This is a genomic window from Paenibacillus sp. OT2-17, from assembly GCF_009827695.1.
Taxonomy (GTDB): domain Bacteria; phylum Bacillota; class Bacilli; order Paenibacillales; family Paenibacillaceae; genus Paenibacillus; species Paenibacillus polymyxa_B.
This window is the reverse complement of record NZ_WUDQ01000007.1, coordinates 1-57,671: the sequence shown is the minus strand read 5'-3', so window position 1 is coordinate 57,671 and position 57,671 is coordinate 1. Positions and strand designations below refer to the sequence as shown.

The window sequence follows — 57,671 nt, the reverse complement described above, 5'->3', positions numbered from 1 at the left end:
CGCCTAATGGATTGCCCTGTAACAAATCACCGTTATCGAACAGCATGCTGTTTCTTGTTTCACTACGCGCCTGTTGGATCAAACCAGCTGTGCTAATCAAGCCATATTCGTTGGTTTCTTTGTCTGAATAGTAATCATAGTTCATCAGCGACGCATGAATATCCGTTGTTTCCATGATCCGCAAATTCACCGTAGCGCTATCGCGAGAATCGCTAGCTGCCCAGGATGGAGCGGCCGAAAACACCAGCATGCTACAAGCCACAACTGCTGCTGTAAACCCTTTAAACCAATTTTTACGAAATAACAAAATATACCCCTCCTCATTAAGGTGTATGCCTCATATACATACTTTTGCACATATATGTAAGCCTTGAACCCACCATTTCTATTTTAATCCAACGCCAGATAAAAGAGTAGTCATTTACTTAAATTATTTATGAAAAAATAATTAATTTTCTCAAAAAATAAAAAGCCAGCAAACCTCCTAAAAAACTCGGAGATTCACCGGCTTATCCATTTATATTCGTATTACTTCTTCCAAACCTGGCGCTCAGATTGCTGACCCACATACTCAATGCGTGTCGGATTCACGTCCAGAATGACATAATCGGGATCATCCGGTCCGGAAAACCATTCCTTCAAGGAATCGTTCCACACTTGTTTGCGCAGCCCCTCATCAGCTGTGATCTGGACGGTAGCCTCCACTTCTACGACTTCCTTCGTACCGCCAACTTCATAACCCAGCAGCAGATAAGCATTCGGATTGTCCTTTAGCTCCTCCACTTTATGAGTTTTGCGATCTGTCGCCAGATGAATGTTCATTCCATCGTTAAAAAGGGCCATATAGCGTACTTTCGGTTTGCCACCCTCTACCGTACCTAACGAGCAAAATTTGTTGTTATCCAAAGCCTTCACAATGGCTTGTTCCAGTTGGTTGCGATCCAATGTTTCCGTTTTACCCACAGTACAACAACTCCTTTTCACGAATTTGAATTCTCTACGGCCACGCCATTGGGCACCAGCCCATCTGAACCTACCTGCGTAGCTGTTCTGAAAATAACATGACCGGATCGAATCGAATTGATTCATGCTCATTTTCAGATCAAAGCTCACAGTAAAAGTGTACCCTGTGGTTTGGCAAATGAACCGTCATCTCTCCCTTCATGCTGGACAGACCCGCATTCAAGGCATATAATCGTCGTATTAAACCCGAATAAATGAACCCATTAAACCATACAATGCCAGGGGTGCTGGAATCGGCCGGCTGAGAGTGTGTCCCAAGACACTGACCCTTACAACCTGATCTGGGTAATGCCAGCGTAGGAATGCTTAAGCAAGATGTGCCTTTTTTACATAGGACCATCCCTTACTTTGGTATATACAAGCGCAAGCGTCCCGGAAACTCGGGGCGCTTTTTTTGTTGAAGATTATGTTGTTGGAAAGATCGCGTCCGGCAGATGTTATTTTTAGAAAATGGGGAACTTAAGCTGTCTGATTGGACGGATAACGGGTAATTAAAGGAGAGAACACAACGATGAAGCGCATGAAAATATTAAGCCTGGGACTGATCAGTCTGTGGCTCATGGCCCTGACCGCTTGCGGTGGAAGTCCCCCCACATCCCAAGAAGCGGCTCCCGCTACCGACACTCAAACGTCTACTCCGGCAAAGGGGCTCAAAGATGTTAAAGTCGTGCTCGACTGGACACCCAATACGAATCATACGGGACTCTATGTCGCTAAGGACAAAGGATTTTACGAAAAAGCGGGTTTGAATGTCCAAATTGTTCAACCTGGTTCAGGCGGAGCTGATCAAATGGTTGCTTCTAATGCTGCACCTTTTGGTATCAGCTACCAAGAAGGCGTCACACAGGCTCGTACGCAAGGCGTGCCGCTTGTATCCATCGCTGCGGTGATTCAGCATAATACCTCAGGCTTCGCAGCCCCGGTAGATCGTGGAATTAAGAGCCCGAAAGATTTTGAAGGTAAAAAATACGGCGGTTGGGGCTCTCCCGTAGAAGAAGCGGTCATGAAATCCATCATGGATTCAGACAAAGGCGATGTGAGCAAAGTGAAGATCATCAACATGGGCAATGCAGACTATTTTACAGCCGTGAAGCGGGATATCGACTTTGCCTGGATTTTCTACGCATGGACCGGAATCGAGGCCCAGCTTCGAGGTGAGCCATTGGATATGCTGTATGTAAAAGATTATTCCAAAAGCCTCGATTACTATACACCTGTAATTGTGAGCAACGAACAGACAATAAAAAATGATCCCGAGCTGGTCAAAGCGTTCATGGACGCTACCGCACAAGGCTATGAATACACTATCGCCCATCCAGAAGAAGCCGCGGACATCTTAGGCAAAGCTGTACCGGAGCTGGATAAAAAACTGGTACTTGCCAGCCAAAAATGGCTAAGCCCGCGTTATCAGGACGATGCCGCGCAATGGGGTGTGCAAAAACCGGAGGTATGGCAAAACTATTCGGACTGGATGTACGAACGCAAGCTGCTCAGCAAGCCTTTGGAAGTCGATAAAGCCTTCACAAACGGTTTCCTGCCCAAGCGTTGATCATTTGTTAAAACGCTAAATAAGACTGATCTAGAGAAGTGAACAAAGCGCCACTACGCAGTCGGATGGTGCTTCCCATCGCTGCTGTACCCAGATTTCTTTTATAAATATCCAGAGGTTGAAATCTGGGTACAAAGGCGAACGCTAACGCTTGTACAGCACCATTCCGCCCACTTCGTTCTCGTTCTACTTGGTTTATTCTTTAGCTTTTCATATTATCTAAGCGCTAAGTAGGTGCGCTTGTGTGTTAAAAATGCCACACAAACCAGCTTTAAAAATAGGGTGCTTTTAAGGCGGTTGGCAGCGTAGTGGTTCATTTGAATCTGGAGAAGCGCAGCGATCGTAAGATCAAATGAACCGCGAAGCGGTCTCCCCGCCTTAAACCACCATATTTTTTTAATAACACTCCAAATAAAGGACAGGTGAATTTTCATGGCTAACACACTGCTCAGTATTCAAGTCATCCCTAAGACTCCTAATAACGAGGACTCTTACCCGTATGTAGATAAGGCGATTGAGGTCATTCAGCGCTCCGGCGTCAAACATCAGGTGAATCCATTGGATACGACCATGGAGGGCGAGCTCGACGAGTTGCTGAAAGTGGTTAAAGAAATGCACGAGGCTTTGACGGAAGCGGGCAGTCCCAGCGTCATTTCACAGATCAAAATCGCACATAACCCACAAGGCATCAGCATGAACAAGCTGACCGAGAAATATCGCCCATGAATCCGAAAGGCAAGAACGCATCCTGGTGGAAAAGCGTATGGCCGCCCTTTGTGGCGGTCCTCTTCTTTTTAGCGGCCTGGCAGGGGGCGGTTTCCTATTTGCATGTTGAATCCTGGCTGCTGCCTGCTCCATCCCTCATCGTACAAGAGGGCATAGCCCAGACGGCGCTGCTTGGTGCCCATACATGGGCTACGATTCGTCTGACACTTGCGGGATTCGCGATAGGGACAGCAACGGGACTGTTGATCGCCATCGTTCTTCATACGATTCCTTTTCTCAAATCCGCCCTGTATCCGCTGCTTATCCTGAGCCAAAACATTCCAATCATCGCCCTGGGACCGCTGCTCATGGTGTGGTTTGGTTTTGGCGTGCTGCCCAAGCTGATGGTCATTACCCTAGTATGCTTTTTTCCCGTGGCTGTAGCGGCCATGGACGGGCTGACTCGAACAGACCGTACGATGATGAACTATATGCAGATGTCGGGTGCAAGCCGCATGGCTATTTTTATGAAGCTGGAGCTGCCACATTCCCTGCCGCAAGTCTTTTCTGGCGTTAAAATTGCTGCTACCTATAGTGTGATGGGTGCGATCATTGCGGAATGGATCGGAGCTAGTGAAGGAATTGGATATTATATGCTGCTGCAAAAATCTGCCTATCGCACGGACCTCATTTTTGCCGCCATCGGCATTATTGTTGCACTCAGCTTACTCATGTTTGTGGTTATTTTACTACTGGAGAAATGGCTGGTTCGCTGGAAACCCGATCGAGAGTAGCTTCCTCCTTGAATTACATACAGCAAAGAAAGGACGTGGCGCGTATGAGTCTGCATCCGACTGACTTATCATCATACAACGTGGCTAATGAACAACGAACCGGGGAACAGCAGAGTCCTTCAACCGCTCCTCCTGCTTTGGAATTGGACGGGATCAGCCTCGCCTTCCGCGAAAAGCGAAGCCTACTGCCCGTACTGCAGGATGTATCCCTCACAGTCAAGCCAGGAGAATTCGTTTCCCTCATCGGTCCGTCAGGCAGCGGCAAAAGCACGCTGTTTCACATCATCGGCGGGCTACTCAAACCACAGCAGGGACGTATCCGTATGCACGGACGGGACATGACTGGTGAACGTGGGCATATCAGCTATATGCCGCAGCAGCCCGCCCTTTTCCCGTGGCGTACCACGCTGGACAACGTACTGCTTGGGCAGGAAAATGCTCCACGTAAAAATACAACAGTACCCCCTCAGTACGCCAGTGAACGCGAGCGTCGCAAAGAAGCCTTGCAATGGCTCGAACAGGTTGGACTTGGTAAATTCGCCAAGGCGTATCCACATACGCTGTCTGGTGGAATGCAACAGCGCGCAGCCTTTCTTCGCGCACTGCTCAGCCCACAGGAATTAATGCTGCTGGATGAGCCGTTCAGCGCACTCGATGCGCTGACACGTGCAGACATGCAGCAATGGTTATTACGGATGTGGGAAAAGAACCGCCGTTCTGTGCTGTTTATTACCCACAGCATTGAAGAAGCGTTGCTGCTCTCCGACCGCATCTATGTGCTGTCGGCGCGACCTGCTTCAGTGGTGCATGTCGTAGATGTCCCTTTTCCCCGCCCGCGTAGGGAAGAAATCACCCTCGATCCGCTCTTTATTGAATGGAAGCGGACCATGACCAGCTGGATGCGCGAGGAAAAACATAAACTGGACGGCGACATGGACAATGCTCAGAGCGTCCACAAGAATATCCCGGAAGATGGATTGAATCGACATGAGTGACGTAAAAGTTCGATGTGCATTGAAATGGAACAGCCAAACAAAGCCAGGCTTGGATTTGACCGCAATTGGACCCGCTCCATTGATCGACGCGCATATTCATGTAGACAGCTACCCGCCCGAACAACAGGAATTATTGCTCGCTTCACTTGCCAATAGCAGCGTCCAAGCCGTGATAGCCGTGTCGATGCATCTGGGCTCCAGCCGAGCCAATCTGCAGTTAGCCAAGCGTTACCCCGGGCTGGTACGACCAGCCTTTGGCTTTCATCCCGAACAGGCTCTTCCACCGCAAGCTGAGCTTGAACTCTTGTTCAACTGGATGGACGAACATGTACAGCAGATGGTCGCCGTGGGTGAAGTCGGCTTGCCCTATTACAATCGGCTGGAAGCCTCACAGAGCGGTTCACCTTTTGACCTCGCTCCCTACATAGTGCTACTAGAGCGCTTTATCCAGTTTGCAAGCAAGCATAACAAGCCCATTGTCCTGCACGCCGTTTATGAGGACGCAGACATCGCCTGTGACCTTTTGGAACGTCATGGCATCACACAGGCGCATTTTCACTGGTTTAAAGGCTCTGCCGCCACAACCGAACGTATGGCCCGGAACGGCTATTATGTCTCCTTCACACCGGATCTCCTGTACGAAGAAGAGATCCGCAGTTTGGCAAGACAGTATCCGTCTGATCAGATCATGGCAGAGACAGATGGTCCCTGGCCGTTCGAGGGGCCTTTTACCGGACAACAGACACATCCACGGATGACTGCCGACGTCATTCGCGCGTATAGCAAGCTGACCCATCAAGATGAATCTGCCGTCCGTCAATTATTTTATGAAAATACGAGACGCTTTTACTCACTATCTGATTGATAAAGGCATACCAGCTATTTACTGACTGGAAGGTTTACAACCACAACATGCAACCAAAGCAAAGAACTTCCTTATTTACGCGGGACTTCATCATACGTAAATAAGGAGGTTCTTGTATTTTCAAACGTATATAGCTCAAATACTACTTGTATTTTGCAGAGTTTTTTGTCGCTACTCAGCTTTTATTGCTTCAAGAAACCCTTCTGTTCCAAAAATGGCTTCAACTGCAAGCGCGCTGGCTCGGTCAGTCTCGCAGCCATTTGCTCAGACCATGGCGTAGAGCGTTGACCGCCTGTACGTTCCTTCAAATATTCCGCTGATGTGTGATCGTATACCTCTACAGCTTTCATCGTCTGATTTTTGTCGTAACCGTTCATATGCAAAACACCGGACAGTGGAAGACGTGGACGCAAGCCCGTTTCCTGATCCGGTACACCAATACACATACCGAACACTGGATACACCAGCTCTGGCAACCCTAACAACTCAGATACCTCTGCTATTTTAGTACGAATGCCGCCGATGTAGACGATGCCCAGGCCCAGTGATTCAGCGGCTACCGCTGCATTTTGTGCAGCTAACGCGGCATCAATGGTCGCAACCGTATAATTTTCGACGGAACCTTCATAGGAAGGCTGACCTGGCTGATGGTGTAGTGTGACCTGCTTCAGACGGTACAGATCTGCGCACCATACCAGAAACGCGGGGCATTGCTCAACGTAAGCCTGTCCTCCTGCCAACTCGGCCAGTTTTGTTTTTAAAGAAGGCTCGGTAACGGCAATAACGGTATATGCCTGCACATTGCTGGACGAGGATGCCATTTGGCCAGCTGCCACAATAGCTGCGAGCTGCTCGTCGGTAACGGCGTCTGACTTGAACTTTCGCACAGACCGGTGATTCATCAACAAGGAAATCGTATCATTCATGACTGCTTCACTCCTAATCCATAATATAAGCTCTTTATCTACTTCAAGCTGTGAGTATACGAAGAAGTTCTTGCATGCTTGCATGGCACTCCTACAAATATTATGGAACTTTCGCGAATGATAAGCAACCTGACGTGATGAAAGTTGAATGGTTTAAAAAAACAAACGCAACAAAAAGCAAGCACGCAGAAAACCAATTGTGCGTACTTGCTCTATACTCTGATAATAACTTTATCTCGCAACAGATGTCCGACAGTACGCTATCCTGCTAATACATCCATACATTTACAGCTTCACCCGTTGGAGACGCAGTGCATTCAGCACGACCGAAACAGAGCTAAATGCCATGGCTGCTCCCGCCAACCATGGGGCAAGGAAGCCCAAAGCGGCAATAGGAATACCGATCACGTTATAACCGAGCGCCCAAAACAGATTTTGTCGTATGTTTGTCATGGTCCGGCGGCTCATTTCAATCGCATCAGGAATGCTGTTCAGGTTGCCACGCATGAGGGTAATATCCGCCGCCTCCATGGCCACATCCGTTCCCGTGCCCATCGCCATCCCAATATTAGCAGTAGCCAGCGCAGGCGCATCGTTAATACCATCCCCAACCATAGCTACGATCATGCCTTGTTCCTGAAGCCGTTTCACTTCTTCAGCCTTTCCTTCAGGCAGCACCTCCGCCAGCACTCGTTCAATTCCAGCCTCGGCGGCAACAGCCCTCGCAGTCCGTTCATTGTCACCCGTAATCATGATGACTTCAATGTTCATCGCGCGCAGACGGGTAACTGCCTCCCGTGACGTTGCTTTAATCGTATCCGCCACGGCCACCAGTCCAGCATAGGCACCATCCACAGCAACAAGCATCGCGGTTTTCCCTGCGCTTTCCAGCTCATTCATATGCTGCTCAGCTGAGTCATCTATCGCGATGCCTTCCCTGCTCATCAATCGGCGTGTACCCGCCAATACCTGCTTACCTTCCACATGAGCCTTCACGCCATAACCCGGAATATTTTCAAAATCTGTCGGTCCTACCAGTTCAATGCCTCGATCTGCAATCCCCTTTACAATGGCTTCCGCCAGCGGATGCTCCGAGCTTTTTTCTGCCGCACCGAGCAACCGCAGCAAATCCTTTTCAGCCATGCCGCTTGCTCCAACCATAACATCCGTCAGCTCTGGCTTGCCATTCGTAACTGTTCCTGTCTTATCCAACACCACTGCGTTGACTGAACGGGTCATCTCCAAATGCTCGCCGCCCTTGAACAGAATACCGTATTCAGCGGCACGTCCCGATCCTGCCATAATGGACGTTGGAGTAGCCAAGCCGAGCGCACAAGGACAAGCTATGACGAGAACTGCAATCATTTTCTCCAGTGAGCCTGCAAAATCAGTCGGCGTCACAAGGAAAAACCAGACGATAAAGGCTAACACAGCAATAGCAACAACAATGGGGACAAAAATACCGGAAATCTGATCCGCAATCCGCTGAATCGGGGCCTTAGAGTTTTGTGCATCTTCCACGACCTTAATAATACGGGACAACGCCGTATCACCACCCACACGCTCCGCCTGAATACGTAGTACCCCGTTTTTATTGAGCGTCGCCCCTGTAACTGCGGAACCTGCTTCTTTTTCAACCGGAAGACTCTCACCACTTAACATGGATTCGTCCACTGCCGAACGTCCGTCCACGACCACACCATCGACAGGAATTTTCTCGCCGGGTCGTACAATAAAGATATCCTTCACACGTACCTGTTCGATCGGTATATCAAGCTCTTGTCCATCACGTACTACACGTGCCGTCGTTGCCTGTAGACTCATCAGGCTCTTGATCGCCTCGGACGAACGCCCTTTGGCTACCGCTTCAAACCATTTACCAACCAAAATAAGCGTAATTAGCACCGCGCTTGTCTCGTAATACAGCTCTGGCATGGTCATGACAGGCATTCCCGCCATTCCCTCCATGACATCAGACGGACGCAGAGTAAGGTACAAGCTGTAAAAATAAGCCGCAGACGTACCCAGTGCAACTAACACATCCATATTCGAACTGCCGTTACGAAGCGCTTTGTACGCGCCCACATAAAACTGCCAACCAATGACGAACTGAATCGGCGTTGTCAGCACTAGTTGGAACCATGGATTCAAAAACAGTTCTGGCACATAAATCCATGATGTAAAGGAAAAATGAGCCACCATTGCCCACAACAACGGAAATGACAGCACTGCGGACACAATCCACTTCCATTTTTTACGATGGATATCCTTACTGCGCACATCCGCAATATTGTCCTCAGCGCTCTGCGGAATCGCTCCGTAGCCTAGCTGTTCAATCTTGCTCACCAGATCACCAACCGCAATACTCCCCGCGGCATATTCCACATGAGCTGTTTCCATCGCCAAGTTTACCGTGGCACCTGTTACACCAGGCATCCGATTCAATCCCTTTTCAATCCGGGTTGCACAGGCCGCACAAGTCATGCCCGTCACATTCAGATTGGCTTCTTCACTTACAGTTCCAAACCCAAGAGAAGCAATTTTATCGCGAAACTCAGGGATCTCCACCTGCTTGGGATCATAGGATATCGACGCCTGCTCCAAAGCCAAATTTACATTAGCCTGTGCCACACCGTCTATTCGATTTAAACCTTTCTCAATACGGCTTGCGCAAGCGGCACAGGACATCCCCGTAATATGAAGCGTTGTCTGCTTGTCACCGTCAGTCGCACGGTTTTCCATGGTAACCCTCCTCTTATACCCCAGTGGGGTATATCATATCCAAAAAGAAAAAGCTTCTAATATGGAAGCTTCTCCTTCGAAACAAGTCTGTTCACACATAAAGCATCTTCAGCTTAAACAACATCATAGCCCTGGTCTTCAATGGCTGTTTTCAGAGCCTCAACGTTCAGCTTGGACTCGTCATATTCTACATTCACTTGCTTCGTTTCGAGGCTGACCTTGCCGGTAGCGCCAACTTTCTCCAAAGCCCCTTCTACTGCCTTCACGCAATGATTGCAGCTCATGCCTTCTACGTTCAATGTAACTTGTGCCATTTTCTTTTCCTCCTCAGGGGTACTTCCGTACCCATAATGTGTATGAATACTACTCTTAACGGATTAGCTTCTTGACCGTAACCAGCAGCTCGTCAATCACTTCCTGCTCTCCTGCCTGCATGCGCTCAATGACACAGCTTTTCATATGCCCTTCCAGCAGCAGCTTACCAACACCATTCAGCGCGGACTGGACAGCCGCAATCTGGTTCAGTACATCGTCACAGTAGGTATCCTTCTCAATCAAGCCCTTAATTCCGCGAACCTGACCTTCAATACGGTTCAACCGGGATACGAGGCTGTTCTTGAACTCTGCCGAATGATGACTTTTTCTAACTGTCTTTTCCCCGTCTGTTCCACAGTGATTCTCATGGACTTCAGTGTGGGAAACAGGTTGCTCCTCAGCCATACATCAGCCTCCTGTGTGGTGTATATATGCATTTATGCATTTGTTATATCCTTATCATAATATACCCCCATGGGGTATGTCAACCTTCCAGAAAAATGTCACTTTTTCGCCCTATTTTAAGCCTTCGCGCGTGCTTCCTTAGCAAGTACGACAAAGCTTAATAGCGCTCCAACCTCGGCTATAGCTATAACGACCGCCATCGGTACGGGGGTTGTTCCACTCCCCAAGCCTACTAGCGGTGAAGCGATGGAGCCAAGTAATAGAGGCAACAAACCAAGCATGGCGGACGCACTGCCTGCGGAGCGCTGCTGACTCTGCATTGCCAATGAAGTCGTCGTTGTACTCACAATCCCTACGCAGGAAACGACAAAAAACAGAGGAACTAAAACAGCAAACAATTGGCCTCCGGTAAAGGCTACAGTAAGCAAGCTAATTCCGGCTACAGCCGCAATTACCAGACCCGACAAGAGTAACTGTCGTTCGCTGAAGCGACCCACGAGTCTACCCGTCAACTGCGAAAACAGTACAATCCCCAAACCATTCACTGCAAAAATGATGCTATACGTCTGAGGAGAAACCCCGAAAATATCCTGAAGCACGAATGGTGAGCCAGCGATATACGCGAACATCGCTCCTGTAATCAGCGCCTGTGAGAAGGCATAGCCCATAAAGCGTCGATCGGCAAACAAGTGACCGAGTGTTCCTAGCGTCTGCTTCAAGCCACCGGATGAGCGGCGGTTAGTTGGCAACGTTTCTGGCAAACCCAATACGACGGCAATCAGCATAGCCACGCCGACTACACAAAGCACCATGAATACACCACGCCAGGAAACAAAGTTCAAAATGACACCGCCCAGTACTGGTGCAGCGATGGGTGCCACGCCGTTCACCAGCATAAGTAGTGAGAAAAAACGTGTCAACTCTTTGCCCGAGTATAGATCACGGGCTACAGCTCTGGAAATCACGATCCCCGCCGACCCCGTAAGCCCTTGAATAAAGCGAAGCACAATGAGCATACCGATATTCGGCGCAAACACACATAACAGCGAAGCAGCAGCGTACAGAATGAGCGAGATCACCAGCGGTCCTCTGCGACCCCTTACGTCGCTAAGCGGACCAGCAACGATCTGGCCAACGGCCAGTCCCAACAGACAGGCGGTTAAACTAAGCTGCGCCAGCGAAGTGGTCGTATGCAAATTGTTCGCTAATGTAGGCAGCGACGGCAAATACATATCTATGGACAACGGCCCGAAAGCACTCAATGCACCCAGGACAAAGGCGATCCATAATATTCGCGATTTGGTCATATCTGCGGCAACCATAACAGTATTGGATAACCGGTTCATAATAATAATCATCCTTTTCAAAAAAATATAAATAATTACTTCAATGTATCATGATATCACTCATTTCGTCTGGCTTCGAATAATTACACGCTAATCCGCAATTTTTTTTCAAAACTGCTATATATCAGGCAGGAATTTACCAATTTCAGGTCGAATTATACGGTAACCAAAACAAAAAATTTGTGGAATCTGGAGAATGATAATGGTCTATGATGGAGTGCTACTAGGTCTCATTGTAGGTCTGTTCAGAGGAGGCTGGCGGCAAGGTCTGATCCGTTTCAGTCAAATTCGCCTTATAGCCGGCTGGATGTTCCCTGTACTGCTGCTGGTACAATTCATTATTTTTTATGCCCAGGAAAAGTGGGCTTGGCTGGCAGCCATTAACGGGTATCTATTTATGGGAGTCTACGTGGTTGGATTGATATTTCTCTGGTTGAACAGACATCATAAGGGATTCAAGCTTATTATAATCGGCGTATTGATGAATTTTATCGTTATGGCGGTGAATGGCGGCAGGATGCCGGTCTCGTTGAGCGCTTCGGAGGTGCTGGGTCCCTATTATACAGATATGCTTAAATCCGGAAGTGTCATCTCGAAACATTACATGATGGATGCGAGCACGCGTCTATCATTGCTTGGTGACATTATTCCTCTCTCCAAGCCCTATCCCCGCACGCAGGTAATTAGTATTGGAGATGTTGTCATGAATTTCGGGATGTTCCTGTTTATCCAAAGCATTATGGTCGTGAAGAGAACTAAGGATAAGCAGCAAGAAACCAATCCCCGCCACGCCTAGTGCACACCTTATTCCAAGGAAGGGAGGGAACCCTATGAAAAACTTGAAATACTCCCGTGTGATTATCAATGCTATTATCGTAGCTTCTGTCATAATTGCTTTGACTTCCGGTTACAAAATCGGGGGCTAGTCACCGATAAGAAAAAAAGGAAGCACAGGCTCAACAAAACAGGCTGGATTCCGGCCTGTTTTTTCATGTGAAATTTTCGATTACAAAATTGTAAATTATCCCATTCACCCCTGGTAGCTTTGACATCAAGATACGACAAGGCAGGAGAAGAAATGATGAGTATAATAAAAAAGCTGCAAGAACGGGTTACCGCGACGGGAATATATGTGTTTTTCATATGTTTGGCAGGCGTGATCGTCCTCCTGTATACGAACCAATGGTCCTTTTTGCACTATACGACAACAGAGTGGGTCACGATCTATTCCCTACTGGGAGCCGTTCTGATTCTGGAGCATTTTACATTCCAGCTACCACCGGCCAGTAACAAACAGTCCATGGATTCCTCCGTGTATCTGGCTTGTATTTTTGTGCATGGCACCGAAATTGCTATTCTGATTTTGTTGTTAAATGTAATCATTGCCATGTTCCGGCACGCAGAGCTGTCCTGGTGGAAGCATACCGCCAATTTTTCCATTTACGCCCTTTCCATTTTCCTGTCTTCAACAGTATTTGAACTAAGCGGCGGAACGCAGGGGGCTTTAAACCAAGATCATTTCGCTTCCTACCTGCTGGCGTTGATTTGCTACTTTGCGGTGAACACCATCACACTGGGCATCTACTTTTATATCGCATACAAAGGGTCCTTCAATGAGCTTAAACAGGCCTTTTTGGCTGAATCCCTGCTCGTATACTTATGTACACTCATTCTGTCTTTGGTATTGACTACACTGATTTATAACAACGGCATTCTAGGACTTTTGCTGTTCCTTGGGCTAAGCATGCTCCTATCTCACGCATTCAAGCAAATGTTCACGCTGTATCGGGAAATCGAAGAAAAAGCGAACATGGATCGCAGAACAGGGCTATACAATCACAGCTACTTCGAAAATACACTTGAAGCTGAATTAAATATATCCCGATCCGAGAATACTCCTCTCAGTCTGGCGCTGATTGATATAGATGATTTCAAAAAATACAATGATCATTTCGGTCATCTTAAAGGCGATCAGCTACTGGGATTTCTCGGTGAGTTTCTTAAGAAGGAAACCTCCGGCACCCACATCACCGTATCCCGCTATGGTGGAGAAGAATTCACCCTGCTTATGCCCGAGCATACCGCTGAACAAGCATATGAAACAGTCAATGCTATTCGAAAAAGATTAAATGATTCTCGTTATGAGGGTGTTGAAATTTTTCCGCATGGCTGTCTGTCCTTCTCCGCAGGTATTGCACAAAGTCGCATTGACATCTACGACAAGTCACAGCTGGTCGATCTGGCGGATAAAGCCCTGTACTACGCCAAGAAACAGGGCAAAAACATCGTTCATACGCACGGAAGTTTAAATGAAGTGGAGCGCGAGGTCGATCTGGGGCAGGATATTCGCGATCTTGAACAGCAGCTTAATTTGTTCTTGTACAAGGATATTAACACTTTCAAGCATTCCAAGCGGGTATTCAGATATGCAGCAGACATGAGCGATGTACTTCAGCTCGGACCGGAGGATAAGCGGCGTTTCATACTAGGTGCCCTCATTCATGACATTGGTAAACTGGAGATTCCCTGGAATATCCTCAATAAAAAAGAGAAACTGTCCGGTGAGGAATGGCAGATGGTGCAAGCGCATGTCATGTGGGGCAAACGTATTGTCGAAGCCAACGAACGATTCATAGATTTAGTTCCTTTTGTGGAGCTGCATCATGAACGTTATGACGGAGGAGGCTATCCGTTTGGCTTTAAGGGCGAGCAAATTCCACGTTTATGTCGGATGCTGACGATCATCGACTCTTTTGACGCAATGACAACCGAGCGCCCCTATCAACCCACCAAAACGTTCGAGGAGGCCATTGAGGAACTACGTGCTTGCTCGGGTAGCCAATTCGATCCCAAACTAACGGCTATTTTTATCCATTATATTCAACATAAGCAACCTGCTTTCACGGATCTCATGGAAACAGGGCTCTAATTCCTTCATAGGCTCTTCCTCTTTGCCCCTAGCGTGGTTGAAATCGTCCTGAATTCAACCACGCTAGGGGTTTTCATATGATTGGCATTTTGTATAATGCTTATTATTTCAAATTTCATATAAATGTCATAATTTGCTCCATCTATTCATGCTATATGCACTATGATTAAGATAGGAAGGGGTTTGTCCGTATAAAATGTTACAAATGGGGATATCCTCGCTTCAAGTAATCGAGAGAAGGTGACTTCACAGGCATGTTGTACCTGTCCAGACCAGCCCGTGTGGCTTGTCTTTTATTGCTGTGTCTCCCCCTTCTGATCCTGTTTCCTCACTCTTCGTGGGCTCATGCATTTGTCATTGAATCCAGTCCGACCGAAAATCAGGTTTTGGACAAGTCGCCTTCTCAGGTGACCATCACCTTCAATGAAGATTTGCAATCTGCCTTCATGTCGATCAAAGTGACCGATGAAACAGGCAAGCGGGTCGACACAGGAAAAGCACAGCTTGACCCGAATCACAAATCCACCATGGAAATCCAATTGATTCCAGGGATGAAAAATGGAATTTACTCCGTCAATTGGAGAGCTTTATCCGCAGACGGACATCCGGTTAATGGAGTTATTCCATTTCAAGTAGGCAGCAGTTTCAATGCGCCTACCCATCAAGCTGCCGCATCTGAAGGCTCAGGGACATCACGAATCGACTTAATCGCTGTCCGTTGGTTTCTTTACATAGGACTATCGCTGCTTTTTGGAGCGATTTGTTTCCGGCTGTTCATCTTACCGAGCATAAGCCAAGACAAGAATCGAAGTGAACAGCATAAGCAAAATCAGCGGCCCTTTGAAACATTGCCCCGCTGGACTAAGCTGCTATGGAGCGGCTACGGCATAACGTCTGCCGCCATTCTGATCAGCCTGCCACTTCAGGCTTCATGGGATGCCGGGGTTTCCATCAGGGAGGGCTTCTCATTCCCGATTCTGGGAGAAGCTCTCCAGTTTACTGGAGCCGGACAAATTTGGTTTATCCAGATGATTCTCGTGCTACTCCTAAGCGTAACGCTGATTTACGCGCTGGATCACAGCATTTCGAATCGCCAGCGCCGTCTTTGGGGATACAGCTCGGCTCTCCTAACGCTATGCCTCATGCTGTCCAAGGCCTTTGTCGGCCATCCGGCAGCGGCTACGCATCCAGCTCCAGCCATTGCGGCGGACTTCGTCCATCTCGCGGCAGCAGCCTTTTGGATCGGCTCACTTGCCGTCATGGTCGTGTGCCTGCCGGTTGCCGGAGCAGAGTTGCCCGTATCCGAACGGGCAACTCTGCGACAAGCCGCCTTGCGCCGCTTCGCCGGCTGGGGCATTGCGATGGTGGCAGCGTTACTCGCCACCGGTATATATGGAGCCGTGCTGTACATTCCGGCTCCCTCCATGCTGCTGAACACGTCCTATGGACTCGTTCTGCTCGGCAAAGCAGCGCTGCTGCTAGTCATGCTGGTCTTCGCGGCCAGCCAGTTCCGCAGCGCACGGCAAGCGGCGGCGAGCAAGCGAGCCGCTGGGGGATTGCGTGCCGAGTTGTCCGTCGGCCTGCTCGTGATGCTGTTGACCGCGGTGCTCACTCACCTGTCACCCGGCCAGGCACCTGCTGTACCGTTTGAGGAGACTCGCCCAACGGGTGAATATAACGTTACACTGGCAGTCAGCCCCAATGCTGTGGGCAGCAATGAATTTAAGGTATCTGTTCAGGATAGCAAGGGTGCTGCCGTTTCAGGAATCCAACAGGTCACATTAACGCTCACTCCAGCGGACCCTGACCAAGATCAACAGGAATTTGTTCTGCCCGTAAAGCAGCAACAACCATTCCGCAGTCAGGAATTGATGACCTCCGAAGGAACATGGGCGGTAAAAGTACATGCTCTGACGGCATCACTCGATGCGGTTGATGCTGAATTTACCCTGCATGTAGGCGGTAAAAAATAATTATTTTATACTTAAAAGGAGCGAAATGAATATGAATACAACGATTCAAACAGCAAAATCCAGATTTTCCAGGTTTGCAACCTCTGTGGGTCTAATTGCGGCCGGTGCCTTACTTTTTGCAGGCATGGCCAGTGCACATGTGACAGTTAAGCCTTCTATTTCACAACCTAATGCATGGGAAACGTACACATTGAAAGTACCCGTGGAAAAAAACATTCCAACCACCAAAGTCGCCTTGAAAATTCCGAAAGAGGTCGTTTTCAAACAATACGAGCCTGTACCGAATTGGAAGGTAGCCACCGAAAAAGACAGCTCTGGCAAAGTAACCACCGTGACCTGGACGACTGAAAAAGACGGCATTCAAGCGGGTCAGTATCAGCGTTTCAGCTTTGTAGCGCAAAATGCAGACCAGAATACCGCAGCAGCCTGGGACGCCTTCCAATATTATAGTGACGGAAGTATTGTGGAATGGACAGGCGACGAAGGAAGTAACAACCCTCATTCCATTACCGAAATCACGGCAGATGCCACGTCCCAAACTCCTGCCGCAGACAGCGGACACGATTCGGCGGGCACGGCAGCAGGCCATACGAGCACAGATACGGCTAAAGATAGTAGTAGCCCCGCACCTGCTTCTAACAATGCTGTAGAGGCTACACCTGCCGCTTCTGCTCCTGCCAGCTCTACTGCACAAACGACAGCACTCGTCCTCTCGATCATTGCAGTCGTTCTTGGTGTCGCAGCTGTCGGCATTGCACTCAAGCGCCGCAAGTAATCTGGGTTACGAATGAAGTTAAGATCGTTTTAAAAAGAAAAAGCTGACACCTAGTTAAAGGGGTCAGCTTTTTTGTATGAAAGAACACGATTAATATTCAGCTTTAATACATATTCAAATTCATCTCATCCTATTATTTCACATTCACCTTTCTATCATTTTTTTGGTAAAATGGTAGATACCTCACGATTCTAACATGATAGCATTGCAATCTATTGAGCATAGGAGATCATAGGATGAAAATCGTAAATAAGGCTCTGTTATCTAGCGCTATTTTCCTGAGTACCGCAGCGGGCATCTATAGCCCCTTGGCACAAGCCGAGACCGGCAAGATCAGCATTATGCTGGACGGATATCCATTACCGTTCCCCGTACAACCTGCCATGATGAACGGCACGACCATGGTTCCCTTTCGCGCTATTTCTGAGGCTCTCGGCATTACAGTGAAATGGGATCAAGCCAGCCAAAGCATCACTGCTACCAAAGCGCAAGGCTCTGCTACCAAACAGGTGGTTCTAAAGATGGGTAGCCGCAATGCCACAGTGGACGGACAAACGGTTCAACTAACAGCCGCTCCGCAAACCGTGCACGGCAGCACCATGATTCCGCTGGGCTTTTTCGGGCAGCAGTTTGGAGCCACGGTGAACTGGAACCAGGGAACACGGACGGTCTCCATTACATCGCCACGTGAAGCTATGTATACAGTAGGCTTCTATGCGCTGTCTTCCTTTGACCAAAAATCCAAAATACCGGATTTTAACGCAGTTGCCTTCGGCTGGAGTCGAATTGATACGAACGGACAATTTACGACAAACGGCAAAGAATACAAATGGCCTCAAGCCGCTGGAACCGTAACGCCGGAGTCCATTGTGCAGGAGGCAGACAGCCAGGGGACTTCCCCTTACCTGATGGTCTATTCCGGAGATGGCAATCACGAACTGACCAAGGTTTTGGAAAATGCGCAGCTTCAAGAACAAACCATTTCCCAAATCGTCAGTACCGCCACCGACAAACAATTTAAAGGCATTACGCTAGATCTGGAAGGATTGGGCTGGAGCGGCGATAAAGCCAAAGCGCGTTCAGACTACAACGCCTTTATTCAAAAGTTATCGGCCAAAGCGCATCAGGCTGGACTCAAGCTCACCGTCGTTCTACATCCGCTGAACAGCTCTTACTCTGGCTATGACTACAAAACGCTGGGCAATCTGGCGGACGATCTGATCATCATGGCCTATGATTACGGACAAAAGGCTACGCCTGAGCCTTTGGCTAAAGTGGATGAAGCCATACAACTGGCCTTGAAGGAAACCTCGCGGGACAAGCTCATTTTGGGGATTTCGATGGGTAGTGAAAAAGACAGCACCGTTAACGCCAAGATCGGTTTAGCCAAACGTTATGACCTCAAAGGAATCGCTATCTGGCGCTTGGGCATCATTGGAGAAACGGCCTGGGCGCAGATGAACGAAGCCATCGAGTTTAAATAAGTGTACATTTTATCTAAATAACCCAGACCTTATTCCGCCCGCTAATGATTTCTTATGCGTCTTCTATGAAATCATTTGGCGGGCTTTCTTCATGCCCTTTAACAAAAGTGCTTGCCTGATTTGGAAGTTGTCGTCACAGGCTCGCAACCCTGTTCTCCATAGAAGATCCCCCAGTCTCTCATAAAATCCAGCAACGGCCTTAACGTATCTCCCAACGGGGTAAGCGAGTATTCCACACGCGGTGGGTTCTCATTATAAATTTCACGGTGCACAATGCCATCTCTCTCCAGTTCACGCAACTGCAAGGTTAGCATCCGCTGTGTAATATTAGGTAAGGTCCGTCGAATTTCGTTATAGCGCCGCGGTCCTGTCGTCAAATGATACAAGATGACTCCCTTCCACTTGCCGCCTATAACCCCGACGGTTTTCGCTACCGGACATCCAAAATTAACGCTAACTGCATGTTCCATCTCCTGTGCCATGTATACCCCTTCTTTCTGTAGAATGTGTAAACCAATAGCCCCAGACGTATGACAAGGAACAAATATGTGCGTACTTGTTCCATGCAAAAACTTTCTATATGATAACTATATATTCGATATCAGCTCTCATTATAGTAGCAGAAAACCCATAGAGTACCAACTAAACCCATATCAAAAGGAGTACATTTTATGTCTAATACATCAGCTAAAAAACAGGAAATTCTGGACGCCTTTCTGTTCAGGCACGCCACGAAAGAATTCGATCCCAATCGCATCATACCAGAAGAGGATTTTCAGTTCATTCTCGAAACCGGGCGACTTTCTCCAAGCTCCGTTGGTTTTGAACCATGGCAGTTTGTAGTTGTACAAAATCAGGGATTGAGAGAAAAGCTGGCTGCAGTTTCCAGCGGCGGTCAAAAGCAGATTCCTGCGGCTAGCCACGTCGTCCTGATTTTGGCGCGCAAGGATGTTCGTTATGATTCTCCTTACGTGGAGTATATGTATAAAGAGGTTAAAGGTATGTCTGAGGAGGACTTTGCCTCACTGCCAGGCCGCTATAAGATTTTCCAGGGTGAAAATCAACGCTTACTGGAAAACGAACGTACGTTATTTGACTGGGCTTCCAAGCAAACCTACATTGCCTTAGGCAATATGATGACAGCGGCGGCTCAGATCGGTATTGATTCCTGTCCAATTGAGGGCTTTAACTACGATCAGGTGCATGCCATTTTGGAGGAAGAAGGACTGCTAGAAAACGGGCTGCTCGATATTTCAGTCATTGCTGCCTTCGGTTATCGCGCTCATGAACCCAAGCGGGAAAAATCCAGACAACCGCTGGAAAAGGTCACCCGCTGGATTCTGTAATCTAATATCCCGAGTCTCTCCCCCAAGCACTGAACACTGAAGCATCAAAAAAGCGGGCTTGCGGCACTTCATCTGAATGATGAACATACCGCAGCCCGTCTTTTTTAGGTCACTTCAATCTCTATTAAAATACCCTTGGAAGCCAGGTTATCCAGGCACTCCTTCATATACTCATCGTCATGCTCCACATATGCACCCGCGCCTGCCAGTTCCTCACCCAGCTCCGCCTCCCAAGGCTCACACTGCTTACCGCGATACAACGGCTGTTCCCATAGTGGATCAACATTGTACCCTCTGCTTTTCATTTCGTCCATAATGAGCCTATGATAGCGCACCAGCAGCATTGGGTGATAATCGAACACATAATTCACGGTGGCGTGTGGCTTGCCCCACCCATTCCCGCGCAGGGCACAGCACTCACGATGTTGCCCCAGCAGTTGCGGACGGGGTAACCTGTCGATTAAATGTTCATGCCAAAGCCTCATGCTTCCACAACCCTATCTGTAGCTTTTTCTGGTCTATTGGATTAGCATACGGATACCTGTCAGCACAATGCCGATCAGGAAGCCTGTAACTGCGCCGTTAATACGTATCCACTGCAAATCCTGTCCCAGTTTGTCCTCCATCAGTGCAATCAGGGATTTGTTATCCATTTTGTCTACATTTTCGCGTACCAAGTTACCAATTCGACTATGGTTGGCTTCCACCAGTCCAGTAATACCTTCCACAATTCGCACATTGATCTTGTCCAGCAGCTCGGTATTCCCTCTTAAATCAGTCAGCATCCGATCCAATAGCGGTAAAATATAGGTCTGCACATAGCTTCCGTCTTCCATGTAGTCCAATAAGCGTATACGCAGTTCTTCCATTTTGCCCAGCACTGACGCATCGCCTTCCCAGGCTTCAACAAGGCTATCCTTCCAGCCGTTCAACCCTTCCTGAACCGTATCTTTCGTCGCCAATCGGGTCACCTGTGTTCTCAGACCATCCAGCACGGCCTGGCGGCGCGGGTGCTCTTCCCTTTGCAGTTCTGCTACCTGATCCAGCAGGAAATGACGAATCATTTCACCCATACGCTCTTCGTTCAGATAGCCGAGGAATGCGTTCAAGGCAAACTGCATCAGCCCGCTCACCTGCAAACCGCTAACAGCCTGCATCCCTAAGGTGCCCAGCGTATAACCCGTTTCGGGTCGCAAAAGCCAGGACTCGGCTTGCTCCAGCGTGTAATCCAGTGCGCGGCGATCATAGCCCTTCTCGCTGGTTTGACGAGCAAGCGCCTCCAGCAGCGGTCCGGTGTCAAAGTCAGTCACCTGCCGCTTGAGCTCTGCCACGATGACCGGAGCCAATTCCGCGAGCGGGAGCGACTGGACGAGACGCTTGGCAAGAACATCTATGGATGCCGCCGCCTCCGGCGTGCGCATTCCTTTTTCCACACCGCCCAGTACCAAATCGGCCAAACGAATATCTGCAATTTTAGACGCAATGCTGTCTTTGTTTAGCAGGTTATTTTCCACGGTACTCACCAATGCATTCGTGAGCTTGTCCCTATTTTTAGGAAGCAGCGCCGTATGTGGTATCGGAATGCCTAGCGGATGACGGAACAAAGCAGTGACAGCGAACCAGTCTGCCAGTCCCCCTACAAGTCCTGCCTCAAAAGCTCCGGCTAATAAACGAGCCCAGCCATATTGCTGGAAGGGCAATGTGGCTGCAAAGCCTGCCCCTAGAATAACGAGCGACCAAGCCGCTGCGGTTTTCGTACTTTTTGGTTTTCCCATCCTGTAATCCTCCAAACTGACTGTCGAGTAAGTAAAGCACTATACCTGTATTACCCATCATATCATTGCCCGTGTCATTTCCAAAGTTGAAAGCACTTTTGATGAAACGCGCAAGGGCACTTTTTGCGTAATTTTTTATGCATATATCTCTCTTTTTTACATTCATGTTTGTGAACAAAATCACAGTACTGGGCCCAAACTCTTATTTTCAATAATAAGCCTTACGAACCATTTTAACAAAACCAAGTCCCAATTTTTTTAAACCGAAAGGAGAAGTGAACAAGAAAGTTGAATGGGCATAAGATACCTTTTTTCAGTACCATTTTGGTATTTGACCTCAGAAAGGATTTGAATCCATGATAACCCCAGATTCTTTCAACAGCATTCGACTTTTTCATATGGATTATCAGATTAAATATCCATAAAAAGCGAGACTCCCATAAAGCTCACACACATAATTTGATATATAGACATATTTGTTGTGATAAAATAAACTTTTATAAATAGGAAATCATGTTTAATCAGCCATTATATATTGGTAAATCAAACCAAGATATGCTAGATAAAATTGCTTTTTTGTAAAGGAATTGAATATGACAACAGACCAAAAAAACAACGTGGGCCTCTGGAATGGCGATCCGGTCGTAATTGTACGCACTCCCTCCGCTTTTGCCAAGCAATCCCTTTTATATATCCAGGAATTAGGCTACTTCCAAAAAACTTCTGCTTTTACGATGGAAAGGAAAGAACTTGCCTCTTTTTTGCTTGTCTTTACGTTGTCTGGTAAGGGAGAATTACTGTACCGGGGCAAGAAATATATCATAAAACCTCAAGATTTGTTCTTTATTAATTGCGAGGAATATGTTCAATACAGCACCTCCGGTCATGAATCCTGGGAGTATATCAGCCTGTACCTGTATGGCAACCTGATCGAAAATTTTTACGAACAATTTGCCAAGCATAATAAACCGGTCATTTCCATGCATAATCCGCATATTATATTGGATAAGCTCCATGCTCTGATTTGCGGGCAGTCTGACAGAAGTCTTTCCGCTGAGCTGCTAACGTCCAGGCTCATTGGTGAAATACTAATGTGCATTTTGCAACATCCCTATGATCATCCGCATGTGAATGCTGAAACCCTCAGCGAAGTACGCCGGGTACAACAATATTTGGATCAGTCCTACTGTGAGCGAATAACACTGGACTCGCTGGCAGACATGTTTGAATTAAACAAGTTTAATCTGGCTAAAAATTTCAAAAAGCAGATCGGTTTCTCTCCGATTGATTATCTCATTAATGTCCGTATCACAGCCGCTCAAAGCTGGCTTAAAACCAGTGACATGTCCATTGTGGATATCGCAAGGTACGTAGGGATTCCCAATACGAGCCATTTTATTAACCTATTCAAGGAGCATGTAGGAGAAACACCTCATTCCTTCCGCAAAAAATGGGGGAACCGTTCCAAGTTGTAAATGAGAGGTTACATGAAATCAGTTTGATAGATGATAGACGCACAAGCTATTCAAGTTAATGGCAAAACTGTCGAAAGGCAGTGACGCAAAACTATAGGGCCTTCCTATCCGGATGGCAGCCAGCTACCAGATGAACGAGCTTTTTATTATGTCTTTTTTACATAGATCCATCACAAATTGCTATGCCTCTCTCGAAGAAAGCCCTGATCGCTATGATCAGGGCTTTTTTTCTATTGGGATAGTCATGTCTGCCTAGCATGCTGAATATACTATTTCGAACGAAGCATTGCCATATTACGATGAATAGGAGAATCACTTGGAGCATGAGAACAAAAATAAATGTAATGATCATTGCCTTATTGCTCATTGTCCAAAGCTTTTTCAGCGCAACGCTGGCTTACGCAGATGCTCCAGCCCCAGAACTGCCGCAGAGTGCTGTATCTGATCCTACACCTACCGTTACAGATGCTGTATACGTTGTCCCAAACCTTGAACCTCCTGGGGAGATTCCTTCAAACACGGTCCCCTTCGTTCAAGGAGCAGTCAGTTCAAAGTCTCAACATGATGCAGCTCCGCAGAGCATATTAACGAAGTTGAGCCTGACAGACGAAGCAGGGCGTGTCATTGATGCGGTATATAGTCCAGACAGCCAATTCGACATCGGATCAGCCATCCAACTAGGCTATGAATGGGAGCTTCCTGACAATACCTATAAATCAGGGGACACCTTCATCTTTCATTTACCAGAACAGTTTGTCATCTACACTGATATCTCATCTCCGTTAGTCACTACCGACGGAACCGTGGGATACTTCACAGTAGATCGTCAGGGCAAGGTGATCATGACCTTTAACCAATATGTAGAGAATCACTCCAATGTCAGCGGCAAACTACAAGTTAAAACCGAGTTTACGAAAGAAACGGTGAAAGGCAGTACAGAGATCATCATTGCGATTCCGATCAAAGGCGGGGTACAAACGGTCATCGTGAATGTAAAACCCCAGTCAGGACCAACCCTAAGCAAACAAGGGAAAATAGAGGGCACCAATCAGATCGACTGGACCATTGATGTGAACAAACAACTAAACACCGTAAAGCATGCCCTCATCACCGATCCAATTCCTTCAGGGCTGGAACTCAGAAGAGACTCTATCCGGCTCTATCATCTACAAGTCAATATCGACGGCTCGACCGTTGTTCGAGACCTAGTGAATGCAAGTGAATATGCCATTGAAGCAGATCAAGCCGGGACAGGGTTTGTGATTCGTTTTCAAGACGATAGCATTAACACGGCCTATCAGATTCAATATTCCACGCGTATTATTGGCGATAAAACTCGTTTCTCCAACACAGCAACGCTTTCAGGAGATGCGATAGAGAACGTTGTTGCTACCGCTACTGTTCAGGTGGAACGTGGTGAATTTTTGTCCAAAAAGGTTGAAAAATATGATCATGCCACACAAACACTCTCGTGGGCCATAAGATATAACTTTAGCGAGACAAAAATCCCCGAAGCCAAAGCTCTTTTAATTGATCATTTCAATAAAACTCAAGAATTGCTGCCCGGTTCTTTGAAAGTATTTAAGGGAAACACACTGGAGGAGCTCCCATCGTGGGCGTATACTGTCATCCCAGTTGATTATCCGGACCGCAACGGCTTCAAACTTCAATTCAACTTCGACGTAGATTCAGCCTATACCATCCGATACCAGACTCAAGCCAGAGGCCGTGTCTATGATAATGGAAAAGTTATAAACATCATAACCTCGGATGGAACGCAGAAGATTGTATCGACGGAAATCATAAGCGGAGTTATGACTAAAATGTATGACACACCCAATTACAACACCAAAATCATACCTTGGGTGATTACCATCAATACAGACTTGTACATCATGAAAAATATTGTCATTCAGGATGTGTTTCCAAACGGGGGCTTGGCTTTGTTACCGGACACCCTGAAAATTCAAAGTGTTGACGGAACAACGGAGCTACGTGCGCCCACGGATTATGAGCTGGTTCCGCTATCACAGGACTATAAACAAGGATTTACGCTCATTTTTCATAAAGCCATTCAGAAGGCTTATACAATCAAGTATTCAACCACCTATAATAATGACTGGAAAACGGATACGACGAAGCCCGAGTTTCGTAATAAATCCCATATAGAATACCAGTTTGAAGACGGAGAAAGATCATCGCAAGGAGTGGAGTGCCCGATCTGGCCGGACTTTATGACACAACGAAACGGTGCCAAGCAAGGAAGCTATAATGCAACCTCCAAGCTCATTACCTGGGACATTAAAGCTAACTACAATCGCAAGATTCTGAATCACGCGGAAGTGAGAGACCCCTTGTTGCAAGGTCAGAAGTTACTGCCCGCCTCCGTAAAAGTATACGATATGACCTTGCTGGGATGGTGGGATGGCGTACAAAAAGGGGCTGAAATCCCGGCAGATCAATACACCATTATTCCTCCCTCCGAGCAAAATGGTAATGAATTGCGTATCCAGTTCAAGGAGCAGATACAGACTCCCTACTGGATTACCTTTCAAACTTCATTGGAAGGAGAACTGATTGAAAAGGAAATTCACAATCAAGCCCTTCTACTGGATGGACAAAAAACAGTCTCCGAATGGGCAGCGCAAGTCGCGGTACCTCATGGCGGAGAATATGTATCTAAAGTCGGTACACAAAATGGAAATAAGATCGATTGGAGCATCCGCATCAATGAAGGACAGTCCCATGTATCCAACGCTAAAATTATAGATCAGCCTAGCAACAATCAAATCCTAATTGAGGATTCCTTTCATTTGTACTCTACAATCATCGCTGCCAACGGAAATACCACCAAAGGCACCGAGTTGATTAGAAACCAAGATTACAAGCTGTATATCAAGACAGACGCTCAAGGCCAGCAAACTTTTGAAGTTACTTTTGCCAAGGATATTTCCACTGCTTTTATACTTGAATACCAATCGTTCATTCATGCTGAAGACAAAGCCAAGGTGAGTAATAAGGTTGCCTTTGAGGGGGATCGCTTGACGACAGAGATGCGAGAAACCAGCCAGGAAATCATCGTACGAACGTCTTCCGGCTCTGGTTCTGGCGGGGGTGTGACCGAAAGTCTTGAGCTGACCAAGGTAGATCAGGATATGCCTGACAAGGTACTGCCTGGCGCACAGTTTGCGCTCTATGATAAAGGTCAAAAAAGAGCCCCGCTCATTCAGACCACCAATGCGGAAGGCAAAATCATCTTTTCCTCCTTGCTTCATGACGATTATATCTTGGAAGAATTGGCAGCACCGGAGGGCTATAAAATCACCGAGGGCAAGCTCGAGATCAAAATAGACGCAACACTGCGACAAAGCTCTGGTGTAAAGAGGGTTGTGATCACCAATCGTAAAGAAAAGAAAAACGAACCAGGAACGCCTACTCATCCAGATCCTTCACCCCCGTCCGGAGGCTCAGGTAAAAAACATGACAAAGATCCAGAAATACCCGATACTCCGTCTATAACCGTTCCTCCGTCATTGCCAAAGTCTCCGGAGGACATACTCCCTCCACAGGAGGAACCTGCGCCTATACCGCCGGAGCCGCCAGCCGTCATACCTCATCAAGATCCTCCTCCTCCGCTGGATTCGAAAGACGATCCCGAACCTAAGATCCGTCTCAAGGTTCCGGGAAAAGAACCTGAAGAGCCGGAGGATACACCTGCGGTACATCAATTGCCCCAAACAGGTGAAAGCAGCCCCGTTCCGTTCTATTTGACAGGCATAGCGATGGTTATGTGGGGCGTATTTTTGAAATTCAGACGAACAAACAAAAAATAAAACCGATCACCTGCCCTGATCTCCCGGCTCATTCCATTCCCGATTGGAATGAGTCGGGAATGGGGCATTTTTCAAAAAAATATGTATAATCCGTACATTGCTTAGGGGAGGCGAGATTGCTGAGTCTGCGTAAACTTTCCTACGTATTTATTGTGTTAGGCTTACTTTTTATTTTGTTTCCTAAAGCGACAGAATGGAATGAGGATCAGGAACAAAGCAAGCTATTAAAAGCAGCAGAGCTACCATCTGGAAAAAGCGACGCGCTGTGGCCCCCCAGTCTTACAGACAGCTATGCTCGCTTGTCCACTGGTCTTACAGAAGTTCCGGTTAGTGAAGCACGACAAAATACTTCCCCATCCCCTGCTCCCATGGTAAGCGCTAATGAACAAACTCCCATAGCCACTATTAGTATAAGTCGTATTGCTTTAAAGCTCCCTGTATTGGAAGGCGCAACGAGGATAAATATGAGACACGCGGCTGTACATATGCCGGAAACGGGGACGCTGGGACAAGCGGGGAATGCCGCCATTGCTGCTCATCGAGCCCGTACCTCTGGACGTTTATTTAATCGTCTAAATGAATTGAAGATCGGGGATAAGATTGTTGTTAACACTCGGGGTAACCAATATGTATATAGCGTTTATAGCCTGAAGGTGGTTGATCCTACGGACGTGTCTGTTCTGAAAAGCTTCAAAAAACAAAAGCTACTTACACTGATTACATGTGCCCCTCTCGTAAACCCCACCCATCGTCTCATTGTTCAGGCGAAACTAAGCACCTAAAGCTATTTTAAAGCCCTATTTCTATGAGTAAACATAAATCAGGCGGGCCATTCCTGTTCATTACAGAAATACACCCGCCAATGCTCACATCATGATTCAGTTGGATTCTTGGCAATCAGCTTGAAATCATCAAAGTGGAATCCTGGTGCAACCACACAGGTTACCAGCACGGGCTCATCCCCAAGCGGACGTGCCGTTTGCCATACTGCTCCTGGAACGAGTGCTTGTGGATGCTGTCCTGCCTCCACATCCGCACCGACGATAATCACAGTTTCTTCACCAGGCTCTTCTCCACTTCCACCCAATTTCAACTCTACAGGGCTTCCGCTATGATATAACCACAGCTCATCAGAATGGACCACATGCCACTCGGAGAACTCACCCGGATGCAGCAAGAAATACGTAGACGAAGCTGCAAAGCGCGGACCGGAATACACATCCGGCAGTACAGGCTTCGGAATTTGGAAATGGGCCTTCCACATCTCTTTGTACCAGCCGCCTTCTGGATGGGGCTCCATGCCCAATGCCGTTACTAGCGGTGAAATAGCTTTCGTCATTGTCTAACCTTCCTTTACCCTAAATTCCTTCTTCCCTACTGTAAAACATAGCGTTGCTTTTGTCACGTTTCTCCCTTGGCATGTCGAGGATCAATAGTTTATGTCAAATTTAATAACATAAAATTACGGATATTTATTCGTTTTCAACATATAAATAACAGTTTACTAGCAAAAAACACACCAAAATACATTACACGTAAAGTTTAGTGACATAAAATCTTGTTTTTTATTGTAAGCTTATAGTATCATGAGAGAAATTTTTAAATTCTAATAGAGCTTGATCATGTCAATCCGTCTACTAAGCTATGTATCCAAGCCTAAAAAGGGGTGAGCTCTCTGATCCAGTTTCGCAACGTCAACAAGCATTACGGTCACTTCCATGTACTCAAAGACATTAATCTTCAGATTAAGGAGGGCGAGGTCGTCGTAATCATCGGTCCCTCCGGCTCGGGTAAAAGCACCCTGCTTCGCTGCATCAATCGTCTGGAAACGATATCGGATGGGGAGCTGATCGTTAACGAGATCCCTGTACATGACAAAAAGATTGATATTAATGCCTTCCGCCGCAATATCGGGATGGTGTTCCAACATTTCAATCTGTATCCCCACAAAAAGGTGATTGAAAACATTGTACTGGCACCTATGAAGGTACTGGGCATCTCGAAAGAAGAAGCTACTCAAACAGCCATCACCTATCTAAAGCGCGTCGGAATCGAAGAAAAGGCACAGAGCTACCCCGCCCAATTGTCCGGTGGACAGCAGCAGCGGGTCGCGATCGCCCGCGGGCTCGCGATGAATCCAAAAATTATGTTGTTTGACGAGCCTACTTCAGCACTTGATCCCGAAACGATCGGAGAGGTACTGGATGTTATGCGCTCGCTCGCCCATCAGGGCATCACAATGGTCATTGTCACTCATGAAATGGGCTTTGCACGTGAAGTGGCGGACCGCGTGATTTTTATGGACAAAGGACAAATTTTGGAAGACAGCCAACCTGTCGAATTTTTTCAGAATCCGGGTGAAGAACGGGCTCGCCTGTTCCTGAGCCGTCTGATTCATCATTAATAGACTACCAATGTAGCGTAAATCGAAAGGGGAATGTTCTGATGAGAAAAAGATTTCAATGGAGTACTTTGGTGCTGGTAGCTTTATCTTGTCTGCTCGTCTTGGCAGGCTGTGGAGGCAAAGAAGGAGCGGCAACGTCGGGGAATGAGCCGGCAGCAGCCAACGGGCTGGAAGCGATCAAACAGCGTGGCAAACTGGTCGTTGGTGTGAAATACGATACCAAGCTGTTCGGACTGAAAGACCCGGCTAGCGGAAAAGTAGAGGGCTTTGATATCGACATCGCTAAGGCTGTAGCCAAACATATTTTTGGCGATGAAACCAAGCTTGAACTAAAAGAAGTCACGTCCAAAACACGAATCACCTTATTGCAAAACGGGGACATCGACGCCATTATCGCGACGATGACCATTTCGGATGAACGTAAAAAGCAGGTTGATTTCAGCGACGTCTATTTTAACGCCGGGCAATCTCTGCTTGTGAAAAAAGGGAGCCCCATCACCGGGCTGGAGTCTCTGACCCCGAATACCAAGGTGCTCGCCGTGAAGGGCTCTACTTCCGCCAAAAATATCCGTGAAAAAGCACCTGAAGCAACGATATTGGAATTCGAAAACTATCAGGATGCTTTCAACGCCCTCAAAGCAGGTAAAGGAGAAGCCTTGACTACGGATAACTCTATTCTGCTCGGCATGCAGCAGCAAGACCCGAATTATACTCTTGTAGGCGGGAACTTCACAGAGGAACCTTACGGCATTGCAGTGAAGAAGGGGCAAACCGAACTGCTACAAGCTATTAATGATACGCTCAAGGAACTGAAAAGCAACGGTGAATACGATAAGCTCCACGAGCAATGGCTTGGGGTTAAACCCGAATAGTATTCTTGTGAAGGAGCCGCAATTGCGTGCTCCTTCCTTTCTTAAGTCTGGATAAGGAGGTAAATTCGCAGATGCTTACTTTTGATATCAACGTACTTTTCGATCATAGCGACCGTTTCAGAGAAGGCTTGCTTCATACCGTTCAAGCTAGTGTCATTGCCTTGATCGGAAGCTTTATTCTAGGGGCTATTATTGCCATCCTCCGAATTGCGCCTTTTAAATGGCTGAACTGGATCGGTACCGTCTATGTAGAGGTCATCCGCAATATCCCATTGCTGATCGTCGTACTGTTTTTTTATCTCGGACTTCCTACTTTGGGCATCCCTTTGGACGGATTCGTATCTGGAACGCTCGGATTGACTGTATACACAGCCTCCTTTATTGCTGAAGCCATACGTGCCGGCATTCAATCTGTGCCCAAGGGGCAATTTGAAGCGGCAAGGTCCTCCGGGTTGAGTTACAACCAGACGATGATCAGCATTATTTTACCGCAAGCCATCAAAATTGTACTGCCTGCGATCGGCAACCAATTCATTAATCTCGTCAAAAACTCTTCCGTGCTGGCTATTGTGGCTGGACTGGACCTAATGTATTACTCGGACCTCATTAACTCGGACACCTTCCTGCCCATCACAGTCTACGCCATCACGGCGCTGTTGTATCTTATCTTGACGGTTCCGCTTAGCTTTCTTGTACTTTATATGGAACGGCGTCTGTCCAAAACATCCTAAGGAGGGAAGCCCGTATGGATTTCGGTGGATTGTTTGTGTGGCCTAATGTGCGTTTTATACTGGAGGGCTTCCTGCTCACACTGGAGGTTGCTATTTACTCTATCGTGTTCAGCTTCGTTCTTGGTATCTTATTCGGCATTCTGCGCTATACCCGCTTACCTGTTATTTCACAGGTTGCAGCCTTTATCATTGATCTCATTCGCAATCTTCCATTATTGCTCATTATTTTCTTCATCGGCATGGTTTTACCATCCATCGGAATTTCGATTTCCCTCAAGTGGGCAGCCATTACAGGCCTGTCGATCTTCGAGGGAGCCATGATCGCCGAGATTGTGCGCAGCGGTCTGAATTCGGTCCATAAAGGACAGGTGGAAGCCGCACGTTCCTCCGGTTTAAGCTATTCTCAAACCTTATGGCATATCATTCTGCCCCAAGCGCTTCGTCGCATGGTGCCCCCGATGGTCAGCCAGTTCATTTCCCTATTCAAGGATACCTCACTGGCTGTCATTATCAGTTTGCCGGAGCTGACGCATAACATTCAGATTGTCGGTGGGCAAAATCAATCTTTTGTCATTCCAGCCCTGCTGTTCGCAGCTTTCCTGTACTTTGCTGTCAATTACAGTATGTCACTGATTGCACGCAGGCTGGAAGTTCGTACACATTAAAGCTCCTGATACTCATCAGGGTTGCCACTAGTTGGAACGCACTGTTAGTACAGCTTGTATCTTTTCAATCAATCGCTTCAACGCTTCTCCCTGATAACGGCCAGACTGATAAATCAACTCTAGCTGACCCTGGAGCACGCCGCACAAAATAGGTACAGTGCAAAATTGTGAGCGATCCAATTCTGCCGCAAGGGACTCCGTCTGTAGGGTTACGGCAAGTCCCTCCTGTACCCAGCGCAGGATTGAAGGTATGGAATTTGTCTCCAAGACGGTTGCAAAGGGATACCCGCGATCACGGACGCACTTCTCAATCAGTTTCCTGCCGGGATGACACTCTGGCTGCATCGCCCAGGGTACATGCCTCAATTCGTCCAGCGTAATGGAAGTACGGTTGGAAAACACATGCTCTACCGGAACAACAAGACAGTAGTTCTCCGTACGAAGAGGAAGCTGGACAAGCCTTTCATCCGTACCCGAATGCAGCGTAATGCCAACATCCACTCGGTTATCCAGCAGCTGTTCTGTTACATCAAATGATGGATGGATGTGCAGGTTGACTTTAGGAAATGACTGATGAAAATGGATAAGCATTTCTTGCAATGGTTCCTCCAGCTCCGGTAATGCGATACCAATCCGCAAACTCCCGCGTTGCTCGGTGCGCAACTCCTCAATGGAAGCCTTCGCTTGCTGTAAATCCTTGAGCGCATGTGCACTGTGTTGCAGCAACAATTTCCCGGCATCTGTCATTTTTATTTTCTTGCCTGCACGGTCAAAAAGCGTCATGCCCAATTCCTCTTCCAACGCCTTAATTTGCAAGCTAAGCGTGGGTTGGGAGATTCCGATCTTTTCCGAAGCTTTCGTAAAATGCAGTTCCTCGCATACGGCAATGAAGTATTGAAGCTGACGTATTTCCGTCTTCCTTCTCTCCCTTCGAGAATCCCCAGAATGATTGCATTAAAAGGTCAAAAGAAGCGCAAAATCGGATCAATCCGGTTCGCGCTTCTTCTTCAGGTTGTTGCGCTTTTTTAGATTATTGGGCAACTTCGGCTTTTTCCGCAGTCAACATAATATTCGCAAATGTGTCTGCATCATACTCCTTGCCACGGGTAATATCGTAATTGGCTACCCGATTATTCACTGCCTCCAACGAGTAACGGAATAACGTCGGCACGATTGGCGCCTCCTCGCTCATATACGCCTGCCACTGATTGTATATATCTCTACGATAATTGTCGTCAAAGGCTTTCACAGACACCCCTTCCCGCAACAGCTTATCATTCTCTTCACTTGTAAAACGCGAATAGTTAAAGCTGGCTCCGCGTCCATACAGTCCACTAGGGTCTATATCTGAACCCGTACTCCACGCACCGCCAAAAATATCAATGCCGGGGTCATCCTTTTGCACACGATCATAGAAAGAATTGAACTCAAGCAGACGACCGTCCACCAGCTCGACATGAAGTCCGACATCCTTCCAGTTTTGCAAATAAAACTTTGCCAGCGATTCAGCTGTCGCATCTCCGCTCATTGCCGCATAATGGAGAACCAGTTCCTTGCCCTTAGGGTCCTCACGGTATCCATCTCCATTGGTGTCCACATAGCCTGCCTCGTCCAGCAGCTTTTTCGCCTTGTCCGGGTCATACGCGATGCCCTTTGCATTTATATCATGATATCCCTTAAAGGCAGGCGGAATCAGGGATGTTGCTGGAATCCGAAGTCCATGATAGAGCTGCTTGCCGACCTGCTCATTATTCAGCGCATAGCCGAGGGCCTGACGCAATGACTTGTTCGCCAGCTTGGCGTTCGGGTCCATGATATTTAGATTCTTGGCCTGATCGAATTTGCCCATCTTAAAGCCCACATAGCTATAAGATAATTCCTCCTGACCGAGAAACTGTACATTTTTCGGATTGCTGGCCTCATTGTAACGGGTGGTTGGATAGCTGGCCCAATCGACTTCTCCACTTTTCAGCGCCTCGGTAATGACATTCGGGTTCACCACCTTCAGATGAAGACCATCCAACTTGGGCTCACCGTGGAAATAATCTTCATTTTTGACGAATTCCACAGATTCACCTGTGACCATTGATTTAATTTTGAACGGTCCATAGCCAATCGGATTTTTACGGACAGGATCAGATCCGGCCATATCTTTCACGGGGATATTCTGAAATACCTTTTTCTCCAGTGGTGTAGACCAAAGTCCCGATTTCACCGAAGGATTAGGTTCCTTGAAGTGAATGGTAACCTCTTTCTCATTCAGCACCTTGACGCCAGAAATGGTTTTGGCCTTACCCGCGTGATAATCCTCCATGCCCACAATGTTGGTCATAAAGCTATCATAACGCGGACCTTCGTAGTCTTTATGACCGATCACTTCATAGGAAAAAGCATAGTCCTCTGCCGTTACGGGATTACCATCCGTCCAGTTCAGTTTGGGATCAATTTTTACAGTCACCGCCTTATTGTCTGGGGAAAAGGAAATCGTCGCCGCTCCTTTATTGTCAATATTTAGATTGGAGTCAATCGAAAACATAGAAGGGTAGAAAAACTGGAAGACTTCAAAATCAGGATTGCCTTCATAAAATACAGGATTCAGAATACCTTCAAAAGGGGTATCAGACACGAGTGCATAATTGATGATGCCACCCTTAAACGGGGCCTTATCGTTCTTGATCGCCTTCTCCAGCGCTGTGGCATTCACCTGCTTGCTGTCGGACCCTGTGCCGCCTGTACCGTCAGACGATTTCCCTCCATTCGAAGCGGAAGGCGAACCGCTGCATGCGGCCAGAGAAAGCACCAAAATTGCAGATAGAACAGGCAGAATTCCTTTTTTCCAGTGTTTAACCATTGTAAATCCCTCCTTGTCATTGTCCTTATCCTTGAACTTCAGTTAACCCAATCGTTGTCTGGCATCCGTGGCGCGTTTGAGCGCCTGGCCAATAAAGTTAATCGCCAGCATTAGCACCAAAATAAGCAGTGAGGCAGGCAACCACATCCACCAGCTATTCTGCAAAACATCCGGGTCATTCGCATAACTCACCAGTGTACCCAAGCTTGGAGTAGATTCCGGTAAGCCAAAACCGAGATAAGAAAGCCCGGTCTCAATCCCGATATTTCCCGCGAGGCTGAGGGTCAGATTGACGATCACGACCGAGCTAAGATTAGGCAGCACGCCAAACCAGATGATTTTCCAATTGGGTGTGCCAAGGGTTTTGGAAGCCTGCACATAATCCAGTTCGCGCTCCGACAACACCTTGGCCCGGATCAGACGTGCTTTTCCAATCCATAAAAAGGCAGTCATAATGAAAATAAAGGACCCTATGCCGCTTTTGGGTACAATGCTGACAAATACGATGACCAACATCAGAAATGGAAGTACCAGAATAAAATCAATGATCCGCATGATGATGTTATCGACCAGTCCCCCATAAAAACCAGCCAGCAAACCTAACGTTAAGCCAATAGCGGCGGATAACAATGTAATCGTAAAGCCAATGGTGAAGGAATTGCGGGCTCCAATGACCAGCTGGCCGAAAATATCCCTGCCCGCTCGATCTGTGCCCAGCCAATGCACTGAGCCGGGAGCTTCACGGATTGCGCCCAAATCCACCGTCGTGACTACATCCTGATTTACAAACAGGACAGAGGCATATATAAAGATCAAGAACAGAATTACAAAGCCAATGGAAACCAAGGCCGTTTTGTCACGCACCAGCTCACGACGCAGTACAGACCAACTGGATGGTGATTTACGAATGATTTCCGGCGTGAAGACCTCCTCCACCTGAATAGACACCATAATCCCTCCTTTTCTCTAGACTTGTTCGCTATTCGATTCGAATGCGGGGATCGACTTTGCTTAGGATGACATCAGATAAAAGGGTTCCTAATAGCGCCAAGAATCCGGAAATCATGACCAACGCGTTCACGACTGAAAAATCCCGTTGAGTGATGGACTGGAGAAATAGTTGGCCCAACCCCGGGTATCCAAAAATAGATTCAAGGAAAATGTTGCCTGCAATTACTCCCGTCAGGTCATAGCCCAAAAAGGCAGCAATCGGCAATAGAGAGTTTTTGAAAATATGGCGGGAATAAATTTTACCTTCGGGCACCCCTTTGGAACGCGCTGTTTTCACAAAATCCTTCAGTCGTGTGTCAATGACCTCATTGCGCAAATACTGAATCGTAGCCGTTGTACTGAGCAATGCGCCTGTAACCGCTGGTAAAATGAGATGATACGACTTGTTCACGTAATATGACCATGTCCCCGGCTCCACGCCTACATCCACACTGCCGCTGGTTGGAAACCAGCCGAGCCTGAATCCGAATACGTACAGCAGCAACAACGCGAGTATAAATAGAGGTGTCGCAAAGCTGAGATAGGTATAGCCCACTACGGTTTTGTCCAGCAGACTATGCTGATAACGACCGCTGAGTACGCCGAGCGGAATGGCGATCAGATACGTCAGAACCAGAATTACTACGCCCAGGAAAAACGTGTTCCCCAGACGGCTGCCAATCAGATCGGTAACGCTAATTTTATGTACATAAGATTTGCCCAGATCCCCGTGAGCAAGCTGGACGAGCCAGTTCCCATACTGCACCCACACCGGGTCATTCAGTCCCAGTCTTTGTCGCTGTTCTTCCAGTGCGGCCGGATTCAGATTGGGTGTCGAAGTAATAAGTCCCGTCAGGGCATCCCCCGGCATAGCCTTAGCAAGGAAAAATATAAGCACGCTCAGTGCAAAAAGTTGAGGGATCATAACCAGCAGCCGACGCAGTGTAAATTTCCACATTTCTGTACCCCCCTTATGGTAGCGCGACTTGATGGGATGGACTTACTGATTTTAGTGCAAACGGCTTTCCACTCACGTCTAGATGTTTGGGCAGCTCTGTTTTGTAGGAGGATAAAAGCATTCGCCTTTTTTGGGCATTTTCCAGCCGTTTTGTAGGATCAATATTGGGAATGGTTGCAATGAGGCGCTGGGTATACAGATGCTGTGGACGCTCATAAATGTCTTGCTCGCTCCCCTGCTCCACTAGACGGCCTCGATACATAATACCGATTTGGTCGCACATATGGCGGATAATACCCAAGTCATGACTGATGAACAAATACGTCAAATTAAATTCCCGTTGCACATCCTTCATAAAATTCAGCACCTGTGCCTGCACGGAAACGTCCAGTGCCGACACCGGCTCATCAGCAATGATCAGCTTGGGGTTTAATGTCAGCGCACGCGCGATCCCGATCCGTTGCCGTTGCCCCCCGGAAAATTCATGCGGATATTTGTAGGCTGCATCGGCGTTCAAGCCGACCTTTTCCAGCAACGTCTGTACTTTCCTCCGTTCCTCCTCACTGCTCAGCCTTTCAAAATTTCGCAGCGGTTCAGCAATGACATCCAATACGCGCTTGCGCGGGTTGAGCGAAGAGTAGGGGTCCTGAAAAATCATCTGAATGTCTCTACGCAGCGGATGACGGTTGTTACGGCTCAGAGCCGCAAGGTCCTTTCCCTTAAAAAGAATCCGTCCGCTCGTCAGCTTATTTAGACCGATGATCGTCCTGCCTGTCGTCGTTTTTCCACAGCCGGATTCTCCCACCAGCCCGTATGTCTGGCCTGCCTCAATGCTGATCGACACGCCATCCACTGCTTTCACCTGATCGATAACACGCTGGAAGAAACCACCGCGCACCGGATAGTGGACCCTCAAATCATTTAACTCCAGTAGTGCCATGAGCAGCTTCCCCCTTTGCCTCGTCTTCAAAATGAAAATGCTGGTAACATGTACAACGGACCCAATGTCCAGGGGAAATTTCATTTAGTTGGGGATGGTCTTCATGCACTCCCTGCTGAATCCAGGGAATACGCGGGGCAAAGCGACAGCTATTGCGGGGGATATCTTGTAATGAGGGAACAATGCCGCCGATGACATGCAGTGATTCCCCCTTGGTATGCGCTCCCGGCATGGAAGCAAGCAAAGAACGCGTGTACGGATGCTGTGGATGCCTGAATAATTCAAAAACATCAGCGCTCTCCACGATTTCTCCGGCATACATGACCACCACACGGTCGGCTACTTCTGCCACAACACCAAGATCATGCGTAATCAAGATAATTCCGCTCCCACTCTCCTGTTGAAGCTGTTTGAGCAAGTCGAGAATTTGCGATTGGATCGTTACATCGAGCGCAGTCGTCGGCTCATCTGCAATAATAAGAGAAGGTCGGCAAGCTATGGCAATCGCGATCATCACACGCTGCCGCATCCCTCCTGACAGTTCATGCGGATACTGATCATACACACGCACAGGATTCGGTATATCTACACTTTCCAGCAGCTCCAGCACACGTTCCCTTTTTTGCTTCGTAGATAGTGACGTATGATAATCAAGATTTTCCTCAATCTGCTTGCCAATGCTCATCAACGGGTTGAGTGCTGTCAGCGGGTCCTGAAAAATCATGCCAATGCCCGCTCCGCGGATTTTATTCATTTGCCCTGAAGAAAGACGGTTCAGGTCCGTGCCTTTAAAAAGGACCTCTCCCTCTACACGTGTGCGTTCCATGTCATGCAGTTGCGGGATAGAAAGCGCCAGCGCGCTTTTGCCACAGCCAGATTCTCCGACTACAGCCAGCACTTCATTGGGGTTGACCGTCAGATCCAGATGGTCGACTGCGGGGTGATATTGATCCTTGATGCGAAAAGAGACGGATAATCCTTTAATTTCCAACACGGGTTCGGTATTCAATGCGCGCTTCCTCCATTCTCCATGGTCTTGTCCCGCTTATTCTCACCATGTTTGATGTTTAAAACCTCTCATGAACATTACATACCGTTTTTGTCGGAATAATTTGAATACATCCTATCACCAGTATATGGATATATCAATTAAGATTATGCTATCAACATCATTTAAAAAATCAATGATCCAGCAGTAGCGCGGCCTTTCTGGAACAAAATGTAATGAAATAACCAACCACAGGTTAATTTTCATCACAAAAAAAGTCGCCTGATCCCTCTGCAGGGATCAAACGACTAACTAATACCAGCTCACATTGAGCTTCTGGCGATAATTATGAAGCCGCTCCATAGGAGCCAGACTTGAACGTTCTAGGATCGTACCATTTGTAGCCTGCTGCTGGAGCAGACCAAGGCTCAGGCTGCGGTTCTGTGGAAGCCGCAGGCTCCTCAAATGGTAGAAGCTTCGTTGGCTGATCCAGAGTCAAACCTGCCACATCAGACAATTTCGTGTAGTCCTGCTTCCATGCAAGCCATTGAACCGTTTGCACCAGGAAGGTGGAATCATCCACTTCTTTAAAACCATCATATGTCTTCTTCGACTGTCCGTTTTCCTCACGCACATATTTCGGTGTAGCATCTTCTACAGGGGAAGAATCACCGATGAACGCTGCCTTGCCTTGACCTACCTTGGAGATAGCGGCATAAGGTCCTTCCGCACGGCCCCCGCCGTTATAAACTCCCTGGTCTACCGCATTACCCCATTTTTTCGTGCCTGAAGGGATATAAGCAATGCCTTTAGCCTTGGTAGGATCAATAATAGCCAGCGTAGATCCTGCATGCATTGCAATCGAGCGCACACCCTTGGTAATGCCGAAAGATTGATCTGCGGCTACAATGTCGGTAGCATTCACATCACCCAGCGCATTGTAACGGAAACGAACGCCAAAGTTGGCCGCCAACCAATCGGAGCTTGTTAATCCTTGCATCGCCGGTGATGCAGCTTCTTCTGCAGTCATGCCCTTGGCCGGATTAGTATAGGCTCCACGACGGTAGCCATTCATAACCTCGGAGGAATCCCAACGGTTTTTGTTACGGTCCGCATTATAATGATCGGAGATGAAGAAAACGCTTCCCCCGTTATTCACGTATTGCAGCAGGGCAGCCTGCTCGGATGCCTTAAAGGCAACATTCGCTTCACCAATAATGAACACATCATATTGGCGCAGCTTGTCATATGTTATAGCCTGCTCTCCATAAGTGAAAGGAATGGGACGATTCAATTGGTCTACCGTAAAGCCTACATTACGCAGTCCATTGGCAAAGTCGGAGAAGGCGCCTTCAATGACCCAATCTGCTGCGCCAGCGGTCTGTGCATGCGTATTATCGAACAGCACCTTTTTGCCTTTTCCATCCGGCAATGTAGTACCGGGTTGACCCGGGTTGCCAGGTTCACCTGGTTCCCCCGGATCGCTTCCGCTCACCAGTTCAACATCGCTTGGACTTTTCACTCCACCAAAATTATTGTAGGCGCCGAGTGTACCCGTCACACGAATTTTGCTGCCGATCAGCTCAGGATGGCCTGACAGCCCAAATTGCCCTCTGTACGCTGAAGTCAGCTGTACATCCAATAGATTAGACGTATTACGTTCATTTGCCTGATCGGCAATCAGTACGTTAAAATCATTCGCGAACGGAGAAGAAAAGTTAGCCGTTTTCGATCCGGTAGCATGTCCGACGATGTAGCCTTCCACCGTCACCGTACCTCCACTGCTTTGGCCTTGAAGTGCTTCGGCTACTGTCAATGCTCCCTCTGCCTTGACCTGACCGAATGGAACGAAGATCCCGATCAGCAGTGATACGATCGCTGCTAGATGCAACATCCCTTTTAAGCGTGAACCTGTGAATCGCAAGCCTTTTACCATACGTCAATATCCCTCCTATGATTTCCATAAATATACTTGTCCTTTATCAGATTAGCCGCCAATCTTCTAATTCCTTCCTGGTTTCATCCATAATTATGTAAATTTTAATCTTTTTTATTGGAAACGCACCTGTTTATGTAAAAATTAAACCTGTGATTGACACCGAGCACGGCATACATTACGCTAAGAAAGACATGTAGAACGGTATACGCGAATGAAGATGACGGGAGAGTCTGTCCAGGGAGCCTACACTCTGGCGGCACCGAAGGAGCAAGGCGTCAGCACCCGGCTGGCGGATAATCTCTCAGGTCCATGTATCGTCATCTGACGCAACTCTGGAGAGAGCGCAAGCCACCCAAGGGGTAAGGCGGTAAGAACACCGCACGAAACTCTCAGGTAACGAGGACAGAGATAAGGGAAACTTCCTTATCCTGTCCTTTTTTGTGCTCACATTGTGCGTCAGCATTAGGAACCGTCATAACCGCGCAAAGACGCGGAAATACCATATAGTATGGTATTAGAACATACAGGGGGCCACACCATGCGTTTCAAAGATGTATTTTCTATTATCGGTCCGGCCATGACCGGACCTTCCAGTTCACACACCGCAGGCGCGGTGCGGCTCGCACGCGTTGCCCGGCACTGGCTCGGGACGCAGCCTGACCGTGCCCGCATGACGCTGTACGGCTCCTTTGCCGACACGTATAAAGGACACGGTACAGACCTGGCGCTCATCGCAGGGCTGCTTAATTACGATACGGACGATCACCGGATTCCGGATGCCGAGCAATGGGCAGAGCAAGCCGGGATGGCCGTGGAATTCGCCGTCAGCGGACTCCCCGCGCCTCATCCGAACACCGTCCGTTTCGAGCTGTGGAAGGGCGAGGATCAGCGCACACTGCTGGGCTCCTCCATCGGCGGCGGCAGCATCCATGTCCAGCAGCTCAACGAATTCCGGGTCAATCTGACTGGGGAGCTGCCTACGCTGGTGCTTCTCCACTCGGATAAGCCCGGTACATTGGGCGCGATAACTTCAGCGCTGGGCGCGGCCCACATTAACATTGCCTATATGCACGTAGATCGCAAAGGCCGGGATGGTGAAGCACTCACCGCCATTGAAACGGACAGTTCTGCTCCAGCTGAACTGATTGCGGAACTGCGTTCTTTACCTCATATGTATGAAATTAAGATGATTAATTTGAAAAAAGGAGCTGAATCCGATGCGGTTTAGCCATCTGCATGAAATCAGCGCTTTATGCGCTGAAGAATCCACCACAATTGGCCGCTTGATGATTCAAGAGCAGGTACAAGAGACGAATACAACGGAGGAAGAAATCTTTCGCCAAATGTCTGATTATTATGAAGTCATGAAGGAAGCCGTTCATCGCGGTCAGACACAAGACACCGTATCCCGCAGTGGATTGACGGGCGGTGACGGCAAGCGCCTAGCCGAGTATCTGCGGTCAGGGGAAACCTGCTCCGGCGATGCCTCCGCGCTCGCCATGGCTTATGCCCTCTCTGTGTCGGAGGTAAATGCATCCATGGGTCGTATTGTCGCCACGCCTACCGCAGGCTCATGTGGGGTTATCCCTGGTGTGTTCATCAGTGCGCAGGAGCGGTTCGGCTGGGATGATGAGCATATGGTGAACGGCCTGTTCGCCGCTGGAGCCATTGGCTACGTGATCGCCAACAACTCCTTCATTTCTGGCGCGGAGGGAGGCTGTCAGGCTGAGATTGGTTCAGCTATCGGGATGGCTGCTGGCGCTATGGTCGAGCTGCGTGGTGGTACGCCTGAACAGGCTGTCCACGCCGTGGGCCTCGCTCTTAAGAACACGCTCGGCCTGATTTGCGACCCCGTCGCCGGACTCGTGGAGATTCCGTGCATCGTGCGCAACGGGCTGGGAGCCGTGACTGCGCTTGCCGCAGCGGACATGGCTTTGGCGGGTGTGCGCAGCGCTATTCCGTCTGACGAAGTCATTGACGTGATGCTTGAAGTCGGCAGTGCGATGCCGTCGAAGCACCGCGAGACCGCCAAAGGCGGCTTGGCCCAGACGCCGACTGGCAAGCGTTTGACCGAATCACTTACACGCAACACACCGACCAAGAAGGATAAGTCATAATTTATAAGCGGTGCCTCCTTAAAATAAAAGAGCAAGCATGTCGTCCTTGGACGTATGCTTGCTCTCTTTTTTACTGAACGGTTACCTGTATCTTCGTCATTTTACCTGCATATTTCACAGTAATTACTGCTTTGCCCTTGCCCTGTGCCTTAATGTTACCGTCTTTGACGGTCGCAACAACAATTCTGGACGAGGACCAGACAGCCGGTTTGGAAACATCCTTCTCCGACTCATCCTTATACGTGGCTGTAGCCGTAACCTTGGCCAGCTGTCCTGCCTTCAAATTCAAAGCAACTTCGTCTGTTTGCAGATATTTAAGCGTATCAACATCCACGGGTACGCTGATTACCTTCCCGCCAAACTTCGCCTGAATGTTAGCTTTACCGTAGCTAACCGCAGTAACCTGACCCTTTTTAACAGTGGCTACCTTATAATTAGACGTTTTCCATTCAGCTTGGGCCGTAACGTCCTTTTCTTTACCATCACTCGATTTAACCACAATCGCGATGGTTTTTTGATCTCCGGATTTAAGTGACAACGCGATTGCATCCGCTTCAATCTTTTGCGCTACGTCCACTTCTACCGTAAACGTAATGTTTTGCTTGCCATATGAAGCAGTCACCGTTGCCTTACCGCTACCATTCGCTTTGATCAAACCTTCGCTAACTTCAACCACTTTTACATTGCTCGTTGTCCAGGTGGCGTCCTTGGTTACATCTGTTTTTGTACCGCCACTCTTAACTCCTGTTACTTTCAGCTGCTTCGTTTCCTGAGCACCAAGCGCAATTACACGCGAGTCTGTTTCCAGACGGTCTACAAGGCCTACTTGTACGTTAATCGTCAGTTTTTTGCCATTATAGGTCGCTGTAATAACCGCTTTACCAGCGGATTTACCCGTAATCGTTCCTTTGGACACAGAAGCAATATCTTCCGCGCTTGAAGCCCATTCTGCATCCTGTGTTACATCTTCCTTACGCCCATCCGCATAAGTAGCCGTCAAAGTTGCAGTATAGTCCTCATCAATATCAATCGTTGCCGTTTTGGAGGACAGAGACAGATCACCGGGTACATTTACGGATACCGTAGCTGTAACTGTTTTGCCACCATAAGAAGCGGTGATCGTAGCCTCACCTGTTTTATAACCCGTGACTTCTCCCGCACTGACAAAAGCGATATCTTCATTGCTGGACTTCCACTCTGCCTTACTTGTGATATCTTCTTCCGTACCTGTTACATACGTTGCGGTCAGCTTGAGCTTTTTGGATTCCTTGGCATTCAGGCTCAGCTTGTCCTCACTCAAATCCAAATATCTGGAGGTTTCGACATCTGTCTTGATCGAAACAGTCTTATCTCCATACTTAGCGGTCACCGTAGCCGAACCCGCTCCAATGGCCATAATCGTTCCCTTATTCACAGTCGCAATTTTTTCATCGCTTGATGTCCAAGTAGCTTTATCTGTGATATCCGTTACCGTCCCATCCGGGTAAACGGCAGTAACTTGTATTTTTTTAGATTCATCCAGACGGAGAAAAATATTGGATTCGCTGGCTTTCAGCTTATTCGTTTGATCGACATCTACCGAAATCGTAGCGGACATCGTGCCATATTTACCTGTAATTGTCGCCTTTCCCGCGCTGTAGCCGGTAATGGTGCCTTTCAGTACATCCGCCACGGCTGCATTGCTGGAGCTCCATTCAGCAGACTCTGTCACGTCCTGTACCGATCCATCCGGGAATGTCGCCGTAAGTTTAACCTTCTCCGTATCCTTCAGCAAAAGAGAAACCTCTGATGAACTGACATCGAGACGTTTAACCTGCTCCACCTGCACAGCAATGGTTACGGTCTGTTGACCATATACGGCCTTAATATTGGCTGTACCTGCTCCCTGAGCGGTAACCAATCCGTTAACTACTGTGGCTACCTTTTGATTATCGGAGGTCCAAGTAGCATCACCCGAAACCTGAGCTGTTGTATTATCACTGTATGTCGCTGTCAAATCAACCTGTCCTGTACCGCTTGAACGCAAGTTCAGGCTTTGTACACTGGATGTCAGCGCCTTAACCTTTTTCGTTACATGTACCTGAACCGATTGTACCTTCTCTTTATAGGTCGCAACCACGGTGGCTTCCCCTTCAGCCTTGGCCGAAACTGTACCATTATACACAGTAGCAATAGTTGTATTATCACTTTTCCAATCCGTGCTTACGGTTACATTCGAGGTTGTCCCATCGCTAAAAACAGCAGTAGCCGTCAACGCAGCCGTATCCCCCTGCTGCAAAGTTACCTCGTTAGAGGAAAGGACAATCTTGGAAAGCACCGCATCCGCAGCAGATGCAAACCCTGCATATGATGTAAAACTTGAAATCAGGATGACCAACGCCAGAAAACCGGACCATCTATTCTTCAAAATCTAATTCCCTCCCATTCCAAAACTTAAATTAAGGATTTCGCAAAATCCTTACACCTACGTTTTATGTCGTCATATGGAAAAGAATAGTTTAGGCTTCGAAGGAAATTTGGTCCTTATTAACTAGATCATTTCTGATAAAGATTAGACATTACAATTTGTGTAGCTTCAGAGCCATAGTGAAGAGTTTACCCAACAGACCCACAACCTCGCATTTACAAACAGCTATAAGCTGCTGCGCGAACTCTCAAATGATGGTATTCTTCCATATTAGGAGCCAGTTGGTGCATATAAACGACGGAGAATTGTTCGCTTGGATCTATAGAAACCCAAGTGCCTGCTACTCCCGTCCAGCCAAATTCTCCAATAGAACTATTTGCATGCCCAGCCGCTTTATCAATTAACGTGCGCACGCCCAGTCCGTAACCATAACCTGTATGATAAGAATTAGTAAAATCCAATAATTGATCTGTATTCAGATGATTGGTGCGCATTAAATCAATAGTTTTTCTCCCTAATAGCCTCACACCATCTACCATACCTCCATTCGACAGCATTTGTGAAAATGTAAGGTACTCCTTAACTGTCGAATACAGACCTGCGCCCCCACTTTCATATATAGCATCGGGCTGATGATATTCATCCAAGAAACCCTCTATTTTTTCTAGCTCTCCGGCGTCTGTTCGTTGGTAAAAGGAGGCCATTCGCGATTCAATATCTCCACGATATCGGTAACCTGTATTGTTCATTCCAAGCGGATCAAATATTTCATCCTTTAGGAATTGCCCTAATGATTTACCTGAAATCACTTCAATAAGACCTGCAACCAGGTCATGTCCATATCCATATAACCAGCGTGTTCCCGGCTCAAATGAAAGTGGAATATCAGAAAGCGCTTTAATTTCTGTGCGCAGATCATTTTTCCCCTGCTTTTCCTTTAACGTTCTAAGGACCTTTTGCATTGCCCGTCCTGTCTCTGAAGACTCGGAAGCGTAAGGAAGACCCACACTCATATTGAATATATGCTTAATTAAAATGGGATTCTCCGCCTTATCCACATAGGTGTATCCGTTAGGAGCGGTTTTGAATACATGCGCATTACGATATTCGGGAAAATATTCATACAAAGGCTCATTCAACAAAAATTCCCCGCGTTCGTACAGCATAAGTGCAGCCGCACAGACAACAACTTTTGTCATGGAAAACAAGCGATACACTGTATCCTCAGTGATTGGCTTTCGGGCTTCCAGATCAGCATATCCATGATATCCTTCATACAACACTTGACCATTCTGGGCAATGGCACAACCGCAACCTGCTGGCCCATTTGCTACGAAATGTTTCAATAGCTGATCTACCTTGTCAAAACGAGACATATTCATCCCTCCTATTTTTACTTCAAAAGAAACAACCTTCCCCTCGCGCTCTAATTTCCTGTTCTAACAAGCTCAGCGCGATCCCTTGTAAGCGCTTATTCCCCGCATTTATTTTAACGGTAAACTTGGTAAATACATAGATTATTTGTCATAATCAGATGGCTTTACATTAACAGCTCGGCCACCGTTTCCTTCCAGCGATGAATCACCGATTCCGGTTCCTTGAGACGGACCGTGACACCTGTCAAGATATCCGCATATTGGGCCGAATCTTCTCTGGCTGCAAAAACATGAGCCGCAAATCGCTCACGTACATGCTTGGCTTCGGGCAAAGCAGGCAGATGTTCCAGCGACAACCGCACATAATGCGCCTTCCCCCCGGTAAACACCGCAAGCGTCGCCTTCCTGGTACGAATCATGTTGCGCGTCGTGGTCGTGCCTGGCCATAGTGCCAGACGCAAATTCCCCTCGTCCAGCGCTACAACTTCGCCCACACTAATCATCGCTATGTGCGGCCACTGATCTTCCGTGACCGTCAGCAGCATCATTGCTTCATGCTGCTTGTCCTCCAATACCTTACCGTCCAGTAGCGTGAACAGTTCCTTACCGATCCTTGGTGTCTGCATGAAGTATAATCCCCTTTACATTTGGCCTATAACTTCAAAGTACCATAATTTACGGCTGCTTACGAACGACCCTATATCCGCTCTGGAATAGGAGGAACATGAGCAGCATTCGGAATATCTTTGGGGTTTACCTTGAACGCCGATTTATACTTTGCTGGATCAGTAATGCTATCCGGTTCTGAGGTCCGCCATGTGAACAGGCATACAGGGCACAACAAAACCTCCCAGGCGCCTTTAACTGGCGAGCGGGTAACAACCTCCGAACGATTAGATTCACAACGGGGACAAATATGCATCTGTCAGCACTCCTTTAATCTTTTTTTGTTTTTAAAATATTTAGCGAAGCATTTGGCTCAACTTTTTCTCCCATTCTGCTACACCCAACGGGGAATCGAGCGACTGCGAGTAATGTCCTCTAATATCCGGTGCTACAGGTGTCGTCGCATCCAATATCATTTTGTGCGTCATACCTGCCGGGTCAGAACCGGGGTCAAGCGGTAAAATAGACAAGCCTGGGACTATGACAGTATCATGCTTTGGATGAAGCTTGGTGGATAAAGCCCACATGACCTGCGGCAGATTGAACGGATCGACATCCTCATCCACCACAATGACCAGCTTGCAATACCCTAATCCATGCGGAGTCGTTAACGCACGCATTCCCACAGCCTTTGCAAAGCCGCCATACCGGGTTTTCGTGGAAATAATAGCGACCAGCCCATGCGTATACATGGCATTAACGGCTACGATTTCATTAGGAAAAGCATCCTTAAGCTGCTGAAACAACGGTACACTTGTATTCACACCGATCATATAATCCGTTTCCGTCCAAGGCATCCCGATGTACAGATGCTCAAAGATAGGCTGTTTGCGGTGATATACACGATTAATCTGAATGACTGGCATCGCGCGACCGCCGGAATAGTGACCTGTGAATTCACCGAATGGACCTTCATACTCACGTTCACCTGCTAACACTTCGCCTTCCAAAATGACCTCAGCTCCCCAAGGCAGATCCAAATCTGCATCCTTCGCTTTGACCACACGGTAAGGCTCACCCTGAATGGCGCCCGCCATCTCATATTCGGATTGATCGTACAGCAGCGGCGTAGAAGCAGCCGTTGTAATCACAGGCTCACATCCGAGGGCAATAGCGACCTTCAGATTTTCGCCGCGCTCCTCAGCCTGACGGATATGGATCGCAATATCATGCTGTGGTACAGGCTGGATGCCCAAACGGTTCTTGCCTTTTACCTGCATCCGGTACAAACCGACATTTTGCTTACCGTAGGTGTCAGGGTCATCCAGATCGCGTGAAACTAGAATTGCTTTATCCAGATAAAACCCTCCGTCCCCCTGATTCAAACGAAACAACGGCAAAATATCAAACAAATTAATATCCTCTGTAATCTCGACTTCATGAAAAGGAGCGGTTTCTTCCCGCTTCACGGGCACCGGGAATTGTTCATAGCGTCTGGCAAATTCAAAAAACTGCTCCTTGAGCGGCGTGTTTTTTGGCATTCCCATCATGAGGGCATGATTGGGCCAGGAGCCCATCACATTCATTGCAATACGAGCATCCGTATATCCATAGATGTTGTTGAAAAAGAGAGCAGGCGTCTTATCTCCAAGATTGTTTAATGCTCTGTTAGCTGCTGCGAGGTCCGGCTCCGGCTTTACCTCATCGCTGATCGTGAGTAATTGTCCCTCCTTTTCCAAGGTGTGTAGAAAATCGCGAAAGTCTTTATAGGGCATCATTCATTCTCCTTCATCTTTCGATTTCTCAATTCTGGTGCAGTCTGGAGTCATTCTGCTTCATTCCATCCCAGCGTTTGGCTGCGGTTGTGACAATACCGAACTGATCCAATGCACGAAAAACAATATGATCCACTAATTCCTCGATACTTGCAGGATGATTATAAAAGGCAGGCATCGGCGGCAGGATCATCACGCCCATACGTGACAGCTCCAGCATATTTTCCAGATGGATACTGCTTAATGGTGTTTCCCTGGTCATGAGCAGCAGCTTCTTTCGCTCCTTCAGTATCACATCCGCTGATCGGGTAAGCAGGTTGTCCGCCATACCTATACGAATAGAGGCAAGGGTCTTCATGCTGCAAGGAGCGACGACCATGCCGTCTACTCGAAAGGAGCCGCTGGAAATACGCGCAGCCTGATCCTTATACGAGTAGACTGCATCCGCCATTGCCTCCACTTCCTTCACCGTGTAGCCTGTCTCATAGGGAATGTTCGCAATAGCCCACGGGGATAGCACCAGATGGCTTTGGACTCCAGCCTCTCGTAATTGTTGTAATATACGGATACCGAAGATCGATCCTGTCGCTCCCGATATTCCTACAATGATTTTCTTCATATGTCCCCTCCTTCCACCCCATCGTTTTATGTTCACCCATGCATTACTGTCAAAAATTATACGCCTGTTCCTTACACACGAAAAATATATATAATATATGGAATACATACTTTAAAAGTATCCAAATTGAAGCGTTGTTTAGAAATAAGGAGGAATCCCAATGGACATGAAGCATCTGCATTACTTTTGCGTCATCGTGGAGGAAGGGCAAATCACCAAGGCCGCCAGAACGCTCAACATGGCCCAGCCTCCGCTGAGTCAACAACTCAAAAATATGGAGGACGAGCTTGGCGTAAAGCTGATTTACCGTGAAGGAAAGAAGTGGGAGGTAACCGAGGCCGGATATACACTGTATACACGCGCCAAGCGATTATTGGCTGAAATGGAGGACACCTGTAGAGAAATTGGGGAGTTTGAAAACAAAGTAACTGGTACACTTTCCATAGGCACGTCATCCGCCTGTATGTCTCTGATTACTGAACAACTCAGCCGCTTTCATCAGGATTTTCCAGAGGTATACGTTAAAATAGGACACGGAGACACACATCATCTGGAAGAACTGCTGCACCAAAATAAAGTGGATCTGGCCCTGCTGCTGCTTCCGGTAGATGACAAATCGTACCATACGATTGAACTGGAGGGAGTTTCTTTTGTTGCGGTTCTTCCGTGTGAATGGGCAGATCGCCATCCCAGTGGGGAAATTACCTTAGAGGAAGCTGCCAGCTATGACCTCTTGTTGGGACGCCGAACAGAAGGACACGGACTATACGAAACCGTCATCCGCAAATTTCAGGAACACCATCTTATTCCGCACGTCGTACTGGACTGTCCAGAAATATCGACCATTCTCTCGCTCGTTTCCACAGGCATGGGAATTACCATTATTCCAGACGCTGGCTTAGGACAAGAATACGGGGACAGATTTCGCACACTCTCCATTAAGGAGCCATTCCCCTTCACACGGCCTGCCGTCGTATGGCGCAAGGATCGTTATTTATCCAATGCAGCTCGCAAATTTGTTGAACTGCTACAAGCTGGAGACACGAAAAAGACTGCTCCCGAGTAGATGCTCTACCGCTCTACTCCTGAAACAGTCTGATGCTTGAAGAACTTCCTTCATTCGGTCGTTGATACCGCCTTATTTGACTCCCTGATGTCGATACTCGGTTGGAGTCATTCCACATTTGCGCCGGAATACCTGTGTAAAATGCCTCATATCCTGATAACCGATCCGCTCTGAAATATCAGCCAGCCGCAGATGAGGATCACTGAGCAGCCGCTTCGCCTCCTCCATACGCAAGCAAATGACGTAATCCTTGTAGCCTTGTCCCATCTTTTGCTTGAATAACTGGCTGAAATACACCGGATTCAAAAATACGATTGAAGCCACCTTCTCCAGCGACAGCTCCTCTGTAAAGTGAGCCCGAATGTATTGCAATGCCACATCTACCGTATCCATGCCTTTGCGGAGACATTCTCCTGTATCCGCTGCTGCGGCTGCAATCTCCTCTGGCGTACGTCTTAGTCGCGCCACCTCTTCAGGTATGGAGGCAAAATTGTGATGAACACCCGAACGTGTAATTTGTAGGGGCACCTTCACATAACGCTTCAAATGGGATTCGAGCAACGTCTCTAGCCGTGCGGCCTCTGCCTCATCCCTTAGCCTTGCAATGCCCAGGAGACTATGGCGGTCTAGACTGACGACAAAGCCGCTGCCTCCTGCCTCAATGAGCTCGGACAGTACATTTTCAATCATAAAATGCTCCAAATGCGTCTGCTTGTGATCAGGTTCCATACGAACCATGAAGAGATGGAATTCCGGATAATTTTCGACAAAAGGCTGTATATCCAGCTTGCCCGTGTCCAGTCCAAGGGCATAGCGTTGGAAAACGGCTTCACGCAAATAAACCATATTGGATTTGAGAAGCCTACCCTCGTTCGCCTGCTGCGAGGCCACAAGCGCTTCGGCTGCCAGTATTTCAATGCATTCCAGCAGCTTTCTTTTACCAATCGGCTTTAACAGGTAGTCTTTGGCACCCAGCTTTACTGCTCTTTGTGCATAATGGAAGTCGGAATGGGCCGAAATGACAACCCACTGCAGATGAGGATGCTTTCGCTTAGAAATACGCATGAATTCCAGACCATCCATACCGGGCATCAGGATATCAGTTAATACAATATCTACAGGATGCTCCGCCAGAATGCCTGCTGCCTCCTCGGTGGAAGCAGCGAGATGAATGCCGCAGGTTGGTAGAGCTTGGCCAATGGTACGCCGAATCCCCTGCCGAATCATATTTTCATCGTCAGCTATCAGAATATTCATGTTTCTCCTCCTTCTGTGGCAGAGGCACACTTACAGTGACTGTTGTTCCGGCCCCAGGTACGCTAGAGATCCGTAGGCCGTACTCTTCTCCGAACATGTGCCGTAGCCGTAAATTTAGGTTTTGCAGGCCGATGCCTCCCGCCTGCCCGCTGCCCGCCTGTTTGCCGGGTTCTGCCAAAGCGACCTGGACCACCTCCCATCGTTCGTACTCCATCCCTGCACCGTTGTCGATGATGTGTAGGCTCAATACACCGCCATATTCCTCCGCTCTGACGAGCAGCTTGCCACCTGTATCCGCATGAAGAGGCTCCAGTCCGTGCTTCACCGCATTTTCAATCAATGGCTGTAAGGTCATTTTCGGCAAGCGGATATCCATCCATCGTTCTTCAATATTGATGTCTACGGATACCCTGCCCTCCAGCCGGGCTTGGATAATGGTGAGATAGTGGCCAACCTGCTCCACTTCTTCACAAAGGCTTACATCGGTCCCCTCTTCCCAATGGCTGCTGTAACGGAACATATGGGATAAGGAGAGAACCACCTCTCCGAGCTGATCTTGTCCCTTTTCATCCAGCATCCAATAGATCATATCCAGCGTATTATATAGAAAATGTGGATTGACCTGCGTCTGAAGCGCGTGCAGCTCTGCATTTTTTTCGCTGACTGATGATATACGCACCAGCTCAATCAGCTCTGCAATCCGTCTTACCATATGGTTAAAAGAAGTAGCTAGCTGGTTGATTTCTTCATAGGATTTGGTGTTTACCGTATGACGGAAATTTCCTGTCTCTACCCGCTTCATTTCCCGAATGACTCGCTTGAGTGGAAGGGAAATGCCCCTGGAGACGATAGATGCAATTAACGCCGACACAATAATAAGTATAGGTGCCACGATAAATAAGTACCTTTGATTTTGCACCAGCTCCACGTTCAGATCCTCACTAGGTGTCACACTAATCACAGACCAGTCGGCAAACGGCAACTTGGAAGCGATTACAACTTTTTCATTACTTCGATTTACAATAACATCCTCCTCCGGTACCTGCTGCTCTAGATTTTGCAAATCCGGAGGCGGATCAGAGGAAGTGGCCGACACAATTCGATTTTCATGACCTAACAAATATACCTGACTATTGGTGCCCAGCCGCAAATTGTGGAGAGCGGACAAAACAGAACGCGGCTCAGCCTCAAACAGGACAATACCAATCGGCTTGTGCTCATCCAGATCATAGAGCTGCCGTCCAAACGCAAACACGGGTCTGGTTTCCACCTGATCAATGACAGAATGAGGATACACGCCCAGCCATGCAATTTTGCCCGCCGACTTTCGAATTTCCTTATACCATTCCGTATGTTCGTAATGAGTATCAATGACATTCATATAATTGCCATAGTTATATACCTTGCCTGTGTCTGTGATGACATGGATGCCAATCAGATCCTCACGCGAATAATAGATAGCGCCCAGAATATTCGTAATCGTACGTTCGTTGATGTAATTGACAGCAGGTAAATCACTACTATCCGTCGTCAACAGACGAACCAAATCCATATTGTTGCTGATCGATTTGGAGAGACTGTTATAGCTGCCGAGTAGCAATTCGAACAGGCCTGCCGTCTGGGATACATTTTTACGCGCCAGCTCGCTGACCTTATCATGGAACTGCACCGTAGTACGGTTGTAAAATAATAGACTGACCGCCAGCACAATGCCGGACATGCTCAACAGGAACAGAACAAACAAGCGGTATTGAATGGATTGAAAACGGCGCAGCATACCTCCGTGCGCTCCTTTCGCATCGGCCGCCTATCCTTTAACCGCTCCCGCAACCATGCCCTTGGTGATATTTTCGGACAGAACAAAATAAATAATAATGACCGGTAAGGCACCCATGACTAGAAAAGCACCAATATTACCGTAGTTCACAGAATACTGGCTGACGAACGTATATACGCCGAAAGGGAGAGTTTTGAGCTTCTCGGACGAGATAAAGGTGGCAGCCATAATGTATTCATTCCAGATGTTAATGAAAGTTAAAATACATACCGTCATGATAGGCGGAATCGAGATGGGTAAGATTACACTGCGGAAAATACGATAAATGCTTGCTCCGTCAATGTAAGCGGATTCTTCAATTTCGTGGGGAATGGACCGCATAAAGCCGGATAGGATGAAGACCGCAATCGGTGTCTGAAAAGCAATGTAGGGTAAAATCAGTGAGAAATACGTATTCAGAATATGGACGTTTTTAAACATCACCATCAGCGGCAGCAGTGTAGCTTGCATCGGGATCATCATCCCGATCAGAAACAAAGTCAGCACAACAGCCCCGAAGCGCCAACGAAAACGTGTAATCGCATAAGCAGTCATTGAGCTTAATAAAATGACGAAAATCATCGTAACCCCGGTCACCAGCACACTGTTTCCTAAATAGCGCAAGTAGCTCCCTGATTCATAGGCTTCCTGATAGTTGTGCCACTGGGGCACTTGAGGGAGTGCAAAGAAGCTTGAGCTCAATATCTCTTCATTCGTCTTCAACGAATAGGTCAGCAGCCAAAAGAGTGGATACAGCTGCGTGACAATTAAGATTGCCAATAAGGAAAAGACTCCCGTTTTTTTTAAGGCATTCAACAGTTCCATCTCCTTTAGCTTACCTTATTTTCGATTCGTTTGAAAACAAAATTTATCACAATTGTAAATGACAAGCAAATCACTACGAGAATTGAAGCTAATGCGCTGCCATATCCGTATTTCATCGATAAAAAGGACATATTGTACATATACGTAGATACTGTATCCGTTGCATGAGCTGGTCCTCCACCCGTCATCACCCAGATCAAATCAAACGATTGCAGGGAGCCGATAAATGCTAATACAATTGATATCTTGAAAATAGGTACAATGAGCGGCAGCGTAATATAGCGGTCTGCTTTGAATCCTTCAGCTCCATCAATTTTGGCTGCTTCGTACAGCTCATTCGGTATATTTTGTACCCCGGTAAACTGGATAAGCAAATGATAGCCAAAATACTGCCACAACGATACAAAATAGAGGGCGTACATCGCTATCTGCGGTTCCGTCAGCCATGAGCGCGTCCAGCTTTCCAGCCCAATCGCCAGCAAAATACCGTTCAGCATTCCACCCATCGAAGCTGGATTATAGATCGTCTTCCACAGCTGCCCGATAATGACCACCGATAGAATAACCGGCAGAAAATACATCGTAACCAGCGTATTGGCCTTACGCACATAACGATTAAGCAAGATCGCCAGCAACAGACAAAACGGAATTTCCAGCATGGAAAACACAGCGAACATCATAGTCCGTTTCACGGACGGCCAGAACACTGAATCTGCTGTAAAAATCCGTTCAAAATTAGCCAGCCCCACGAACTTTGCCTCGGCGATTCCGTTCCAATCCAGCAATCCGCAATACACCGACACCAGAATCGGAACAAATACCATACAGGTATACAACAACAGGCAGGGTAGCACGAAAACGGCAATGGTACGTGCTGGCACCTTCAGTACATTCATGCTCTAATCTCCTTTGTGTTGATTCTGAACATCTTCTGAGGATGCACAACCTACATGATTTCCAATCAGGGAAGGAGCACTCTGCCCCCTCCCTAGTGTCAGCTACTTCAGGATTTTGCAAAATTCGATTCCAGTCGCTCCAAAGTGCAATATCTAGACGAACTAGGCCATTTCGATCTATATATTGTTCATTGGGAGTCGCTTATTGGATTTTTGCAAAATCCTCACTTATTTATTCGCTTCAAAAGTGTTCTGATGTTCCTTGGCAACTTGTGCAGAGTCTTCCTTTTGCACGAACAGGTTTTGAATGCTACTCAGATGCGCCTGCGCAATAGCCGGATTCATCGTATTATCAAAAGCGAGATCGCCCCCTTTTACATTCTTGAACAGCTCATTAAGACTAATCGCTAACTCGGAGTAGCCCGCTTCCTTCAGATCACCTTTCATTTTCTGACCACTGCCAATCGCATTTTTCAGATCAAACTGAATTTTGGGCATCTCCGTAATAAAATAGTGCAGAAAATCCTTCGTCTCCTGTAAATGTTCACTGTTCACAGATACCGCAAATGCGCTGCCCGGCGCAATTACATACTCATTCACATCACCCTTGCCATTCACCGTAGGGAATTGAAACGCTCCTACCTTACCCGCTACCGAAGAAGCATCAATAGACCCCGTTTCCCATGTACCCATGATATACATCGCGGCTTTTCCTGTTTTAAAAATATTACCACCTGCATTGTAGTCAATAGATGTAGCTCCATCCGGGAAAGCTCCTGCCTGCACCAATTCCTGAAATGCATCCACCGCTTCCACAAAAGCCGGGTCGTTAAACGTCTTTTTACCGTCCAGTACATCATTGAGAAAATTCGGCCCTTCATTTGTACGCAACAAAATATTCATAAAAAGGAGGGAACCCGTCCATGAATCCTTTTCCCCAATGGCAATCGGAGTAATTCCCTTCGCCTTCAACGTCTTGACCGTCGTAATCAGCTCGTCAAAGGTGGTCGGCAACTTCTGGATTCCCGCCTGCTTGAACAGTTCTTTATTGTAAAACACCACTTCTATATTGTTACCGTCCGGAAAAGCATAGAGCTTATCGTCGAAGCTATAGTAATTAAGAAGTCCATTCTGAAACGTATCTTTTAACCCCTCTTTATCAGCCACATCGTTTAATGGAGCCAGCAGCCCAGCATCTACGAATGGCTTCATCTGTGCAGCCGGGTTTACAATCGTGATATCAGGTACTTCCTTCGCCGCTGCCTGTGTTTTCAGCTTAAGCTTTTGTTGATCTGTATTTAGCGAATCCAATTCAATTTTGACATGAGGATGATCCTGCTCGTATTGACCTACAATTTGCTTAATCATTTTGTACGAAGGGGTGCTCGGATCAGGATTAATGTTCTGAAAGGTAATCGTAACATCTTTCGTTGCGGTGCCTCTGCTCGGTTCTCCTGAATTTCCCGGACTTGCGCTTTGTCCGTTATTACAAGCTGCCAGCGTCAATGCCAAGGCGCTCGCCATCACAATGGCAAACGCTTTCATTTTTGTTCTGCTCATGGTCTTTTTCCTCCTCTTGTTGAAGCATTGCGCAATTTGCCCTCCTTATTGGTGGACACTCAATGCCCGCTTGTTCTTTTCATTATGTTCCATAGAAAAGACGTGAACAATGCGTGAACTTAAGGAGAAGGGTTTGTTTTTTCAAGCCCTCATTTGCGTGCTTCAAAATTCATTCATATCATAACTTGCAATTTATCTAGAACACAGGCATAATATGAATAAGATCATAGTTTGATAATGATTATCATTATTAAATGATAAATACACATAGACTTTAAAGGAGGCAGGACCGCAGTGAAAGAAACTTTTAATAAAACCTCCCTGCATATTGATGATTATTTGGATCTTCTCAATCTTGCCGTACAAGTCGGAGATACAAAGTGGCAAAAAGAAATTACCCGTAAACTTCAAACCTTGAGTGTCCTTCAGACAGAACAGGTTGAAATAGATTAACTTCCCCAGTTAAATACTGTCCTCAGTTAAAAAAGCTGACTAGGCACCACTATACAAAGTACAACCAGGTACCATAAAACTTTTGAACGAATCCATGAGGATGATCTTTTATGTGAATGATAAATGAATCGGTTATAGGAAAAAGAGCACAGCCCGTTAAGGCTGTGCTCTTTTATCGTGCTTGGCGACGTCCTACTCTCCCAGGACCCTGCGGTCCAAGTACCATCGGCGCTGGAGGGCTTAACGGTCGTGTTCGGGATGGGTACGTGTGGAACCCCTCCGCTATCGCCACCAAACATGAATTT

The 57,671-nt window shown here is 47.5% G+C and carries 52 protein-coding genes, 1 rRNA gene, 1 pseudogene and 3 riboswitches (1 of these 57 running past the window's edge); of the genes and pseudogenes, 22 read left to right on the top strand and 32 right to left on the bottom strand.

Going from position 1 to position 57,671, the window contains the following annotated elements; all coding sequences use genetic code 11:
• Together GRP75_RS03965 and GRP75_RS03960 are read right to left on the bottom strand one after the other, a co-directional pair.
• A protein-coding gene (locus tag GRP75_RS03965; protein WP_160788650.1) for a bifunctional 2',3'-cyclic-nucleotide 2'-phosphodiesterase/3'-nucleotidase crosses the window boundary here: on the bottom strand, positions 1-307 show its start. The gene continues 1,772 nt to the left of window position 1, outside the view; only the first 307 of its 2,079 coding nucleotides appear in the window; the start codon lies at positions 305-307; its stop codon lies off the left edge, out of view.
• A gap of 221 nt (positions 308-528) precedes the next feature.
• Positions 529-963: a pyridoxamine 5'-phosphate oxidase family protein gene (locus GRP75_RS03960; protein ID WP_071559425.1), complete on the bottom strand. Its 435-nt coding sequence runs from the start codon at positions 961-963 to the stop codon at positions 529-531.
• A gap of 270 nt (positions 964-1,233) precedes the next feature.
• A riboswitch (TPP riboswitch) is annotated at positions 1,234-1,343 on the top strand.
• Positions 1,344-1,534: 191 nt separating this feature from the next.
• Between GRP75_RS03960 and GRP75_RS03955 the strand changes: the two genes are divergently transcribed.
• The gene (locus GRP75_RS03955; protein WP_160788649.1) at positions 1,535-2,572 is read left to right on the top strand and encodes an ABC transporter substrate-binding protein; all 1,038 of its coding nucleotides are present in this window, start codon (positions 1,535-1,537) and stop codon (positions 2,570-2,572) included.
• 215 nt (positions 2,573-2,787) lie between these two features.
• Here GRP75_RS03955 and GRP75_RS03950 read toward each other — a convergent pair whose 3' ends face one another.
• A complete protein-coding gene (locus tag GRP75_RS03950; protein ID WP_160788648.1) occupies positions 2,788-3,006 on the bottom strand; it encodes a hypothetical protein in 219 nt (72 codons plus the stop codon).
• On the opposite strand from GRP75_RS03950, the gene GRP75_RS03945 reads away from it, so the two are divergent.
• From GRP75_RS03945 to GRP75_RS03930, 4 genes are read left to right on the top strand one after another with little or no spacing between them, the layout of a single operon-like run.
• Complete coding sequence (locus GRP75_RS03945; protein WP_016818835.1) at positions 3,005-3,298, top strand: MTH1187 family thiamine-binding protein; 294 nt, start codon at positions 3,005-3,007, stop codon at positions 3,296-3,298. The genes GRP75_RS03950 and GRP75_RS03945 overlap by 2 nt on opposite strands.
• On the top strand, positions 3,295-4,071 hold the full coding sequence (locus GRP75_RS03940; protein WP_160788647.1) for an ABC transporter permease: 777 nt from the start codon (positions 3,295-3,297) through the stop codon (positions 4,069-4,071). The genes GRP75_RS03945 and GRP75_RS03940 overlap by 4 nt, the downstream gene beginning before the upstream one ends.
• Before the next feature lie 44 nt (positions 4,072-4,115).
• Positions 4,116-5,066 carry an ABC transporter ATP-binding protein gene (locus GRP75_RS03935; RefSeq protein WP_160788659.1) on the top strand — a complete coding sequence of 317 codons (951 nt, stop codon included), beginning with the start codon at positions 4,116-4,118 and terminating at the stop codon, positions 5,064-5,066.
• Complete coding sequence (locus GRP75_RS03930; protein WP_160788646.1) at positions 5,059-5,931, top strand: TatD family hydrolase; 873 nt, start codon at positions 5,059-5,061, stop codon at positions 5,929-5,931. Before GRP75_RS03935 ends, GRP75_RS03930 begins: the two co-directional genes overlap by 8 nt.
• Positions 5,932-6,113: 182 nt before the next feature.
• Here GRP75_RS03930 and nfsA read toward each other — a convergent pair whose 3' ends face one another.
• The 5 genes from nfsA to GRP75_RS03905 form a co-directional block, all read right to left on the bottom strand.
• Entirely contained in the window at positions 6,114-6,857 is a 744-nt protein-coding gene (nfsA, locus tag GRP75_RS03925; RefSeq protein ID WP_068941046.1) for an oxygen-insensitive NADPH nitroreductase, read from the bottom strand.
• Between the two features lie 285 nt (positions 6,858-7,142).
• Entirely contained in the window at positions 7,143-9,599 is a 2,457-nt protein-coding gene (locus GRP75_RS03920) for a heavy metal translocating P-type ATPase (RefSeq protein ID WP_160788645.1), read from the bottom strand.
• A 113-nt stretch (positions 9,600-9,712) separates the two neighbouring features.
• Positions 9,713-9,913, bottom strand: a complete 201-nt coding sequence (locus tag GRP75_RS03915; RefSeq protein ID WP_013308457.1) for a copper ion binding protein — start codon at positions 9,911-9,913, stop codon at positions 9,713-9,715.
• Between the two features lie 55 nt (positions 9,914-9,968).
• The gene (locus GRP75_RS03910) at positions 9,969-10,319 is read right to left on the bottom strand and encodes a metal-sensitive transcriptional regulator (protein ID WP_013308456.1); all 351 of its coding nucleotides are present in this window, start codon (positions 10,317-10,319) and stop codon (positions 9,969-9,971) included.
• 116 nt (positions 10,320-10,435) lie between these two features.
• A complete protein-coding gene (locus GRP75_RS03905) occupies positions 10,436-11,665 on the bottom strand; it encodes a multidrug effflux MFS transporter (RefSeq protein ID WP_023986696.1) in 1,230 nt (409 codons plus the stop codon).
• A gap of 202 nt (positions 11,666-11,867) precedes the next feature.
• Here GRP75_RS03905 and GRP75_RS03900 point away from each other — a divergent pair, with 202 nt between their 5' ends.
• The 5 genes from GRP75_RS03900 to GRP75_RS03880 all read left to right on the top strand — a co-directional run bounded on the left by GRP75_RS03900 (position 11,868) and on the right by GRP75_RS03880 (position 18,826).
• The gene (locus GRP75_RS03900) at positions 11,868-12,461 is read left to right on the top strand and encodes a DUF5317 domain-containing protein (protein WP_103046731.1); all 594 of its coding nucleotides are present in this window, start codon (positions 11,868-11,870) and stop codon (positions 12,459-12,461) included.
• Positions 12,462-12,743: 282 nt separating this feature from the next.
• Entirely contained in the window at positions 12,744-14,594 is a 1,851-nt protein-coding gene (locus GRP75_RS03895; RefSeq protein ID WP_034094964.1) for a bifunctional diguanylate cyclase/phosphohydrolase, read from the top strand.
• Between the two features lie 254 nt (positions 14,595-14,848).
• Positions 14,849-16,567: a copper resistance CopC/CopD family protein gene (locus GRP75_RS03890; RefSeq protein ID WP_160788644.1), complete on the top strand. Its 1,719-nt coding sequence runs from the start codon at positions 14,849-14,851 to the stop codon at positions 16,565-16,567.
• 31 nt (positions 16,568-16,598) lie between these two features.
• Complete coding sequence (locus GRP75_RS03885) at positions 16,599-17,342, top strand: YcnI family copper-binding membrane protein (protein WP_160788643.1); 744 nt, start codon at positions 16,599-16,601, stop codon at positions 17,340-17,342.
• Positions 17,343-17,578: 236 nt separating this feature from the next.
• The gene (locus GRP75_RS03880) at positions 17,579-18,826 is read left to right on the top strand and encodes a stalk domain-containing protein (RefSeq protein ID WP_160788642.1); all 1,248 of its coding nucleotides are present in this window, start codon (positions 17,579-17,581) and stop codon (positions 18,824-18,826) included.
• A 98-nt stretch (positions 18,827-18,924) separates the two neighbouring features.
• On the opposite strand, the gene GRP75_RS03875 is transcribed toward GRP75_RS03880, so the two are convergent.
• Entirely contained in the window at positions 18,925-19,308 is a 384-nt protein-coding gene (locus GRP75_RS03875) for a winged helix-turn-helix transcriptional regulator (RefSeq protein WP_023986690.1), read from the bottom strand.
• 189 nt (positions 19,309-19,497) lie between these two features.
• On the opposite strand from GRP75_RS03875, the gene GRP75_RS03870 reads away from it, so the two are divergent.
• Positions 19,498-20,172, top strand: a complete 675-nt coding sequence (locus GRP75_RS03870; RefSeq protein WP_160788641.1) for an NAD(P)H-dependent oxidoreductase — start codon at positions 19,498-19,500, stop codon at positions 20,170-20,172.
• Positions 20,173-20,276: 104 nt separating this feature from the next.
• On the opposite strand, the gene GRP75_RS03865 is transcribed toward GRP75_RS03870, so the two are convergent.
• On the bottom strand, positions 20,277-20,657 hold the full coding sequence (locus GRP75_RS03865) for a TIGR02328 family protein (RefSeq protein WP_023986688.1): 381 nt from the start codon (positions 20,655-20,657) through the stop codon (positions 20,277-20,279).
• Between the two features lie 33 nt (positions 20,658-20,690).
• Complete coding sequence (locus tag GRP75_RS03860; protein WP_068941032.1) at positions 20,691-21,947, bottom strand: DUF445 domain-containing protein; 1,257 nt, start codon at positions 21,945-21,947, stop codon at positions 20,691-20,693.
• 593 nt (positions 21,948-22,540) lie between these two features.
• Here GRP75_RS03860 and GRP75_RS03855 point away from each other — a divergent pair.
• The 3 genes from GRP75_RS03855 (at position 22,541) to GRP75_RS03845 (ending at position 28,037) form a co-directional block, all read left to right on the top strand.
• Complete coding sequence (locus GRP75_RS03855; RefSeq protein ID WP_028541226.1) at positions 22,541-23,422, top strand: AraC family transcriptional regulator; 882 nt, start codon at positions 22,541-22,543, stop codon at positions 23,420-23,422.
• A 50-nt stretch (positions 23,423-23,472) separates the two neighbouring features.
• Positions 23,473-23,553: riboswitch (cyclic di-GMP riboswitch) on the top strand.
• A gap of 192 nt (positions 23,554-23,745) precedes the next feature.
• Complete coding sequence (locus tag GRP75_RS03850; protein ID WP_160788640.1) at positions 23,746-27,255, top strand: collagen binding domain-containing protein; 3,510 nt, start codon at positions 23,746-23,748, stop codon at positions 27,253-27,255.
• Between the two features lie 116 nt (positions 27,256-27,371).
• Entirely contained in the window at positions 27,372-28,037 is a 666-nt protein-coding gene (locus GRP75_RS03845) for a class D sortase (RefSeq protein ID WP_160788639.1), read from the top strand.
• Positions 28,038-28,126: 89 nt separating this feature from the next.
• Here GRP75_RS03845 and GRP75_RS03840 read toward each other — a convergent pair whose 3' ends face one another.
• Positions 28,127-28,594 carry a cupin domain-containing protein gene (locus GRP75_RS03840; RefSeq protein ID WP_013308442.1) on the bottom strand — a complete coding sequence of 156 codons (468 nt, stop codon included), beginning with the start codon at positions 28,592-28,594 and terminating at the stop codon, positions 28,127-28,129.
• A gap of 327 nt (positions 28,595-28,921) precedes the next feature.
• Between GRP75_RS03840 and GRP75_RS03835 the strand changes: the two genes are divergently transcribed.
• From GRP75_RS03835 to GRP75_RS03820, 4 genes are all read left to right on the top strand, one after another.
• Positions 28,922-29,659 carry an amino acid ABC transporter ATP-binding protein gene (locus GRP75_RS03835; RefSeq protein WP_028541228.1) on the top strand — a complete coding sequence of 246 codons (738 nt, stop codon included), beginning with the start codon at positions 28,922-28,924 and terminating at the stop codon, positions 29,657-29,659.
• A gap of 41 nt (positions 29,660-29,700) precedes the next feature.
• Positions 29,701-30,531, top strand: a complete 831-nt coding sequence (locus tag GRP75_RS03830; RefSeq protein ID WP_160788638.1) for a transporter substrate-binding domain-containing protein — start codon at positions 29,701-29,703, stop codon at positions 30,529-30,531.
• Positions 30,532-30,602: 71 nt separating this feature from the next.
• Positions 30,603-31,262, top strand: a complete 660-nt coding sequence (locus tag GRP75_RS03825; RefSeq protein ID WP_023986681.1) for an amino acid ABC transporter permease — start codon at positions 30,603-30,605, stop codon at positions 31,260-31,262.
• Between the two features lie 14 nt (positions 31,263-31,276).
• A complete protein-coding gene (locus tag GRP75_RS03820) occupies positions 31,277-31,927 on the top strand; it encodes an amino acid ABC transporter permease (RefSeq protein WP_023986680.1) in 651 nt (216 codons plus the stop codon).
• A 27-nt stretch (positions 31,928-31,954) separates the two neighbouring features.
• On the opposite strand, the gene GRP75_RS03815 is transcribed toward GRP75_RS03820, so the two are convergent.
• The 8 genes and pseudogenes from GRP75_RS03815 to GRP75_RS03785 form a co-directional block, all read right to left on the bottom strand.
• Entirely contained in the window at positions 31,955-32,710 is a 756-nt protein-coding gene (locus GRP75_RS03815) for a LysR family transcriptional regulator substrate-binding protein (RefSeq protein ID WP_237448913.1), read from the bottom strand.
• A 6-nt stretch (positions 32,711-32,716) separates the two neighbouring features.
• A pseudogene (locus GRP75_RS29480) lies at positions 32,717-32,797 on the bottom strand (LysR family transcriptional regulator); the annotation flags it as partial.
• A 160-nt stretch (positions 32,798-32,957) separates the two neighbouring features.
• Complete coding sequence (opp4A, locus tag GRP75_RS03810) at positions 32,958-34,778, bottom strand: oligopeptide ABC transporter substrate-binding protein (RefSeq protein ID WP_160788637.1); 1,821 nt, start codon at positions 34,776-34,778, stop codon at positions 32,958-32,960.
• Between the two features lie 42 nt (positions 34,779-34,820).
• Positions 34,821-35,729 carry an ABC transporter permease gene (locus tag GRP75_RS03805; RefSeq protein ID WP_160788636.1) on the bottom strand — a complete coding sequence of 303 codons (909 nt, stop codon included), beginning with the start codon at positions 35,727-35,729 and terminating at the stop codon, positions 34,821-34,823.
• 28 nt (positions 35,730-35,757) lie between these two features.
• Positions 35,758-36,726: an oligopeptide ABC transporter permease gene (gene opp4B / locus GRP75_RS03800; RefSeq protein WP_104497429.1), complete on the bottom strand. Its 969-nt coding sequence runs from the start codon at positions 36,724-36,726 to the stop codon at positions 35,758-35,760.
• 13 nt (positions 36,727-36,739) lie between these two features.
• Entirely contained in the window at positions 36,740-37,666 is a 927-nt protein-coding gene (locus tag GRP75_RS03795; RefSeq protein ID WP_028541233.1) for an ABC transporter ATP-binding protein, read from the bottom strand.
• Positions 37,644-38,675 (bottom strand): ABC transporter ATP-binding protein, encoded by a 1,032-nt coding sequence (locus GRP75_RS03790; RefSeq protein WP_160788635.1) that lies wholly within the window; start codon positions 38,673-38,675, stop codon positions 37,644-37,646. The genes GRP75_RS03795 and GRP75_RS03790 overlap by 23 nt, the downstream gene beginning before the upstream one ends.
• 325 nt (positions 38,676-39,000) lie before the next feature.
• A complete protein-coding gene (locus GRP75_RS03785) occupies positions 39,001-40,590 on the bottom strand; it encodes a DUF6359 domain-containing protein (protein WP_160788634.1) in 1,590 nt (529 codons plus the stop codon).
• Between the two features lie 214 nt (positions 40,591-40,804).
• A riboswitch (glycine riboswitch) is annotated at positions 40,805-40,920 on the top strand.
• Positions 40,921-41,131: 211 nt separating this feature from the next.
• Here GRP75_RS03785 and sdaAB point away from each other — a divergent pair.
• Positions 41,132-41,821 carry an L-serine ammonia-lyase, iron-sulfur-dependent subunit beta gene (gene sdaAB / locus GRP75_RS03780; RefSeq protein WP_013308430.1) on the top strand — a complete coding sequence of 230 codons (690 nt, stop codon included), beginning with the start codon at positions 41,132-41,134 and terminating at the stop codon, positions 41,819-41,821.
• Positions 41,811-42,710: an L-serine ammonia-lyase, iron-sulfur-dependent, subunit alpha gene (gene sdaAA, locus GRP75_RS03775; protein ID WP_013308429.1), complete on the top strand. Its 900-nt coding sequence runs from the start codon at positions 41,811-41,813 to the stop codon at positions 42,708-42,710. Before sdaAB ends, sdaAA begins: the two co-directional genes overlap by 11 nt.
• A gap of 70 nt (positions 42,711-42,780) precedes the next feature.
• Here sdaAA and GRP75_RS03770 read toward each other — a convergent pair whose 3' ends face one another.
• The 6 genes from GRP75_RS03770 to GRP75_RS03745 form a co-directional block, all read right to left on the bottom strand.
• On the bottom strand, positions 42,781-45,117 hold the full coding sequence (locus GRP75_RS03770) for an Ig-like domain-containing protein (protein WP_076159119.1): 2,337 nt from the start codon (positions 45,115-45,117) through the stop codon (positions 42,781-42,783).
• Between the two features lie 215 nt (positions 45,118-45,332).
• A complete protein-coding gene (locus tag GRP75_RS03765) occupies positions 45,333-46,493 on the bottom strand; it encodes a serine hydrolase domain-containing protein (protein WP_160788633.1) in 1,161 nt (386 codons plus the stop codon).
• A gap of 164 nt (positions 46,494-46,657) precedes the next feature.
• Complete coding sequence (locus tag GRP75_RS03760) at positions 46,658-47,119, bottom strand: hypothetical protein (RefSeq protein ID WP_076159125.1); 462 nt, start codon at positions 47,117-47,119, stop codon at positions 46,658-46,660.
• Positions 47,120-47,190: 71 nt separating this feature from the next.
• The gene (locus GRP75_RS03755; protein WP_053324466.1) at positions 47,191-47,415 is read right to left on the bottom strand and encodes a non-oxidative hydroxyarylic acid decarboxylases subunit D; all 225 of its coding nucleotides are present in this window, start codon (positions 47,413-47,415) and stop codon (positions 47,191-47,193) included.
• A gap of 40 nt (positions 47,416-47,455) precedes the next feature.
• Entirely contained in the window at positions 47,456-48,874 is a 1,419-nt protein-coding gene (locus GRP75_RS03750) for a non-oxidative hydroxyarylic acid decarboxylases subunit C (protein ID WP_160788658.1), read from the bottom strand.
• Between the two features lie 28 nt (positions 48,875-48,902).
• Positions 48,903-49,493 carry a flavin prenyltransferase UbiX gene (locus tag GRP75_RS03745; RefSeq protein WP_013369033.1) on the bottom strand — a complete coding sequence of 197 codons (591 nt, stop codon included), beginning with the start codon at positions 49,491-49,493 and terminating at the stop codon, positions 48,903-48,905.
• Positions 49,494-49,653: 160 nt separating this feature from the next.
• Here GRP75_RS03745 and GRP75_RS03740 point away from each other — a divergent pair, with 160 nt between their 5' ends.
• The gene (locus GRP75_RS03740) at positions 49,654-50,559 is read left to right on the top strand and encodes a LysR family transcriptional regulator (RefSeq protein WP_076159133.1); all 906 of its coding nucleotides are present in this window, start codon (positions 49,654-49,656) and stop codon (positions 50,557-50,559) included.
• Between the two features lie 72 nt (positions 50,560-50,631).
• Here the strand turns inward: GRP75_RS03740 and GRP75_RS03735 are convergent, their stop codons facing one another.
• From GRP75_RS03735 to GRP75_RS03715, 5 genes are all read right to left on the bottom strand, one after another.
• Entirely contained in the window at positions 50,632-51,816 is a 1,185-nt protein-coding gene (locus tag GRP75_RS03735; RefSeq protein WP_160788632.1) for a response regulator, read from the bottom strand.
• Complete coding sequence (locus tag GRP75_RS03730) at positions 51,797-53,593, bottom strand: sensor histidine kinase (RefSeq protein WP_160788631.1); 1,797 nt, start codon at positions 53,591-53,593, stop codon at positions 51,797-51,799. Before GRP75_RS03730 ends, GRP75_RS03735 begins: the two co-directional genes overlap by 20 nt.
• A 30-nt stretch (positions 53,594-53,623) precedes the next feature.
• The gene (locus tag GRP75_RS03725) at positions 53,624-54,457 is read right to left on the bottom strand and encodes a carbohydrate ABC transporter permease (protein ID WP_013308419.1); all 834 of its coding nucleotides are present in this window, start codon (positions 54,455-54,457) and stop codon (positions 53,624-53,626) included.
• Positions 54,458-54,462: 5 nt separating this feature from the next.
• The gene (locus GRP75_RS03720) at positions 54,463-55,353 is read right to left on the bottom strand and encodes a carbohydrate ABC transporter permease (RefSeq protein ID WP_023986662.1); all 891 of its coding nucleotides are present in this window, start codon (positions 55,351-55,353) and stop codon (positions 54,463-54,465) included.
• Between the two features lie 228 nt (positions 55,354-55,581).
• A complete protein-coding gene (locus GRP75_RS03715; RefSeq protein ID WP_160788630.1) occupies positions 55,582-56,913 on the bottom strand; it encodes an extracellular solute-binding protein in 1,332 nt (443 codons plus the stop codon).
• 294 nt (positions 56,914-57,207) lie between these two features.
• On the opposite strand from GRP75_RS03715, the gene GRP75_RS29105 reads away from it, so the two are divergent.
• Positions 57,208-57,366, top strand: coding sequence for a hypothetical protein (locus tag GRP75_RS29105; RefSeq protein WP_023986660.1), 159 nt, complete (start codon positions 57,208-57,210; stop codon positions 57,364-57,366).
• Positions 57,367-57,545: 179 nt separating this feature from the next.
• Here GRP75_RS29105 and rrf read toward each other — a convergent pair.
• Positions 57,546-57,662 (bottom strand): 5S ribosomal RNA (gene rrf / locus GRP75_RS03710).
• Positions 57,663-57,671 lie beyond the last annotated feature (9 nt).

What these genes read in the sequence shown, in the direction of transcription:
- sdaAA (WP_013308429.1), top strand. Translation starts at nt 41,811, where the DNA reads ATGCGGTTTAGCCATCTGCATGAAATCAGCGCTTTATGCGCTGAAGAA.
- GRP75_RS03760 (WP_076159125.1), bottom strand. Translation starts at nt 47,119, where the DNA reads ATGCAGACACCAAGGATCGGTAAGGAACTGTTCACGCTACTGGACGGT.
- GRP75_RS03755 (WP_053324466.1), bottom strand. Translation starts at nt 47,415, where the DNA reads ATGCATATTTGTCCCCGTTGTGAATCTAATCGTTCGGAGGTTGTTACC.
- GRP75_RS03740 (WP_076159133.1), top strand. Translation starts at nt 49,654, where the DNA reads ATGGACATGAAGCATCTGCATTACTTTTGCGTCATCGTGGAGGAAGGG.
- GRP75_RS03815 (WP_237448913.1), bottom strand. Translation starts at nt 32,710, where the DNA reads ATGACGCTTTTTGACCGTGCAGGCAAGAAAATAAAAATGACAGATGCC.
- opp4B (WP_104497429.1), bottom strand. Translation starts at nt 36,726, where the DNA reads ATGTGGAAATTTACACTGCGTCGGCTGCTGGTTATGATCCCTCAACTT.
- GRP75_RS03885 (WP_160788643.1), top strand. Translation starts at nt 16,599, where the DNA reads ATGAATACAACGATTCAAACAGCAAAATCCAGATTTTCCAGGTTTGCA.
- GRP75_RS03945 (WP_016818835.1), top strand. Translation starts at nt 3,005, where the DNA reads ATGGCTAACACACTGCTCAGTATTCAAGTCATCCCTAAGACTCCTAAT.
- GRP75_RS03830 (WP_160788638.1), top strand. Translation starts at nt 29,701, where the DNA reads ATGAGAAAAAGATTTCAATGGAGTACTTTGGTGCTGGTAGCTTTATCT.
- GRP75_RS03940 (WP_160788647.1), top strand. Translation starts at nt 3,295, where the DNA reads ATGAATCCGAAAGGCAAGAACGCATCCTGGTGGAAAAGCGTATGGCCG.
- GRP75_RS03930 (WP_160788646.1), top strand. Translation starts at nt 5,059, where the DNA reads ATGAGTGACGTAAAAGTTCGATGTGCATTGAAATGGAACAGCCAAACA.
- GRP75_RS03825 (WP_023986681.1), top strand. Translation starts at nt 30,603, where the DNA reads ATGCTTACTTTTGATATCAACGTACTTTTCGATCATAGCGACCGTTTC.
- GRP75_RS03910 (WP_013308456.1), bottom strand. Translation starts at nt 10,319, where the DNA reads ATGGCTGAGGAGCAACCTGTTTCCCACACTGAAGTCCATGAGAATCAC.
- GRP75_RS03785 (WP_160788634.1), bottom strand. Translation starts at nt 40,590, where the DNA reads ATGGTAAAAGGCTTGCGATTCACAGGTTCACGCTTAAAAGGGATGTTG.
- GRP75_RS03915 (WP_013308457.1), bottom strand. Translation starts at nt 9,913, where the DNA reads ATGGCACAAGTTACATTGAACGTAGAAGGCATGAGCTGCAATCATTGC.
- GRP75_RS03890 (WP_160788644.1), top strand. Translation starts at nt 14,849, where the DNA reads ATGTTGTACCTGTCCAGACCAGCCCGTGTGGCTTGTCTTTTATTGCTG.
- opp4A (WP_160788637.1), bottom strand. Translation starts at nt 34,778, where the DNA reads ATGGTTAAACACTGGAAAAAAGGAATTCTGCCTGTTCTATCTGCAATT.
- GRP75_RS03850 (WP_160788640.1), top strand. Translation starts at nt 23,746, where the DNA reads ATGAGAACAAAAATAAATGTAATGATCATTGCCTTATTGCTCATTGTC.
- sdaAB (WP_013308430.1), top strand. Translation starts at nt 41,132, where the DNA reads ATGCGTTTCAAAGATGTATTTTCTATTATCGGTCCGGCCATGACCGGA.
- GRP75_RS03745 (WP_013369033.1), bottom strand. Translation starts at nt 49,493, where the DNA reads ATGAAGAAAATCATTGTAGGAATATCGGGAGCGACAGGATCGATCTTC.
- GRP75_RS03730 (WP_160788631.1), bottom strand. Translation starts at nt 53,593, where the DNA reads ATGCTGCGCCGTTTTCAATCCATTCAATACCGCTTGTTTGTTCTGTTC.
- GRP75_RS03855 (WP_028541226.1), top strand. Translation starts at nt 22,541, where the DNA reads ATGACAACAGACCAAAAAAACAACGTGGGCCTCTGGAATGGCGATCCG.
- GRP75_RS03805 (WP_160788636.1), bottom strand. Translation starts at nt 35,729, where the DNA reads ATGGTGTCTATTCAGGTGGAGGAGGTCTTCACGCCGGAAATCATTCGT.
- GRP75_RS03860 (WP_068941032.1), bottom strand. Translation starts at nt 21,947, where the DNA reads ATGGGAAAACCAAAAAGTACGAAAACCGCAGCGGCTTGGTCGCTCGTT.
- GRP75_RS03880 (WP_160788642.1), top strand. Translation starts at nt 17,579, where the DNA reads ATGAAAATCGTAAATAAGGCTCTGTTATCTAGCGCTATTTTCCTGAGT.
- GRP75_RS03795 (WP_028541233.1), bottom strand. Translation starts at nt 37,666, where the DNA reads ATGGCACTACTGGAGTTAAATGATTTGAGGGTCCACTATCCGGTGCGC.
- GRP75_RS03895 (WP_034094964.1), top strand. Translation starts at nt 12,744, where the DNA reads ATGATGAGTATAATAAAAAAGCTGCAAGAACGGGTTACCGCGACGGGA.
- GRP75_RS03720 (WP_023986662.1), bottom strand. Translation starts at nt 55,353, where the DNA reads ATGAATGTACTGAAGGTGCCAGCACGTACCATTGCCGTTTTCGTGCTA.
- GRP75_RS03950 (WP_160788648.1), bottom strand. Translation starts at nt 3,006, where the DNA reads ATGAAAATTCACCTGTCCTTTATTTGGAGTGTTATTAAAAAAATATGG.
- GRP75_RS03840 (WP_013308442.1), bottom strand. Translation starts at nt 28,594, where the DNA reads ATGACGAAAGCTATTTCACCGCTAGTAACGGCATTGGGCATGGAGCCC.
- GRP75_RS03935 (WP_160788659.1), top strand. Translation starts at nt 4,116, where the DNA reads ATGAGTCTGCATCCGACTGACTTATCATCATACAACGTGGCTAATGAA.
- GRP75_RS03725 (WP_013308419.1), bottom strand. Translation starts at nt 54,457, where the DNA reads ATGGAACTGTTGAATGCCTTAAAAAAAACGGGAGTCTTTTCCTTATTG.
- GRP75_RS03920 (WP_160788645.1), bottom strand. Translation starts at nt 9,599, where the DNA reads ATGGAAAACCGTGCGACTGACGGTGACAAGCAGACAACGCTTCATATT.
- GRP75_RS03715 (WP_160788630.1), bottom strand. Translation starts at nt 56,913, where the DNA reads ATGAGCAGAACAAAAATGAAAGCGTTTGCCATTGTGATGGCGAGCGCC.
- GRP75_RS03870 (WP_160788641.1), top strand. Translation starts at nt 19,498, where the DNA reads ATGTCTAATACATCAGCTAAAAAACAGGAAATTCTGGACGCCTTTCTG.
- GRP75_RS03820 (WP_023986680.1), top strand. Translation starts at nt 31,277, where the DNA reads ATGGATTTCGGTGGATTGTTTGTGTGGCCTAATGTGCGTTTTATACTG.
- GRP75_RS03735 (WP_160788632.1), bottom strand. Translation starts at nt 51,816, where the DNA reads ATGAATATTCTGATAGCTGACGATGAAAATATGATTCGGCAGGGGATT.
- GRP75_RS03865 (WP_023986688.1), bottom strand. Translation starts at nt 20,657, where the DNA reads ATGAGGCTTTGGCATGAACATTTAATCGACAGGTTACCCCGTCCGCAA.
- GRP75_RS03900 (WP_103046731.1), top strand. Translation starts at nt 11,868, where the DNA reads ATGGTCTATGATGGAGTGCTACTAGGTCTCATTGTAGGTCTGTTCAGA.
- GRP75_RS03955 (WP_160788649.1), top strand. Translation starts at nt 1,535, where the DNA reads ATGAAGCGCATGAAAATATTAAGCCTGGGACTGATCAGTCTGTGGCTC.
- GRP75_RS03905 (WP_023986696.1), bottom strand. Translation starts at nt 11,665, where the DNA reads ATGAACCGGTTATCCAATACTGTTATGGTTGCCGCAGATATGACCAAA.
- nfsA (WP_068941046.1), bottom strand. Translation starts at nt 6,857, where the DNA reads ATGAATGATACGATTTCCTTGTTGATGAATCACCGGTCTGTGCGAAAG.
- GRP75_RS03875 (WP_023986690.1), bottom strand. Translation starts at nt 19,308, where the DNA reads ATGGCACAGGAGATGGAACATGCAGTTAGCGTTAATTTTGGATGTCCG.
- GRP75_RS03750 (WP_160788658.1), bottom strand. Translation starts at nt 48,874, where the DNA reads ATGCCCTATAAAGACTTTCGCGATTTTCTACACACCTTGGAAAAGGAG.
- GRP75_RS03765 (WP_160788633.1), bottom strand. Translation starts at nt 46,493, where the DNA reads ATGTCTCGTTTTGACAAGGTAGATCAGCTATTGAAACATTTCGTAGCA.